Genomic DNA, 47,167 nt, shown 5'->3' with positions numbered 1-47,167 from the left:
GCAGTCCATATGCCGGCGTGGCGGAACTGGTAGACGCGCTGGACTCAAAATCCTGTGCCCGCGAGGGCGTGCCGGTTCGATTCCGGCCGCCGGTATACTAAAGAGTCCCAAGAACATTTCGTTCTTGGGACTCTTTTTTTGTTTGAAAAATAAGTAAGCGACTACCAATTAACCTTTTTTTGTAATATAAGGATACTTTATTCATTATTTTTATGCTATCTGTTATGATGGTGGTGTAAATATCGACTGTTTTCTTTTGATATAAGCTTTTGAAAGTTCGAGTAAATTCTATTGATTATATGCATAGTCCGTTCAAATTTATCACCTAAAAAGGAGAGGATAATATGTCAACAAGATCTACTTTTTCAAAATCCGAAATTAAAAAAAACAACCCTCTATTTTCGCCATTACGTGCGGTAGTAGAAACAACGATGTATGGGAACAATATTAATGAAGTGGAAACGATAGAAGAAGCATACTTACTAGCTAAAGAATCAATGCATACCATTGTAACAGACTTGTTGGTTAAGTATCCAGAAAAATTAGGCTTACCATATGGAGCAAAAGTTCTAGTTGAGAATGGTGGAGCTGTAGTAGGCCGTACAGCAGCAGCAAAACGTATTTTAGGAGAAAATCCTGCAGAAGATGCTAAATTGGCTCCAATCATTCGAGAAGCTATTTATCAAGGTGAAAATAAAATGCGATATAAAGGAACCGTTTATGTTGGTTTAGATCCTGAGTTTATGGTGAAAGCTCATTTGAGTGTGCCTGTTGGCCAAGAAAATAACTTATACTCTTGGTTATTAAATTTTCAAATTTGTAACGAACTGTACAATGAAATGTACCTCGAATCCAGACCAATAAATGAAGGTGATATCTTTATTTATCAAGATCCAGAATGGCATCATCCGGATTATCCAATGGGTCTGGCTTATTTTGATTCAGAGCACAACACAGCAGTTATTTTAGGTATGAATTATTTTGGAGAGTTAAAGAAAGCAACATTAACACTTGCTTGGGGGATAGCTCACCGATTAGGATACGTTGCATGCCATGGTGGACAAAAAAAATTCACTTTAACTAATGGAAAAAATTATGTTTCAGCATTCTTTGGACTATCCGGATCAGGAAAGTCTACATTAACACATGCTAAACATGAACATAAATATGAGGTGGAAGTTTTGCATGATGATGCATTTATTATTTCTCTAAAAAATGGTTCATCTATTGCATTAGAACCATCTTATTTTGATAAAACACAAGATTATCCTTCAGACCATGTTGAAGTTGATTATTTTGTGACTGTACAAAATGTAGCAGTCACGTTAGATGAAAATGGTGATAAAGTTCTATTAACAGAAGATCTACGTAATGGTAATGGTAGAACTATAAAATCACGTTACTCTACGTCAAATCGTGTAGATAAATTTGATGAATCAATAAATGCGATCTATTGGATCATGAAAGATGAAAGTTTACCACCCGTAATTAAAATAAATGATCCAATACTTGCTGCAACATTTGGAGCTACCTTAGCTACAAAACGTTCTACAGCTGAACGTTTGAAAAAGGGGGTCGATATCAATAAACTTGTGATTGAGCCGTATGCAAATCCATTCCGTATTTATCCGCTTGAAGAAGACTACCGTCATTTTAAAGCATTATTTACTGATCAAAACATTGATTGTTATATTTTAAATACAGGCTATTTTGGAGACAAAAACGTTACTGCGGCTGTTACGTTAAGCAGTATTGAATCAATCGTTGAAGAAACAGCAGAATTTAAACCGTTTGGAAAACTTGGTAATTTGAGTTATTTAGTAGTGAATGGTTATGAGCCCAAATTTAACGATTCAGAGTATCGTCAGTTGGTTCAAGAACGTCTAAACATGCGAGTAGCATATATTCAAGAAGAAAAGGAAAAAAATAAAATGAACGTTTTACCAGACGAAGCATTAAAAGCCATGCAGGCATTGATTGAATAAAATGAGAGTACATGCATTAAAAATTAGTTGTTTCATTTGGTTTACCTAATCCTTTTCATTTGCTAGAAAGGAGTATGAAAAAATGAAAGAACATACGGTTGAAATTACGGAAACCGTTTTGAGAGATGCTCACCAAAGCTTGATGGCTACAAGAATGTCGACGCAAGAAATGTTGCCTATTATTGAAAAAATGGACCAGGTCGGTTACTATTCCCTGGAATGTTGGGGAGGAGCTACTTTTGATGCTGCGATTCGTTTTCTAAATGAAGATCCTTGGGAAAGGTTAAGAGCCATCAAAGAAAAAGCACCGCACACTAGGTTACAAATGCTATTAAGAGGCCAGAATCTTTTGGGCTATCGACATTATGCAGATGATATTGTAGAAAAGTTTGTTGAAAAAGCTAGTGTAAATGGTATAGATATTTTCAGGATTTTTGATGCCTTAAATGATTCTAGAAATTTGGAAGCTTCCTTAAAAGCAGTGAAAAAATATGGGAAACATGCTCAATTGACTATTTGCTATACCATAAGCGAAGTGCACACAATAGAATATTATACTCAACTAGCTAAAGAACTAGAAAAAATGGGTGCAGATTCAATTTGTATAAAAGACATGGCTGGTATCCTAACACCATTTGTGGCAAAAGAACTTGTGCGCGAGCTGAAAAACGTTATTACTGTACCGCTTAGTTTGCACACTCATGCTACAAGTGGTGTTTCACAAATGACGTATTTAATGGCCGTTAAAGCTGGTGTAGATATGATTGACACTGCTATTTCACCTTTTTCAGAGGGAACGAGTCAACCACCCACTGAATCAATGGCTATTGCATTAAATGAGGGGTTTGCAACAATAAAGTTAAATCTCCAGTTATTGGAAGAAATTGCTGATTACTTTAAACCTATTCGAGATAAGTATCTAGCTAATCAGCAATTAAACCCAAAAATGATGGCTGTAGACCCGAAAGCACTGTTGTATCAAGTTCCTGGAGGGATGTTATCCAATTTGTATTCACAATTAAAACAAGCAAATGCGACTGAAAAATATGAAGCAGTCTTAAAGGAAGTCCCACAAGTTCGCAAAGATTTAGGATACCCTCCATTGGTAACTCCTATGAGCCAAATGGTGGGTACACAAGCAGTCTTTAACGTCCTAGCGGGAGAGCGTTACAAGATGGTTCCAAATGAAATCAAAGAATATTTACAGGGTTCATATGGACGTTCGCCAATGCCGATTAGCGACGATTTTAGAAAGCAGATTATCCATAATGAACCAGTTATTACGAATCGACCAGCTGATCACCTTCAACCAGAGTTTGAACGTTTAAAAAAAGAGATAGGAAATAGTGCAAAATCGGATGAAGATGTATTAACGTATGCCTTATTCCCACAAGTTGGAAAAGAATTTCTAATCAAAAAATACTCAACGGAAAATGTTGAACAAAAAAAAGAGACCATAGATGAGGAGCAAACAATTAAAATATCTGCCTATTTATAAAAAGAGGTGAGAAAATGGAACGTTTTTCTTATTTGGATATAGTGGTGATTGCCGTTGTTGGATTGTTAGCACTATTTGTACTGCTTATTGTGTGGCAATTGTTTCGTCAGTTGATTCACTTGAAAACAAATCAACATAAAGTCAATCATCAAACAGAGACATCTGTCCAAACAAACCAAGATTTTCCAGCACTTGATCAGGATGAAGATGAAGAAACCAAAATAATTGCTGTTTTGATGGCATTGATTTTAGCTAATGAGGACCGACAAGACAAGACTTACCAAGTATCAAAGATTGAGCGAATTCGATAAAGGGAGTGCGCTGATGAAAAATTATGAGATAACAGTAAATGGTAAAGTGTATCAGGTTTCAGTAAAGGAAATTAATGGGGAATTGAATGAAAATAAAGAAAATGAAACTTTAAGTTCTAACAAAAACAATGGCAATCCGTTGGATGGAATATCGATTACAGCTCCTATGCCAGGAAGAGTTTTGTCTGTTAAGGTACAAGAAAAACAATCCGTAAAAGCAGGAGAAACAGTCTGTATATTAGAAGCAATGAAGATGGAGAACGAAATTGTTGCTCCAGTTGATGGTGTCGTCTCGCAAATAAAGGCTCAATCCAATCAATCGGTAGAAGCTGGAGAAGTTCTGTTCCTAATTATTCCAAATTAAGAAAAATTATTTTTATTTCAAATTCCTAGTGAGGGAGGAGATAGTTTGAGTACTTTTTTTTCTGGTTTATTGTCCATTTCAATTGGACAAATCATTATGATGGCCATTGGGGCATGTTTAATGTATCTAGGTATTAAGAAAAATTTTGAACCAACTTTGCTAGTACCTATGGGAATTGGAACACTGTTGGTTAATTTTCCACAATCTGGATTAATTACTCAATTAGCAAATAATCAAGAACAAGAAGGCATCCTCAATATTTTGTTTGATTTTGGAATTGCGACTGAAGTGTTCCCTCTGTTGATTTTTATTGGAATCGGAGCGATGATTGACTTTGGACCATTGCTGCAAAAACCAATTTTATTACTATTTGGAGCTTCTGCTCAATTTGGAATTTTCTTTACTATTTTAGTTGCGGTTATTTTTGGTTTTGACATTCTAGAAGCTGCTTCGATTGGCATTATCGGTGCAGCAGATGGACCTACCTCTATTTTTGTTGCATTGCAGTTAGCCCCACATTTATTAGGTCCTATTACGGTAGCTGCTTATTCCTATATGGCTTTGGTACCCATAATCCAACCATTAACGATTAGAGCTGTCACAACAAAGAAAGAACGCCTAATAAGAATGCATTATACTTCAACATCTATCTCGAAACCAGTTCGTATCCTTTTCCCTATCGTTGTTATCATCGTATCTGGATTTATAGCGCCAGTTTCTTTACCATTAGTTGGTTTTTTAATGTTTGGTAACTTATTAAGAGAATGTGGAGTCTTAGATCGATTAAGTCATACTGCTCAAAATGAGTTAGTAAACATTGTTAGTATTTTACTAGGGTTAACCATTTCAGTTAAAATGACGGCAGAATTATTTTTAACTGTAGACTCGTTATTAATTATTGGATTTGGTTTGATTGCATTTATTATGGATACTGTCGCTGGGGTACTATTTGCCAAATTTATTAATCTATTTCGTAAAGAAAAAATTAATCCTATGATTGGCGCGGCGGGCATTTCTGCATTTCCGATGTCTGCTCGAGTAATCCAAAAAATGGCTCAAGAAGAAGATAAAGAAAATTTTGTCTTGATGCATGCGGCAGGAGCAAATGTTTCAGGACAGATTGCTTCAGTAATCGCCGGTGGTTTATTATTAGGGTACTTTTCATAATTTTTTAAGAAGAAAGTGGTGAAAAGATGTTTAATATTGATTATACAGCCTTACAACAAGGTTTGGAATTAATGGGGTATGGAATGGTTGGTATTTTTATGGTATTAGGTACTCTTTTCTTAGCTTGTATGGGTTTAGTCAAATGGTTTTCCAATAAAAATTAAGGAAAGTAAAACAGAGTTCACCTCGAACTTTGTTTTGCTTTCTTAATTGTTCTTCGCTATACTTTTTTAGAAGAGTAAAAGGGAAAGGAGACAAATAAATGAAACAATCAGCAGAAGAGTTAACAAAGTATTACGCTCACTTAAAAATAAGTTATGATAAATATGTAGATCAACCTTTGAATTTAAATATAAAAAGAGGCATACCGAGTAAAGAACAATTACAATTATCACAACCAATGTTGGATGTATTTTCTTCCTCATCAGATTTTATGAGTCAAGGTAATGTAGATATTCGCAATTATGGAGAATTAACTGGTATTTATGAAGCTAAAAAGTTATTCTCTGAACTTTTAGAAACCAACTTGGATGAGATTTTGATTGGAGGAAACTCTAGTTTAAGTTTAATGCACTTAGCAATCGTATCTAATCTATTTTCAAGAAAGAGGGGTCCTATTCATAACGAAACAATTAAGTTTTTATGTCCTAGCCCAGGATATGATCGTCATTTTTCAATGACAGAAAACTTAGGCATTGAGATGATCTCAATTGAATTAAAAGAAAATGGTCCTGATATGGATGAAGTAGAAAGACTTGTAAAGAATGATGCTGCTATAAAAGGAATATGGTGTGTTCCTACATATAGTAATCCAACAGGTATAACCTACTCAGATGAAGTGGTTGACCGCTTAGCCAATATGAAGACAGGATCAGAGGATTTCATGGTTATTTGGGACAATGCCTACCTTGTGCATCATTTGACGGAAGATAAACATTCGGCTAAAAATTTATTAACTGCTTGTAAAGCTGCTGGAAATCCAGATCGTGCATGGATGTTTTGTTCAACATCAAAAATCACTTTTCCAGGTGCCGGTGTATCAGCTTTAGGAGCAAGTAAACGTAATATTGATATAGTAGCAAAAGAACTTTCTTTTCAAACGATTGGATTTGATAAGATCAATCAAATGCGTCATGTGAAGTTTTTGAAAAATAAAGACCATATCTCTCAACATATGGCTGACCATGCACAAATTTTAAAACCAAAATTTGATTTGATCAATCAAAAACTAACCGATTATTTTGTAGATAAAGATTATGTGGAGTGGACAGAACCAAAAGGTGGTTATTTTGTTCATTTGACTACCAAAAATGGATGTGCAACTGAAATTGTTCATGCATTAGCTGAAATTGGGGTAGCTATAACAGAGGCAGGTGCAACCTATCCTTATGGTGATAATCCTAAAGATAACAGTATTCGATTAGCACCAACACCAGTATCATTAGAGGATTTAGATGCAGCAATGGATGCCATTTGTTTATGTATTGAATCTATTAGTTTGAAAAAAGAATTATCTTTATAAAATAGTAAAGGGTAACTTTTGTTATATTGAATCTAAAAATGTAGAATGATAGTAGAAGTAATTGAAGTCCAAAGTTTGTTATGAGAAACTTCAATTTTAGTATTATCACAGAAAGGAAGATGACAAATGTCAAAAGGAACATTTTTATTTGGAGCAGCAATAGGAGGAGCGGCGGCATATGTAGCAGCTTACTTATTTGCACCTAAATCTGGAGAAGAGTATCAATTAGAGCTGAGAGATAAAGCAGAAATGCTTAAAGAATCTTCTAGTGATTATATGTCGATTGCTAAAGAACGTGGTGGAGACTTTAAAGCTATTGCAACTGATGCAGCAGTTGGTTTGAAAACTGATGTGCAATTGGTCTCAAAACAATTAGCAGAACAACTTAAAATGGACTCTCAAATTCTAAAAGCAGATTTAAAAGACGTTAAGGATGGTGTACCCGGGAGCAAAGAAACTTTAAAAGCTAATTTAAGTGAAGCTGTAAATGAAGCGAAATATACTGCTGTAAATTTGAAAGATCAAGTCAGCCAAACAACTTCAGAAGCAAAAGATATTTCAAAAGCGGTTGTGGATGAAGCTAAAATGGAAATTGATGAAGCTAAAGTTGAAAATAATCCAGTAGATACTTTTTAAATGATTGATTAAAAAATAAGACACATGCGATGAGGTACCTCATCGCATGTGTCTTATTTTAATGTTGTCGTGTACCATCTTTTTTATAGATAATGACTTCAGTGTCCTTATTTCCAGCAATTTCGTTAGCTCGATTTACGGCATCGGTTTTTTTATCAAATGTCTCGCTAGCTCGTTTGGCTTCTTTTGTTTTGACCAACCAATGATCGTCTTCAAAAAAAACTTCAACAGGATTATTTAGTAACTTGGGATTAGCACTTGAAGTATCGTGATGATCATTTTTTTTAGGATTGTTTTCTTTATCAAAAGATTCTTTTTCATCTTTAGAAGCATCCTTTATCCAAGATTTAGCTTGTGAAATCGCAATTGGAATAGCACGATCATCTTCGTATCCATTAGCTAAAAGAGCATTAGCAATTTCAATCGTTTTTTTTCGTAACAGTGGGTCAAAGTTCTTTAGTGAAACAGGGTAGTCGTTCATATCCCATGGCATAACAATTAGCCTCCTTTTAAATGTTTGTATGAGTCTGTTATACCATTCTTCATGTAATCGAACAAATAAAATGATTGACTGATTATTTTTATAGTAACTATGAAATAATCAATTAAAAATGGTATATTATTAGATGGGTATTTAAAAAGTTTACTGGATAAGAAAGAATAAATCCTAACTTGTGTGGAAGAAGGCTATATATGAAAAAAATAGAAGCAGCTGCATTATTTATGAAAGAAAATAGTGAGTTGTTCCAGTGTCCAATTTGTGAAGAAGCATTTAACAAGATAGACGGAAATAGTTTAAGTTGTCTAAATGGACATCTTTTTGATATTTCAAAAAAAGGGACACTTTATTTCTTATTAAAAGGAACAAAAAACGAGTATGACAAAGAAATGTTGTCTTCACGATTTAATATTGCAACTGCAGGATTATTTCACCCCTTATTAGATGAACTATATCCAAGTATTGCTGAAAAAGAAAATGGGCATACATTAGATGTTGGTTGCGGAGAAGGTTCTCAACTAGATTATTTAACAGAGTTAGGGTTAAAGGGTCAAAAAATTGGGTTTGATATCTCTAAAGACGCCATTCAATTAGCAGCAACTCATTTTTCTAGTGCCTTTTGGTGTGTTGCGGATTTAGCACAATCACCTTTTGCTACGCAGCAGTACGATACAATATTAAATATTTTTTCACCTTCAAATTACAAAGAATTTGATCGACTTTTAAAAAAAGGTGGTCAAGTCATTAAAGTGGTTCCAGAAAAAGAGTATCTGATTGAATTAAGACGACTGCTTTACCGTGATCAAGAAGAAAAGCAAACTTATTCAAATGAGGTCGTAATCGCGAAGTTTAAAGAGCATTTTCCGTTGATGGAAATAAAAACGATCAAGTATTCATTTGATTTAACTCCATTATTATTTGCAGACTTAATGAAGATGACTCCATTAAGTTGGGGTGCAAGTCCAAAAGCTAAAAAATATGCCATAGATCATCCATTAAAAAAAATCACCATTGATGTTTGTGTCTTAATAGGACAAAAACAAGGTGCATTGTGAACGAATTGTGAACTTTGTGTTAATATATACCGTTTTCATAAACAATCTCAGCCACAGACACTTGCAACAATACCACAGCGATGTTATATTACCTATAAGTTCTTAAACGTCATTCGTTTTTATCAGGAATCCATCAGATTTTGATAAAAGTTAATGAATTGTAATAGGCTTAACTAACGTATCGTTTCGCAGTGCTGGACACCGAAGCGATGCGTTTTTTTGTGCTTTTTTTTAGCTTGATGGTCTATCTTTTAGTGTAATTGAATTTTTACAAAAGATTTTTTGTCTTTAAAGTGAAAATACGCTAAAATAGACGAGAAGATTGAGTTTATGGGAGTGAAGCTTATGGTTGGAGAAGCAACAACTTCATTAAAAGATAAAATTATTGAAGAAAGTAAACGAATTGGAATAGATAAAATTGGATTTACAACCGCCAATCCATTTGATGAACTAGAAGCAAAATTAGAGAAGCAGCAAGAACTTGGACATCATTCTGGTTTTGAACATAAAGTGATCAAAGAACGGATATACCCCGAATTGATATTTGAAAATCCGCGTTCGATTATTTCAATTGCTTTAGCTTATCCTACAAAATTGGATGCTCCACCGCCTCTGGTGAAGGGAGAACGTCGTGGAGAATTTGCACGAGCTTCTTGGGGAACCGACTATCATAACGTCTTACGGGATAAAATGGATCAATTGATTGCATATATTCGTCTTGAAGCGGGAGAAGTAGCTACGTATAAACCCATGGTAGACACCGGAGAACTAGTAGATGTAGCTGTTGCACAGCGTGCAGGGTTAGGTTTTATCGGAAGAAATGGCTTACTGATCACCGAAGAATTTGGTTCCTATGTTTACTTAGCAGAAATTATTACGAATCTTGATTTTTCAGCTGATACTCCTGTCCCGTTTGGATGCGGAGATTGTACGCGTTGTGTGGATGCTTGCCCTACTGGAGCGTTACTGGGGGATGGACGGATTAATGCTAAACAATGTCTCTCATATCAAACCCAGACAAAAGGGATGATGGAAGAACAATTCAGGCGGAAAATGGGACATGTTATTTACGGATGTGACATTTGTCAAATTGTTTGTCCATACAATAAAGGAAAAAATGCTCATTTTCATCCTGAAATGGAACCAGATCCTGAGAGTGTTATGCCAAAGCTCAAACCATTGCTGACGATTAGTAATCGGGATTTTAAAGAACAGTTTGGCCATATGTCCGGTTCTTGGCGTGGAAAAAAACCACTTCAACGTAATGCTATTATTGCATTAGGCAACTACCGAGACAAATCGGCTTTACCAGATTTATTGCGCTGCATTGAAGAAGATATTCGGCCTGTGATTCGAGGAACAGCGGCTTGGTCAATAGCAAAAATTGTTTCTGCTAGAGATGAAATGGTTATTGAATTTCTAGAAGAGGCATTAACCAAAGAAGAAGACAAAGAAGCCTATTATGAAATACAACAGGCTATTGAGACGATTAAAAGTAAAAGAGAGAAAAAAAAATAATTCGTTTAGGGTTATTTTAGGAGGAACTTGATTAACATGACAAACCATATTGCTTTATTTGAACCACAAATACCTGCAAATACAGGAAATATAGCTCGAACATGTGCAGCAACAAATACACATTTGCATTTGATTGAACCTTTAGGATTTCAAACGGATGATAAACATTTAAAAAGAGCTGGATTGGATTATTGGAATGAAGTCCATATTACGTATCATAAAAATTTAGAAGCATTTATGGAAGTTGCACAAAATGGACAGTTGCATTTAATCACTAAATTTGGTAATCGAGTCTATAGTGATGTTGATTATGAAGCTACTGAGGGCGATCATTATTTTCTATTCGGCAAAGAAACAACTGGTTTACCAGAAGAATTTATGCGCGAACACGAAGAGGACTGTTTGCGTATTCCAATGAACGACGAGCATGTGCGTTCATTAAATTTATCCAATACAGCGGCTATTTTAATTTATGAGGCTCTTCGTCAACAAGGTTTTAAAGGTATGGAATTAGCTCATCATTACGATAACGACAAACTAGATTAAAACTAATCTTAAGAATCAAATTTATTTGATTCTTATTTGATGAATGATGACAACTGTTATCTTAAAGGTAAAGCTTTTCTTAATATTGCTTAAATAGGTCAATGTGATTTGATAATCTTTTTTGCACGAATTATAATGAATAAGAATGCATCCCTATAAGTTAAGGAGAGGTTTAATTTATGCCAAGATTAAAAACTGAGGATCCCATTGTTATTGTTGGAGCAGCACGTACACCAATAGGTTCTTATTTAGGTGGGTTGAAATCTGTTCCTACAGGAGAGCTAGGAGCAATTGCGCTCAAAGAGGCAATTAAACGAGCAGGACTGACGAGTGAAGAGATAGATGAAGTCATAGCTGGTCAAGCGATGGGAACGCAAGAGGAAAGCAATATTGGACGTGTCATAGGATTGAAAGCAGGATTGAGACAACAGTCAACAGGAATGACGGTAAATCGTATTTGTGGCTCAGGTATTCAATCCGCTATTTCAGCGGTGCAAGAATTGATGACAATGGATATTAATTTTATTGCTGCTGGTGGAGTGGAAAGTCTGTCTCGCTCAGAGTATTATTTACCGCTCGAATCGAGATGGGAAGGCTTTAAAGTTGGAAACTTTAATGTTATTGATGCAAACTTAGCACTTCATCTGCATGCTCAACCCAATGCACAATACCCTGAAGTTCATCATATGGGAGATACTGCAGAAAAAATTGCTGAAAAGTATACAATCACTAGAGAAGAACAAGATATCTATGCAATGGACAGCCAAAGAAAAGCTGCTCAAGCTGTTGATAGTGGACGACTTGCTCAAGAGATCATTCCAATTGAAGTAAAAGGGCGCAAAGGCAGCATGACTGTCATTGATGCTGATGAACACCCTAGACCAGAAACAAATATGGAGAGTTTAGCTAGATTAAAACCAGCTTTTCGTAAAGATGGTAAAGGTACAATCACTGCTGGGAATGCTTCTGGGTTGAATGATGGGGCAGCTTTTGAGATTTTTACTAAAGCTTCTATTGCAAAAGAGCGTGGACTAGATGTAATGGCTAAAATTGTTGATTTTGCAATAGCTGGGTGCGACCCAAATGTAATGGGATTGGGCCCCGTTTATGCTATCAATAAAGTTTTGGCACAGTCAAATTTAACACTTGAAGATATTGATATTTTAGAAATCAATGAAGCTTTTTCCGCTCAAATACTAGGTTGTATGAAAGAATTAGGCATTGAACCTGGTTCGAAAATGTACAATCGCTTGAATCCAAATGGTGGAGCTGTAGCATTAGGTCATCCTTTAGGAATGTCAGGAGCTCGTATCATTACTTCGCTTTGTTATGAATTTAAAAATCACCCTGAAAAAAAATATGCCATTGCATCAGCGTGCATTGGTGGCGGTCAAGGAATCGCTTTATTATTAGAGAATGGATCTGTTTAAAAATGAATAAAAAAAGACCTGTAAAAAGATGTCGCGAATCATTAGTTGTTCAAACACATAGGATCTTCCCAAATCAATTGAACAATCATGGAACATTATTTGGAGGAGAACTTATGAGCATGCTGGATATTGCAGCTTCGATAGCCGTGACCAGACACGCTCGCTCGCAATCTGTAACAGCTTCAACGGATTCAGTAGATTTTTTGCATCCTATTCAACGAAATGATGCTATTACTATCGAAGCTTATGTTTCAGGTGTTGGAAAATCATCTGTAGAAGTTTTTTGTAAAGTTATCGGAGAGAATTTACTTACTGGAGAACAATATTTAGCGGTCACAGCTTTTTTAACATTTGTAGCCTTTAAAACCGATAAAAGTAAAGCAATCGTACCTTTGATTGAACCTGAAACGGAAGAGGAATCATTTATCTGCAATGGATATGAAGAGCGGAATAAAAACCGTTTTATTAAAAGAGAATTCAACAAACAATTTGCTCAAAAGATTACATTAACGAATGCTTGGATGGATGAAGATTAAAAATAGACGATAAAAAGGGATCAAGACAAAAATAAAATGTCTTGATCCCTTTTTATTGTTTATTACATTTGATCGGGTGCTTGAACACCTAATAATCTTAAATCTTCTTTTAAGATAGTTGCAACAGATTGAACGAGCGCTAAACGAGCAGGCTTTTGAGCATCGTCAGCAAGCACTTTACTGTTTGCATAGTATTTATTGAACGCTTGAGCTAAATGTATAGCGTGCTTAGCAATAACAGAAGGTTCAAATTTTTCATAGGCACGTTGAACATCATCTGGGTAACTTTCTAGCAATTTGATAATTTCCCAGCTATAAGCATCATCTAAAGGATAGTCAACGGTTGTATCGATTCCAGCAATCCCTGACTTTCTTAAGATGCTCATTGCACGAGCTCTTGTGTATTGAACGTAAGGACCTGTTTCTCCTTCAAAACGAACAACTTCTTCGATAGTAAAGTCAAAATTATTTAAACGATCATTTTTTAGATCATGGAAGACAACAGCACCAATACCAACTTGGTCAGCAATGATTTCTTTATTTGGCAAATCTGTATTTTTTTCTTCAATTTGTTCAAGTGCAGAAGCAACAGCGTCATCTAAAACTTCTTCAAGTAAAACGATTTTTCCTTTACGAGTAGATAATTTTTTACCACCTTGTGTGATCAAACCGAATGGAATATGGTGCATATCATCTGCCCAGTCATAACCCATTTCTTTTAATACAGCTTTTAATTGTTTGAAATGGTTGCTTTGTTCATTACCAACAACATATAAAGACATTGCAAAATCATAAGTACGTTTACGATAAAGGGCTGCAGCTAAATCACGCGTAATATACAATGTTGCGCCATCAGATTTTTTGATCAATGCTGGATTCAAGTTGTATTTTTCTAAATCAACGATAGTGGCACCATCATTTATGGTTAATACGTTTTTTTCTTCTAGTAATTCCATAACTTCTTGCATTTTGTCGTTATAGAAAGCCTCACCATCAAAAGAATCAAAAGTAATATCTAGGCGTTCGTAGACATGGTTAAATTCTTTAAGAGACTCTTCACGGAACCATTTCCATAATTGTTGAGCTTCTTGATCGCCATCTTCTAATTTTTTGAACCACTCGCGAGCTTCGTCATCTAATTCAGGTTTTTCCTCTGCTTCTTCATGGAATTTTACATATAAGCGTAAAAGTTCGACAATCGGATCTTTTTTTACAGCTTCTTCGCTGCCCCAAAGTTTATAACCAACGATCAATTTCCCAAATTGAGTTCCCCAGTCACCAAGGTGATTGATTTTAATGGGATTAAAACCTACTTTTGTTAAAATATTTGCTAAAGAATTTCCGATAACTGTTGAGCGTAAGTGGCCCATTGAAATGGGTTTGGCAATATTTGGTGACGACATATCAATAGGAACATTTCTGTTTCCACCGATATCAGCATCTCCATAGTGAGGACCTTTTTCAAGAATTTCTTTTAATACGGCAGCACTAACTTCTTTTTTATTTAAAAAGAAATTTAGGTAAGGTCCAACAACCTCAATTTTTTCAACGATAGGGGAACGAACCGTTTCTCCCAATTCAGTTGCAATTTGTTGAGGCGCCTTACGAAAAGCTTTTGCTAAAGCAAAAGCAGGGAACGCAATATCACCATGTTCTGCAGATTTCGGATTTTCTAATAAACTGACAATTTTTTCAATTGGTAATGCATCACCAATTTGCTCTTTTAAAGCTTGTGCAACACTTAATTTATAATCCATAGTTTTTCCTCCTAGATGAACGCCTTTTGACGATCAGAATTTAGTATTTTAGACATAAAAAAAACGCCCAATTTTGATTCTATGCTAATCAAAAAAGAGACGAGGTTTCCCCGCGGTACCACTCTTGTTGCTTCGTCCAATGACGAAACCACTTGTTTTTAGATAACGGCAAACAAAACCGAATGAGCTGATGGATACAGGCGGACTGTATTTTAAACCAGCTGTATTCTCTCCGAAGTGCGGTTCCTGAAAGTTTTCATTGTTGGCTTACACCGTCCCAACTCGCTTGAAATGTTTCTTAACAGTACTCTCTTCATCATAGAGCAGATATAGTTGAACTTTATTTATTATAGCAAATTGTCTAGGAGAATACCATTCTTTTTGAATAATAGAATTTTTATTCACCTTTTTGTAAAAATATCGTAAAATATAAGCGTATACAACAATTGTTTGGTATACTACAAAAGAAGAATTGTTAAATTAGAAGGAGGCCTTGCAGTATGAAAAAATCAAATCGACAATTAGCTATCAAACAAATTATCACAAATCACGACATTGCTACACAAGAGGAGTTGTTGCATTATCTCAAACAAGAAGGTGTTGAGGCTACACAAGCAACCATCTCAAGAGATATCAAAGAAATGCATTTAGTTAAAACGACATCATCCAATGGTAACGTTAAGTATACGATATTCCAAAATAATCGAATGTCTAATGAAGAAAAACTCCAATCTACATTAGGAGATGTTGTGATTCGATTGACCCAAGTACAGTTTACCAATGTATTGATGACTATACCGGGTAATGCGCATGTGGTGGCTGCATTGTTAGATGCCATTGATTTTCCAGAAATGGTTGGTACTGTAGGCGGTAATGACACTTGTTTAATTATTTCAAAAGATGAAGAAGATGCTAAAAAAATGCATGAGTATTTAAAAAGATGGATCGAAGCGTAATTTTTAAAATTTCATAGGGAGTGGATCAATCATGGAGTCTAAATTTAATTTAGCCTCATTACAAAATGGATCTGACATTCGTGGGATAGCCATAAAAACGTCAGACCATGATATAACCTTAACAGATGAAAGAATTGAAAAAATTGCTTATGGTTATGCGGTGTGGCTAAAAGAAGTAAAGCAATTAGCTATAGAAGATGAAAAAAAGCCAGTAATCGTTTCTGTAGGTCATGACAGCCGATTGTCTGCTGATCGAATCAAAACAATCTTCATAGAAGGATTAAATAACGCAGGAATAGATGTTGTAGATGTAGGACTTTCTACTACGCCTGCAATGTTTATGTCTACACAATATGACTCATACAAATGTGACGGTGCCGTTATGATAACGGCTAGTCATTTACCGTTTGAATACAATGGATTAAAATTTTTCACAAAAGACGGTGGTGCGGAACACGAAGATATCGACTTTATTCTGCAAAAATCAGACTGGGAAAATGTTACTTGGGAAAACAATCAAGGAAAAGTTTCAGAAGCTCCATTGTTGAATGATTATGCGAAAGATTTGGTTACTAAAATTCGCATTGGAATCAATGATAAAGACCATTATGAAAAACCACTAAGTGGTCGCCATATTGTTGTGGATGCAGGAAATGGTGCTGGAGGTTTTTTTGCTGAAAAAGTACTAGCTCCATTAGGTGCTGATATTAGTGGCAGTCAATATTTAAATCCGGATGGACATTTTCCTAATCATATTCCAAATCCTGATAATAAAGAAGCCATGAAAAGTATCCAAGAAGCTGTTTTGCAATATAAAGCAGATATGGGTGTTATTTTTGATACAGATGTAGATCGTTCAGCCTTAGTTGATCGTAAAGGTGACACGTTGAACCGAAACAATTTAATAGCTGTTATTTCAGCTATTCTAATAAAAGAAAACCCAAATACGACAATTGTGACAAGTTCAGCTACATCAGAACATCTAAAAACGTTTATCACGTCTCTAGGGGGCAAGCAAGACCGTTACATTACAGGATATCGGAATGTAATCAATCGTGCGATTCAGTTAAATAAAGAAGGCATACAAACCAGTTTAGCTATTGAGACAAGCGGACACGCAGCACTTCAAGAAAACTATTTTCTAGATGATGGTGCATACTTAGTGGCAAAAATATTAATGGCCGATGCGAATTTGAAAAAAGAAGGAAAAGACTTCTCAGATTTGATTACTTCTTTAAAACAACCTGTTGAAACGGATGAAGTTAGGTTTAAAATTTTACCAGAAGATATCCAGGTGATAGGTAAGAAGGTTATGGAAGATTTCAGTAACTTTATTGAAAATGAAACCGATTTGACAGTTGAGCTTACCAATTTAGAAGGTGTACGAGTAAACACCTCCGGACAGTATGGTGCTGGCTGGATGTTGTTGCGTATGAGCTTGCATGAACCTTTACTAGTTTTAAATTTCGAGAGCGATCAAGCCGGATCCATTAAAAAATTAAGAGAAACAGTTAAAGACTTTTTTTATGAACAAGTTGACTTAGATTCGTCTCGCTTGTAAATGTCAGTCAAAATGGTTTAAACTTAATAATGTAAAAATGATGGCGAAGGAAGTGTAGTAAATGGGTGAACCGTTAGTAGAAAGTATTGAATTATACAATGGAGTCAAGATACCTAAATTAGGTTTAGGATTATTTTTAATGAAAAATGAAGCTGAATTAGTGGATGCTGTTAAATATGCAGTTGAAGTAGGCTATCGTCATTTTGATACAGCTAAAATTTACGGCAACGAAGAATATTTAGCTCGTGGATTAAAAGAAGCTGGGATCAACAGAGAAGAGGTCTTTATTACTTCTAAAGTATGGAATTATGATCAAGGTTATGAACAAACAAAAGTAGCTTTTCAAGAAAGTTTAGATCGCTTAAGCACAGATTATTTAGATTTATATTTAATTCACTGGGCTGCTCCAAAATATGTTGAAACATGGAAAGCCATTGTTGAATTGTATGAAGAAGGAAAAATCAAAGCGATTGGAGTATCTAACTTCCAAATTCACCATCTTGAAGAACTTAAAAATCAGGGATTGATGCAACCAATGATCAACCAAATAGAAACACATCCTGAATTCCCACAAAATGAATTACATGAATACATGAAGGCAAATGGTATCATTCATGAAGCATGGGGTCCTTTAGGCCAGGGGAAATCTGACCTACTAAATCATCCGATCCTATTAGAAATCGGTCAAAAATATTTCAAGACTCCTGCACAAGTGATTATCCGTTGGCATTTAGAACGAGGAGAAGTTGTTATTCCAAAATCAGTTCATGAAAATCGTATTTTAGAAAATAGCGATGTATTTAACTTTTCTTTAACAGCAGAAGAGATGGAACAAATTAATTCATTAGAAACTGGGATAAGATATGGCAGTGACCCTGATGATCAAGAAAGATTATTAGAAACGTCCATCAGACCAGTATAAAAACAAAAAAATAGACGTAAGCAGAATCTGCTTACGTCTATTTTTTTGTTTATTCAGATGTAATAGGATTCCAATGCCAGCTAAAACCGTCTTTTTCTAACAAGGCATCACTTTCTTTTGGACCCATGGAACCACTTGGGTAACTTGGAAGATCCGTTTTATCTTGATCCCATTCTTTACGAATAGCATCAACGAATTTCCAAGAAGAAGCTACTTCATCCCAATGCGTAAAGTTTGTTGCGTCACCATTTAAACAGTCAAAAATCAATTTTTCATAAGCTTCAGGACTATTTGCAACTGTTTCGGCTGAATGCTTGTGCTTAAGATTAAACGTTTCTGTTTCTAAGCCAATCCCAACTTTTTTTGTATTTAATTGAAGTGAGAATCCTTCAGTTGGTTGAATGAAAATGGTCAATACATTTGGTGGCAAATCTTCTTCAATATCTGCACTAAATAAATTTAAAGGAACATTTTTAAAGACAACATTGATTTGTGTGCCTTTTTCCGCCATTCTTTTACCCGTTCGAATATAGAAGGGAACACCTTTCCAACGGAATGTATCGATCAGGACTTTACCTGCAACGAACGTTTCTGTTTGAGAATCTTCTGCAACGTTTAGTTCGTTTTGGTACTTATTCAATAAACTATCGTCGGTAGTGCCAACATTATATTGAGCACGAACAAAATTTTCTTTCACTTCTTCAGAGCTGAAAAGGCGAACAGCTCGTAAAGCTTTAATTTTTTCATTACGAATATCTATGTCTGTAAGTTTTGCAGGGGGCTCCATTGCCAGGAGAGAGACAATTTGCAAAATATGATTTTGTACCATATCTCTTAAAGCACCGCTTTTATCATAATAACCGCCACGTTCTTCAACGCCTAAAGATTCGCTTAACGTGATTTGAATATTATCGATGTAGCGATTATTCCACATAGATTCAATCATGTTATTTGCAAAGCGAACAGTAGAAATATTTTGTACCATTTCTTTGCCTAGATAATGATCTATACGGAAAATTTGATCTTCATCAAATACTTCTCGGAGTTGTTCGTTTAAAATAGCAGCACTCTCATAGTCATGACCAAACGGTTTTTCAATAATCAAACGATTGAATCCATTAGTTGATACCAATCCTTGTTGGTTTAATTGTTGAGTGATCGTTCCAAAAAAATTAGGAGACATAGCTAAATAAAATAAACGATTGCCATTGATTTGGTAGCGGTTATCTAATTCTTCGGCTAATTTTTTTAAGTTGACGTAATGTTCTGCATCATTAACATTATGTGATTGATAGTAGAAGTGGCTGGCAAACTCAGTTGCAGCTTCTTCTGAAATAACTAGGTCACTTATCGTTTCCTTAATAATTTCTCTATAATAGTCATTCGTCCATTCTCTTCTAGCAGTTCCGATTACAGCAAAATGTTCGTTCAAGAATCCTTTTTTATATAAGCGATAAAGAGACGGATACAATTTTCTCTTTGCTAAATCTCCGGTTCCTCCAAAGATTGTAAATAAAACATTCTGTTCAGTTGTCATCTATCTTTATACCCCTCTTCTAGAACAAAGACGTTCATCTTTTCTAAAACTATTGTACTGGTTTCTGCTTTTAGAATCAATCATTCGTTGATTCTTTCTTTTAAAAAGTAAGAGCTCTTATTACACATTTTTAGTTTGTTCAATTAATAGTATACAATAGTACACAAAGAATGACGACTTACTGGTTTAAAAAGGTGAGAATTTTTCTTCTCAAATAGTGCAACGATGATGCACGTTATTCCATTACATTAAATTGTTGACAATGGCTTCAAAATTACTATAATAAAGACTGTTAATCAAATCATACAATTAAATAAGCCTATCAAATAGGGGAGTAGCTAACATATATTATGTGTTTAAATCAACTAGTCTGTGTTAGTAAAACACTGGTTTAAACTTAAAAAGCAAGACCTATGCGTAATCTCACAAGATTACGTATAGGTCTTGCTTTTTTGTATGGTTTTAAAACAGACATCTGGATATGGAAGGAACGGAACAGAAAAATGGAAAATAAATTAACCACTAAACAAAAAAAGAGCCTATCTATTTCAGGATTGTTAGTAACACTAGGAGTTGTCTACGGGGATATCGGTACCTCTCCGTTATACGTTATGAAAGCTTTAATAGAAGGCAATGGGGGACTAGTTTCCGTTACAGATGAATTTGTTTATGGAGCGTTATCTTTAGTATTTTGGACACTTACGTTATTGACAACAATTAAATATGTCATGATTGCTCTAAGAGCCGACAACCATGGAGAAGGCGGTATTTTTTCGCTTTATGCTTTGATTAGAAAAAAGGCGGTTTGGTTAATTATACCGGCCATCATAGGAGGGGCAGCTCTCTTAGCCGATGGGATATTAACGCCTGCAGTTACCGTTACGACAGCAATTGAAGGTCTAAGAACGATTCCTGCTTATGTTGCATTTTTTGGAACAGGTCAAGAAACGGTAATTATGATTACGCTAGTTGTTATCACTTTTTTATTTTTAATTCAACGTTTTGGAACTGAATTGATTGGTAAATTTTTTGGACCCTTAATGTTTCTTTGGTTTTTTATGATTGGCACAATCGGGTTAGTAAACGTCGTGGGAAACTTTGATATTTTTCGTTCACTTTCACCTGTGTATGGAATTAAATTTTTATTTAGTGAAAACAACAAGGCTGGGTTCTTGATATTGGGCAGTGTTTTCCTAGCAACGACCGGAGCGGAAGCCTTGTATTCTGATTTAGGACATGTAGGTCGTAAAAATATCTATTTAACTTGGCCATACGTTAAAATTTGTTTGTTATTAAGCTATTTAGGACAAGGGGCTTGGCTTTTAGATGTTAAAGATAATGAACAGCTGCAAGCGATAAAAGGGTTTAATCCTTTTTTTGAAATAATGCCCGATTGGTTTAGAATGGTAGGGGTAACTGCGGCAACATTAGCAGCAATTATTGCTTCACAAGCGTTAATATCAGGGTCATATACGTTGGTTTCTGAAGCCATAAAGCTAAAGTTATTGCCCCGTTTGAAAACCATTTATCCATCAAGTTCTAAAGGTCAATTGTATATTCCAGTTGTCAATACGATTTTATGGTTATCTTGTTTAGGAGTCGTTTTATATTTCAGAAATTCAGAGCACATGGAAGCAGCTTATGGACTAGCCATTACCATTACAATGTTAATGACGACTATACTGTTGTTTAATTACTTAATTGTTAAAAAAGTCCCTAAAGTACTGGCAGGCATGATGATTATTTTCTTCGGTGTACTTGAAGTCATATTTTTCATTTCAAGTATTTCAAAATTTTTCCACGGCGGATTTGTAACCATCATTATCGCAGCGACTATTTTAATGGTCATGGTTATATGGCACAAAGCAAATCAAATTGAGCAAAACATTGTAAGAGAAGTGAGTCTTTTAGATTACAAAGATCAACTAAGCAAACTTCGAGTTGAAGAGTCAATTCCTTATTATGCCACTAATCTCGTGTACCTTACGAGCAAAGAAACTGCGGGTATGATTGATAATGAGATTATTTATTCAATATTTGATAAGCAACCAAAACGTGCAGCTATTTACTGGTTTGTAAACGTTCTTGTAACAGATGAACCCAGAACAATGGAGTATACTGTAGAAACCTTTGAGACAGATTTTATTATTAAAGTTCAATTGCGTCTTGGTTTTAGAGTTCCTCAACAAGTGAGTACCTATTTGAGACAAATCATCATAGATCTTATGGCAGATGGGACAATTGAGAAACAACCCCAACATTGGGCTACGAATAATTTTAATCAAGATATTGGCGATTTTTGTTTTGTATTGGTTCGTGAAGAACTTTCTGTAGATTCTGAACTATCTCGTAGGGGTCATTTTATTATGTCAGTCAAATTAGCAATAAAAAAAGTTTCTGTTTCTCCAATAAAATGGTTTGGACTTGAATACACAGACGTAAAAATTGAACACGTTCCATTATTGCTTGGAAACCGTAAAAAAACCAAATTGGAACGAGTTACCACAAAAAAATAAAGAAGCCTTCAAGCAAAGAAGCCTACGGAAGAAAGTAACATTCTACGAAGGCTTCTTGTTTGCATTGAAAGAGAATTTTGAAAGCATATATATTTAAGTAACGAATGCTTCAATTTTATGGTATAATACAAAAGATGCAAAAGAGTATCAAGAGAAATGAGGCGATAAAATGGAACATACCTTTGAAAAGTTTGGGTTACAACCCTTTTTAATTGACGCAATAAATGAAATTGGTTTTACAAAACCAACTGAAGTACAAGAAAAGCTTATACCAGCTATTAAAAGTGGGAAAAGTGTTATTGGTCAATCACAAACGGGTTCAGGAAAAACTCATACATTTTTACTTCCATTACTAAACAAAATTGATCCATCACGCAAAGAAGTGCAAGTGGTGATCACTTCTCCTAGTAGAGAATTAGCAGAACAAATTTATCAAGCAGCACTTCAATTAGTTGAAAAAGCTCCTACTAAAATCATTGTACAAAATTTTGTAGGTGGAACAGATAAAAAACGACAAATGACTAAATTAGCTGGAGTTCAACCACATGTTGTAATTGGAACACCTGGAAGAATTCTAGATTTAGTATCTGAAAAAGCTTTATTGATTTATACATCTCCAGTTTTGGTTATTGACGAAGCAGATATGACGTTAGATATGGGATTTTTAACAGATGTTGACCAAATCGCAAGTAAGTTACCAGAAAAGTTGCAAATGCTTGTCTTCTCAGCGACTATCCCAATTAAATTGCAACCGTTTTTGAAAAAGTATATGTCTAATCCATTATTTGAACAAATTCAGCCTAAAGAAATTATTTCGCCAACGATTGAAAATTGGCTTATTTCTACAAAAGGGAAAAACAGAATTGATGTTATTTATGAATTATTGACAATAGGACAACCGTATTTGGTCATGATCTTTGCAAATACGAAAACTAAAGTTGATGAATTAGCGGATGGTCTTAAATCCAGAGGGATCAAAGTAGCTAAGATTCATGGAGATATTCCTCCACGTGAAAGAAAACGTGTAATGAAACAAGTACAAAATCTTGAATATCAATTTGTTGTTGCAACTGATTTAGCTGCACGTGGTATTGATATTGAAGGTGTTTCACATGTAATCAATGCTGAGATTCCAAGAGACCTTAGCTTCTTTATTCACCGTGTTGGTAGAACTGGAAGAAACAATCTTAAAGGAACAGCCATCACTTTGTATGCTCCAAGCGATGAAAACTTAATTGTAGATATTGAAAAATTAGGGATTCCTTTTGAACCAAAAATGATTCAAAAAGGGGAAATAGTAGATACGTATGACCGTAAACGTCGTACGACTCGTGAAAATACCTCTACTGATACCGTTGATCCTAGACTGAAAAGCATGATCAGTCAAACAAAGAAAAAAGTAAAACCAGGCTACAAGAAAAAAATGTCACGTGCTATCAAAGAAAGCAGCGACAAGAAACGTCGTGTTGAACGTCGTAGCCAAGCTAACGCAATCAAAAAAGCGAATAAGAAAAAATAATTGCAAAAAAGGAGTTGAGAATGATTCTCAACTCCTTTTTAATATCCGTTTTTAAGGTATACGTTTCGTTTTAGGCAGTACTCGAATAGCTAAATAATAGATGAATAAAGTTACAACTGTCTTGATTTCCAGTTGAAAAGCAGGCATTAAATTAATACTATTTAATAGTGCCATGAATAATGTTGGCAACGTAGAAGCAACTAGTACGATTTTCCAATTGTCGCCAAATTTCAACTTTCTTCCAGTAAGGATAGAGAGTATATTTGCAAATAACGTGTAGAGTAAAGTATACAAAAATGTAATAAAAAGAGTGGATAACCATACCAGAACAAATGTAATAAATGGCAAATTAATACCAAATGCCTGAACATTTAAAATAAGGTCAATAAATGTTTCGCTCGTTAAGCCATTTAACTGAGCATATGGCAATTGAATAGGGTAATCTGGAAGAACAAAATAAAGACTGTCTTCTAAAAAAGCAATGCCTAATAAGTTTGCAACTAAATCTTGTTCTACATCTTCAATGGTTCTTTCTCCGTTTGGGTCAAAGGTGAAAATAATCGAATTCGTTTGATAAATATAACTTTTTACAGGTTCAGATGTAACAAGTTGATTATTTTCTATAGTAAATGATGGAATGCTTTCTGCAATAATTTGGCCATCTCGACTAAAATTATTGATTATTTGATTGCTTTGTATCCAAATTGGAATAGTTGCGATAAAAGCGATAAATAAAAAATAAAGAACTACTTTTCTCTTTTTTAACGTGATTGCTTGCGCTAAATTTTCTGGATGAAGCAATGAATCTTTAACCAAAGTTATGAATTGAATAATAATCTCTCCTGACTTGATAAAACGAATGATTTTTCTATTACGTACTAAATAATGCTTAATTTTATTGTAGCGGTTAAATTTAATAAACTCAATAGGCTACAGGTACTAAAAAGTAATTGTGTTATTTTTTTCTAAAAATAACTACCTGAATACTTTGTGTTTTTTATTGAAAGGTGTTACATTTATTAGGGAAAGCCTAAAAAAAGATAATTGGAGGAATTGATTATGACATACGAATTACCAAACTTACCTTATGCATATGATGCATTAGAACCACATATCGATCAAGCAACTATGGAGTTTCATCATGATAAACATCATGCAACATATGTTGAAAAAACAAATGCTGCTCTTGAAAAATACCCAGAGTTAGCTGAAAAAACAATTGAAGAATTAGTAGCAGACTTAAATTCGGTTCCTGAAGAAATTCGTACAGCTATCCGTAACAATGGTGGCGGACATGCTAACCACAGCTTCTTCTGGGAAATTCTTTCACCAAATGGTGGCGGAGAACCAACTGGAGCGTTAAAAGAAGATATTGAAGCAACTTTTGGAAGTTTTGACAAATTCAAAGAAGCAATTGAAACTGCTGGAGCTGGCCAATTTGGTTCAGGTTGGGCATGGTTAGTTCTTAATAATGGTAAATTAGAAGTAACTTCAACAGCTAATCAAGATTCACCATTAACAGATGGAAAAACACCACTTTTCGGAGTAGATGTTTGGGAACACGCATACTACTTAAACTACCAAAACAAACGTCCTGCTTATTTAAAAGCAGTATGGAATGTTGTTAATTGGAATGAAGTAGCAAAACGTTACGAAGCAGCTAAATAAATTTTTGATTTAAAAAGACAAGCACTCATGTGTTTGTCTTTTTTTCTATAGAGTATTACGTTACGAAATTTTGTAACCGCTATCTTTTGTGGTAGAATTTAGATGTAAAAATAGGAACGCCTTAATCAGTGAGGAGTGGTGAAATGAATAAACGGTTCATTGGTGTCTACCCGTCTATAGAATCATTGATAGAAAAAATAAACAAACTTTTGGGTGAGGGGCAAGCGATTAACCAAATGACACTTGTTACAAACAAAGAAAAAGAAGCCATTTTACATGAATTCCAAATGGCTGTTCCGCCTTATGAAAATCGTCCAATTCTGTTAGAAAAAGCAACTTGGTTGGTTCACCACACAGAAACTGATGATATTTTCTCTTTAGAAAAATATGGATTATCAGTAAAAGAAGAACAAGAACAATATAACAAAGCAATGTCTAAATTAGAGTATGTTTTGTTGTTAGGTGAGAATTCAGACAAGGATTATTGGTACCCAAAAAAACGCTTAGGCCAACCCATCACAAATATTGAAGGAAATAAAGAGTTTAATCATCAATCTGATTTTATCAATTCAGGTTCAGCGAATAGCGATATTACCAGTCCGCGATATAATGGTACGTATAATAATCAACCATGGTTTGCACCGAATTCAGATAATGATACCACCAGACGATGAAAAAATTTAAAACTTTCAAAAAAGTAATCTTAGGTTAAATTAAAGAAACCCAGTTCCAAAAACGGAACTGGGTCTCTTTAATTTATGGAGAGATAGAGGATGATTGCAGCCGTGTAAAGGACTCAATGCGAATGACAAACCATTATTGCTTCAGTGATTCCGCTTTGATTGAGGCTTAAAAGATTGAAGCAAGTTTAAAATTAGACAATTAAAACGCCTAACATATTGGCGATGATCAGAGCTTGACCAGCATTTAGTTTGCATCCTTTTACTAAATTAATGGACAAAGATAAGTTTTCAAATTCAGAATCGCTAAAATTTAATCCATTGAGGTTGGTTTGCATAATAGACAGTTGATTTAATTGACACCTTACAAAATCTAGTTTTTTCCAAGTCACTTCAAAAAATTCACTTTCGACCAGTGAACAGTCTTGGAAACGAACTTGCTTCATTGAAGCATAATTGAAAGAACTGTAATTCCCGATGCAATGGTCAAATTGAGTGTCAACGATAGATGATTCAGCAAAGTTGGTGCCCAGAAATTTGGTATCTTTGAAAGTTGTCCGATGGAAGATAGCACCAATCCATTCATTGTTACTAATGTTGCATCCTTCAAACGTAACATCTAAACATTCAAAACGAGTAAATTGGCAATGTTCAAATGTCACATTAACAAAAGAAACATGTTGGAAGCAGATATTTTCTAAGTGTTTATTGGACAGGGTACAGTCTCTAAATTGACAATTTGTGTAGTAAGCTTCATCATCGATTTCAGAAAAATACGTAGTTGTTAGATTGCTAGGTATTCTAGGTTGAGCTATTTTTATTGATGTATTCATTAGTTTCCACCTTTAAGTTTTTTTAAAGAAAAGACTTGTAACGAAAATTAGCATTGCCGAAAGGAGTGTTAAAATGGTTCCTTCAAAAAATAAAGGTGTCGTATAATTAAATTCAACATCGTGTTTACCTTCAGAGATAGGAATAACTAACAAACTGTCTAAAGCTTTTTTCGTTTGAATAGGAATACCATCAACTTTGACAGACCAACCTGCACTATACGGAATAGTAGTCATTAAGACTTCTTGGTCTTGTTGAATAGCTACAGAACCTTTAAAAGACGTGTTGTTATATTCCTCAATAGTTATACCACCAGCTTTTAAAGATTGGATAGCTGACTCAAATGCAGTTGAATTTAAACGATACAGTTGAAAGTCTTTTAAACGTATCGTAGATTCTTCTAATTCAATTTTAAATGTAAGCGTATCTCCTTTATTTTGACTGGCTATATTTAAAACTAACTGATCTCTATACGTTTCATACTGAGTGAACGGTTCTCCATTTAAAAATAAATTAACATCTTCTTCCTTAATATTGGGGCTAAGCGTTAAATAGAAGGAATCATTCGTTTCAGGTGTAAATTGAAAACTCACAGATGCATCGTTATTCAGAACTTGTTTCCGGTAAATCTTCTCGTTAAGAGCATCAGATAGGGTCACATTTTGGTATACGGTACTATCAAAATCGCTAGGCACAAAGAACTGCTCTGTAACTCGATCATCGATCAAAGCTTGTAAAATCGCTTCTTGTAACTGAATCGGCTGATCCTCTTTTAAAGAAACGTCTAAGATAGAGCCAGAACTTCCAAAAGCAATTGGTAATGCATTGGGGTTTTCGTAAATAAATGTCTTATCTGTTTCACCAATTTGTGTATAAGAGCGTAAATCAGGTTTTGTCTGCATAGCATTTAGTTCAAATTCTTCTTTTTTAGCTTCTGAAACAGAAGGAATCAGTAAAGAATCTATTAATGATGGTACTTGTTGCGTCCGATTAAAAGACTCTTTCAATCGGGTACTTTTGACGCCTAAAGGTTGATTGGTTTCCACAAGATAAAGATCATTTTTTTCGCTCATATAATATTGAATATTAAATAAAGCATCAGTTACCAGCGTTCCGTTAGAGTAGGCAAGAAAACCATCTCCTACAGGAAAACCAAGACTACCAAATAATGCAGGTATCGTTCGTTCGAAAGTTGAACTGAAATGAGTTACACTCGGATAGTCAGCTTGAAAACTATCATTTTTTGTTCGTAAAAATGTTTTTTCTACTCGATAAAAATTATCGTCCATATCTTGAATGGCATCAATACTATCATCAAGTCCGGTTTGATAAACCGTAAAGCTGTCTTGATCGACATAACTCAAACGCGATAAATCAATTTGAGCATTGACACCCATTTCTACTACGGTGAGAAGAAACAGCGCAGCAGGTAGCCAAACGTAATGTTGGGGTTTGATGATAAAGAAAAAAATCACCATACAGGTAAAAAGAATCGTTAAAACAATTTGTTCTGTATAAATAAAATCAAATTCTCTAGTATAAACGTAAAAGCTTGCTAATGCAGTTAACAGCATGCTGACAAGTGTACTAATAGGTCGCATGCCTTCGTAATGCATAAAACTTCTAAATCCATTAATTAACATAAAGAAGCAAACCACAAATGAAAATCGATAAGGGTACCAGATAGGGTATTGCATAGCATGCCAGATTTTATTGAAAGCTTCTAAATTCATAGAAACAACAAATAGAATCATCATCACTAAGGCTGTCAATCGTTCTTTTTTTGAAAAGTATTGGTTAAAGAAGTAACATAAGAATGAGACAAGCGCTAAGCTGCCAATAAATAAATTAGGATAACCAGAAGGCATTTGATCAAAATTAAATGCGCCAATAAATAATTTGGATAACATTTCTGGAAACGGATAGGCTAATTCCCAATCAAATTCGAATTTCGTGTAGCTGGCTTTGCTTTCCATAAGAGAATGGAAAGTTGGCAGCAATAAAATACCTGCTAATCCTGCTCCTAATAGAGAATGCCAAATGAATAATCCAATTGAAGTGAGCATGTCTATAAACTTGGTTTTCCATCGAGTACTATTTGGATAAGAAACACCGGTCAAACGAAAAATGAAATAACAAATTAGAAAGAGACAAATCATATAAGCAATGTAATAATTTGCGAATAACATCAGTCCAAGAAAAAGAGAGTAAAGCAACCCTTTTTTTTCAGCAATCAAGTGTTCAAGCCCTATCACAATAAGCGGTAGAAAAATGAGGCCGTCTAGCCACATGATATTTAATTGATTAACAATCGTGTACCCCATTAAAGCGTAACTAATTGAAAAGGCGGCTAAGATAAAACCTGTTCCACTGAACGATTTTTTTAATAAATAGCCAAAACTTAACCCTGCTAAACTAATCTTTAAAAGAGTCAAGCAAGTCACTGCTAACGTGACCTGAGTATGCGGAAAGAGTAAAAATAATAAATTAAAAGGACTAGTCAGGTAATAGGCCCATAACCCTACCATATCTCCGCCGATAGCTTTAGAAAAAGAATAAAAGAATGTCGTTGGATCATCAAAAAAAGTTTGTCGATAATACGAATAAAAATCAATGTATTGTTGTCCTAAGTCGACTGTTAGTAGAGAATCATTTCCAAAAGGGTAGACGCCTTGAAAAATATAAATGAGCGCCATCGTAAAGAAAGGAACAAAAAAAGCTAACAACAAGGGCCATTGTTTTTGAATAAAGGTCTGCATTGTTTTTTGCATCAGTTTCAACTCCATTTACGATCTAGTAATTCTTTCAAGTACTAGAATAGCATAGAATGAGATGAAATAATTAAAGTTTTCTTTAATCAGTAGTTAATTCAAAACAAATTTGATACAATGAGACAAGTAATTTGAACAGGAAGGTGTCTTTTTTGAAAACAATTAAAAATAATAATAAGAAGAAAAAATCGCATATTCCTTTTCGGTTGAATTTTTTATTTTTCACGGTCTTCCTACTATTTGCTATGTTGATTCTTAGATTGGGTTACTTGCAAATTGTTAAAGGTGAAGAATTTGAAACAGAAGTTCAGCGAACGGAGACTACTTTGGCAACTGGAACCGTCCCTAGAGGTGAAATTTACGACAGCCAGCACCGTAAATTAGTCGGAAATGAAGCTCTTCAAGCGATTACTTATACAAGAGGCCGTGGTGTTTCTAGTGAAGATATGGCAAAAATTGCTGTGAATTTAGCGAAGTACATCGAAATGCCGAATGTTACGGAATTTGAACAAGATAGTGATTTTGATTTGTCAAAACGAGATTTAAAAGATTTTTGGATTGCTCTAGATGAAGACAAAGTGAATAAACGCATCAGCGATGAGCAAAAGGAATCTTTAAGCGGGGCAGAACTTTATCAACTTCAAGTCGATAGTGTAACAGATGAAGATATTCAATTTACAGAGGAAGAACAAGAAGCGGCAGCTATTTTTAAACGAATGAATGGCGGTTACGCTTTATCAACAATCAACGTTAAAAGCGAAAATGTAACGAATGACGAAATCGCAAAAGTAAGTGAAAATCTTTTGGCATTACCAGGAATCGATACCGGTACGGATTGGGTCAGAACTTATCCGGAAAAAGATATGCTTAAAAGTATTTTAGGAAATGTTACAAGTGAAGCTGAAGGTCTTCCTGAGAATAAAGCAGCGACTTATTTAGCACAAGGATACGCACGCAATGACCGAGTCGGAAAAAGCGATTTGGAACTGCAATATGAAGAAGTATTAAGTGGTTCGAAATCAAAATCAGAAACGGAAACAAATCAAAACGGAGATATCGTCAATACAATTCAAAGTTATGTTGGTGAAAAAGGGGATAACCTTGTTTTAACAACTGACATGGACTTTCAAAAAATTGTTCAAGAGATTGCTAAGGAATCTTTAGCTACTGAAAGTGAAGGGCTGAATGACAGTATATATGTTGTGGCAGCTGATCCAAACAATGGTGAAATATTAGCGATGACCGGTCAAAAACGGAATGCAGAAACCGGCGAAATTGAAGATTATACTTTGGATATCATTAATTCAAGTTTCCAAATGGGTTCTGTAGTCAAACCGGCAACTGTACTAGCTGGATATATGGATGGAGCAATCACGCTAGCAGATAATACGTTAGTTGATGAACCATTATATATTAAAAGTTCTCCTACTATTAGTTCAGTATTTAACCGCTCTGGTAGTGTCGCAGTAAACGATATTACGGCATTGGAACGTTCTTCTAATGTTTATATGTCAAAAATTGCTTTGCGAATGGGTGGAGAGTACGATTACTATAGAAATATGGCTTTGGACATCGATTATCAGGCAGTTATAAAAAAATTAAGAAATTACTATGCTCAGTTTGGATTAGGTGTGAAAACGGGAATTGATTTACCTGGAGAAGGTTCTGGTTTTACAGGAACAGCTGATAATCCCGGATTGGCTTTGCAATTTACATTTGGTCAATATGACACGTATACCCCAATTCAAATGTTGCAATATGTCTCAACAATTGCAAATGGTGGAAAACGTATTGCGCCTCGTTTAGTAGATGAAATCAGATCAACAGATGCAAATGGAAATATGGGTGCTATTCAAACACAACTAGAAACAGAAGTTTTGAACATTGTTGATGTTGGAAAAGAAGAATTGTCTCGTGTCCAACAAGGAATGTACCAAGTAACGAATGGGGCGAACGGTTCAGCTACAAGTTACTTTACAGGAACTGAATATACAGTAGCTGGTAAAACAGGAACTGCTGAAGCGCCTTACTATGGCAATCAAACAGACAGAATAGGAGAAATGACAACCAACCGTACTTTTGTCGGATATGCACCTTATGATAATCCTGAAATAGCGGTATTTGTTATTGTTCCCTTCTTACCAAATACGAATACCAATCACGAAAATACAATTGTTGCTCGTAAAGTTTTGGATGCTTACTTCCAAGTTGGCGACTATAAAGACCTTTCGGGTGAAATTGCTGAAAATCAAGATGAAGAAACGGAAGAATGAGAAATTTAAAAAAGATTTTACCAGATTTTTTGGTAAAGTCTTTTTTTTACAGCAATCAGAAGTGTATCTAGTAATTCTTGAATTTAAATCCTTGTTTTCCCAATTCAGCAAAATACATTGCTAAATCATTAAATTATTAAGTTTATTTTACAAAGTATTTTTTTTAACTAAGGTATGTTAAACTTGAATTTGAGATTAAAAAGAAGAGGTGAATTTGATGGACTTATGGATAATTGTGATTATCTTATTAGTCATTGCGGTTGCGTTAATTGGCTGGTCATTTTATAAAAAAGATAATGGCGAGAAAATTAAAGAAGAATTTGAAGAATTGTCTCTGCAATTGCTACAAGACATTTATAGTTTGAAAAAACGGGTTTCAGTATTAGAAGAAGAGTTAAATATTCAAGTAACAGAAACACCAACATCAGCTAAGATTCATGATGTTTTGAAGAAGCATGTAGTCAGTTTATATACGCAAGGTGTAGCAATTGAAGACATTGTTATGCAAACACGTTTATCTGAAGCAACTGTAAAAGTTGTTATCGATGAGTATGTTAAAAATAATTAATCCCTAATAAAGGAGAATAATAACATGAGTAAACCGGCATTACGTTACTTAGCAATAGGATTTTTAGTTTCTGCTATTGTTCTTGCAGGATATAGACTTTTCCTTTATGATGTTCAACCAATCGCCTCTGAAAATGAGAAGACGGAAGAAACTGTCCCAACTAAAGAAGAAATTTCCTATAAAGAAAAGTATGAAGCTTTATTAGCTGATAAGGAAGTTGCTGATTTAGAAAAAGAAACGGAAACAAGTGAAACTGCTGACGTTGAAGAAGCAACAAGTGAATCAGCGGAGAATGCCGAATCAGAATCCTCTGAACCTAGTGAGAAAAAAATTACGGTTATTATCAATGATGGCGATCCAAGTAGTGTTGCCAGTCAACAACTAGAAGAACAGGGATTGATAGATGATGCTTTTGATTTTGATGGGTTCTTAGAAGATAATAGTTACGCTGCGCTTATTCGTCCTGGTTCTTATGAAGTATCAAGTGAGATGGATTATAATGAATTAGCTAGTGTATTGATGGATAATAATTAAGTGGAAATAAAGGGCGTAAAGTAAAAAAACTTTACAACCTCTAAAAAAATGCTAGCATGTTTATACAAAAAGTGATATGATATTTAAGTCAGAAGACAACAACTATGTCTTCAAATACTGTTTAATGCTTGGAGGGAAAATCATGCGTGTAAACATCACATTGGAATGTACAGAATGTAAAGAACGTAATTACATCTCAAAGAAAAACAAACGTAACAGTCCGGACCGTGTTGAATTCAAAAAATACTGCCCGCGCGAACGTGTTGTAACTTTACATCGTGAAACAAAATAACATCTTTGTTATTTCAATTCGCAAAAAATGAGATCTATATAGATAAAGCTGAAAGGAATTCTTTCAGCTTTTTTATATGGAGAAAACTAATCTGAAGAGCATAGCATTAGGTTCAATGATGTGTATTTGATATACTAAAACCAATAAATGAAAAGGTGGTTTTGAGGATGGATAAAAGTGAAGTACATTTCAGTAATGGAACAACTGTTACTTTCAATAGTTCTGCTGAACAACTGCTAAACAAAGTAACAGATGAAGATGGAGAATTGTTAGAAAGTTTTGTCTTATTAGAAGACGAAAAAGGAATATCTTATTATTTGAATCCAGGTCAAATCGTTACTATTTCAATTCTTGAATCTGATACGAAAGAAGAAAATTCAGATTCTGAAGACAAACATACAAAAGAAAATTTAGACGCTATCAATAACTTAAGTAAAGATATCGGAAATATGGAATAAACGTATTTGCTGATGTGTTTGTTGAAGAAAAATACTGTTAAGATTTAGTTGACCACCTAAATCTTAACAGTATTTTTATATGCCTATTTTTATAATATGAACTTGAGTATTGTTGTTAAGAATAAGCAGCTTTATGCTATAATAAATAGTAGAGGTTATTTGATCAGTCTGATTTTTAACTGGTTCATTTAGTTATAGAATGGAGTTGATAGTTTGGAATACAGTACTCAAATGAAATTAAAACGTTTTTTTAGAAAACCAGTCGTAACCTATGCTCTTTTGATAATTCAAATTTTAGCATTTGTTTTAATGACTTTAGATGGTGGAAGTACTAACGTTGCTACATTAGTAAAATATGGAGCAAAGTTTAATCCATATATTGTTTTAGGAGAATGGTGGAGATTAATTACACCTATGTTCTTGCATATTGGATTTATTCATTTATTAATGAATTCAGTGATTCTATACTACTTAGGGGAACAATTAGAAGGTATGTTTGGACATTTGCGATTTGCCGGAATTTACTTGCTTAGTGGCATAGCAGGAAATCTTGCGAGTTTTGCGTTTAGTGATGCTTTATCTGCTGGTGCAAGTACAGCTTTATTTGGTCTGTTTGGATCGACTATTATGCTTGGGCAGACGTTTAAATCCAATCCAGCAATCCAGCAAATGGCAAAAAGTTTTGGTATGTTGATTATTATTAATATTGTATTCGGAATATTTAGTTCCTCTATTGATATGGCTGGACATTTAGGAGGTTTGTTAGGGGGCTTTTTGCTTGCCACAGCCATCAGTGTGCCTAACCCACTTAAAATATGGCGGAATAAGCGCTTGATATATGGCGGACTGTTTCTATTAATGGTTATTGTTCTAGCTTATATAGGTTACCTCAATACCGCTGTCCCTCTATTTGGACTGTAGGGAGTGGAGCAGTGAGAACTTTATATGATGTGCAGCAATTATTGAAACGCTTTGGTATTTATGTATATATTGGAAAACGAATTTGGGATATTGAATTAATGATGGTTGAATTAAAAAAATTACACGAAAATGGGCTGATAGAAAATGATGAATATTTGCCCGCTTTACTGATTTTAAAACAAGAGCATCGTAAAGAAGAACAATCAAAAGAATAATAAGTTGAATGCGGAGGAAGAAGTATTATGACAAAAAAAATCATTGGAATCGATTTAGGTGGAACAACTGTAAAATTTGCAATTTTAACAAGTGAAGGGGATATTCAACAGAAATGGAGCCTTGTAACCGATTCAACGGAAAATGGATCACGAATTGTTCCGGCAATTGTTGAATCAATCAATGAGCAGCTTGAAAAATATCAATTAACTCCAAGTGATTTCATTGGCATTGGAATGGGATCCCCAGGAACAGTCGATCGTAAAGCCGGAACCGTTATTGGTGCGTACAACTTGAATTGGAAAACAAGCCAGCCAGTTAAAAAATTAATCGAAGAGGGCACTGGAATTTCTTTTGCTATTGATAATGATGCAAATGTAGCGGCTCTTGGAGAACGCTGGAAGGGTGCTGGAGCAAATGAAGAAGATGTTGTCTTTATCACTTTAGGAACCGGTGTTGGTGGAGGAATTATTGCTGGCGGCCGTTTGATTCATGGTGTTGCTGGTGCAGCAGGAGAAATTGGACACATTACAGTTAATCCAGAGGGGTATGACTGTACATGTGGAAAGAAAGGTTGTCTGGAAACTGTAGCAAGTGCTACAGGAGTTGTACGTTTAGCTAGAGATTTTTCGGAAGACTACGCTGGAGAATCACAGTTGAAATACAATATTGACGATGGTCAATTAATAACAGCCAAAGATGTTTTTGATTTTGCAAAAGAAAATGACAAATTAGCTGTTCGAGTTGTCGAAAAAGTAGCTTACTTTTTAGGTTTGGCTTGTGCAAGTGTTGCAAATACATTAAATCCATCTACAATTGTAATTGGCGGAGGCGTTTCTAATGCTGGAGTATTTTTAATTGATCAAATCAAAACTTATTTTGATCAATTTACTTATCCAACTATTCGTGAAACGACAAAAATTAGATTAGCTGAATTAGGAAACAATGCAGGAGTAGTTGGAGCCAGTTCATTAATCAAAGAACATTTGAATGGAACTCTTTGATTTAATCATTCTTTTTAGCTATTGAAAAGTAAAGTTATACTGAATAAAAAGACGACTTCGGTAATTTAAAGAAGTCGTCTTTTTATTCATTTAAAAGTGGGATTTTGTATGGGGATACATTCGTTGATGTTGTTATATAAAGGTTAATGAGTGTTTAAACGTATAGCGTATGTTATAATCTAACGAGATGATGAGAATGCTTTCGAGAGGGAGAATCCTAAATAAGTCAAAAATAAGGTGATTAGAATGAAAAGAAAAAAGAAAAAGTATATCATTTTTAGCTTAGTTATTTTACTTTTTTCCGCGACCTTATTTTTAATAAGTTGCACTAAAAAACAATCAACTGAAGCTCCTGACCCAGAAAAAAATCCTTTGTCATATAAGGAAATCCCAATAGAGTATGAAAGTTTTAGAAAAGTAATCGGATGGATGTCAGATGAAGAGGTTTTGCTGCACACTGGTGAAATTAATAATGACAGTTTATCTATTTTTAATATTTTTACAGGTGAGAACAATCCTGTCTATGAAGCAGATGGCATTATTTTAACCGCTGTTATTTCAGAAGATCAGCAACAAGTGTTGATTCAAGTTGTTGGTGAAGATGGTGGAGAATTAAGAATAGTTGACCTAAATGGAACAGTTGTACAAAAATTACCCTTAGTAACCAAAGGATTTGTTAACGTAAATTGGAACCCGGCAAATCAAAATCAGATATTCATTTCTTATTATCAGTCAGAAGAAAAAATAGCTGTTGGCAATTGGAATGTTGAAACTAATGAAGTTGTACCCGTTCCTTCTGCTTCGCTGACACCTTCTTGGTATTCTTCTAATTTGTATCTATATGTAGATAATAAAGATGATTTTTCTCTTGAAACAGGTGATCTTTATATGGGGGATACTCGAACGAATGAATCTTTACGATTAAAGAATCAGGTTTCTGGTTTTTTTGTTCATGAAGATACGTTTATTACCTACACACCTTCAGATTTTTCAGATGATGAATTACTCTTGAACTACCAATATCCTTTTATGGTGGATCAGTCATTTATGACAATCCCTAAAGTAACCATGAACGATCGTCTTGTTTTTCCTTATTTAAGTCAGGCTGCAAGAGATACACCCGTTTATGGAGTTTTTGCAAAAGAATCGGTGAAATTAGAACTTGGAACAGGGGATTTTGAATTTGGGCAATTGGATTTTGATGGAAAGACGATTAAGTCTATTTTGGATCTGCCAGATAATGCTCCGATTTCCGTGTCAGAAAATGGCAAGTATAGCTTATATGGTTGGCGTTTTGAAAGTATTTTAGATTTAGAAGCGCAAAAAATCTATTCGTTGATCAGTATGCCTAATTAAGTACATCATAAATTCTGTAAAAAACAATGGCAATAAAAAAAGCTAGTAAAAGACGCCGTTCTTGTGTACAATTATCCCTGTAGAAAGAGTTGAAAGGGGTAAGTAAGAATTGGATATAGGTCAATTGATTAATATAGTTTTATGGATCATCATTATTGTATGGGCAGGTTACGAAATTTATAGTTATTTCAGACGTAAAAATGCTTCAATTGAATTAACAGAGGAAGATTTTAAAAAAGACATGCGAAAAGTTCAATTAATTGATGTCCGTGAGAAAAAAGATTATGATGCAGGGCACATTTTAGGAGCTAGAAATATTCCTTATTCGACTTTAAAAACACGTATCGTTGAAATTAGAAAAGACCAACCTGTTTATCTTTATGATCACAATAAAGCAGTTAGTTTACGAGCAGCTGTTCGTTTGCGTAAGGAAGGCCACACGGATATTCACCATCTTAAAGGCGGTTACCGTGATTGGACTGGAAAAACGAAAGCAACACAATAATATATAAAATAAACGATTGAATTTAATAGTCAAAAAAACTTCCGCTAATAAGTTATTAGCGGAAGTTTTTTGCTTAATCTTCGTCTTTTATATCAATGTCTTCAGGAATAGGTTCGTTCAAATAATCTTGTAAGTCTTTTTTATATTTTTCAATTTCCTGTAAATATAAATTGAATTGTTCTTTATAGATTAAAAGGGTTTCGCCATCTGACAAGGTGCGAATCTGTTTCTCCCGAATAAGACGTGTAATATCAGTGATGGACAGGTCTAAATATTCTGCGGTTTCTTCAATCGTTAAATACATCTCGATTCCTCCTTCTAACAGACTCTATTGTACGTTACTTTAGAGAAAAAGACGACTGTTTCATAAGATGAAATAGAGCTATCTATAGGGGATAGAATAGAAATATGCTATAATTATTAAGAATGTAAGCAATGGAGGGACTATACGTCATGAACCAAACGAAAATTATCGCTCATCGTGGAAGCAAAGGAACACATCCAGAGAATACATTAGAAGCAATCGAAGAAGCTGTTCGAGTGGGAAGCGACGGCATTGAAATTGATGTGCATTTAAGTTTAGATAAAGAAATAATTGTTATTCATGATGAAACGGTTGATCGTACAACAGATGGTAAAGGCAGAGTTCAAGATCTAACGTTAACGGAATTGAAAAAAATAGATGCAGGTAGTTGGTTTTCTCCTGAATATACTAATTGTCGTATCCCGACCTTGAAGGAAGTTTTTTGTTTCCTTGAAGAAATTGGGTACAAAGGATTGATCAATATCGAGCTAAAAACAGATTATTATGCTTACCCGGGTATTGAGAGGAAAGTACTAGCTTTTGCAGCTGGAAATAATTGGCCCTTTGCTATAGAATATTCTAGTTTTAATTATCGAACATTGATTCGATTAAAAGAAGTGGATTCTTCTTGTGAAATCGCTCTATTATTTAAGAATAATGGCGAAAATGTCGCTTTTTTAGGTTCAGATATCCCAGTCCGGATGTGGCATCCTAAGTTAAGTTGGTTCAGAAATAAGAGTCTTTTTGGAGCGCCAGAGATTCCGGTACGTGTCTGGACGGTCAATAAAAGCAAAGATATTCAATTTTGTTTAAATAAACAAGTAGCAGGTATCATTACTGATTACCCTCAAAAGGCTCTTGAAATTAGAAATAAATGGTAGTATGAAGGAGAATAGCGTGAATAAGAAAAAAATCATTATTATTGTAGGACCCACGGCTGTTGGGAAAACAAGCCTAAGCCTCTCGTTAGCTAAAGTTGTCAACGGTGAGATCATCAGCGGTGATTCTATGCAGATTTACCGCAACTTAACCATTGGAACAGCTAAAGTTTCCAAAGAAGAACAGCAAGAAATCCCGCATTACTTAATTGATGAAGTAGATGTTACAACGAGTTATTCAGTATCTGATTTTCAAAAACGAGCGCGGTTTTTGATTGAGAAAATTTCTGCTAGAGGAAAAGTGCCGATTATTGTGGGTGGTACGGGGTTGTACATTGAATCTTTGTTATATGATGTAACCTTTGGCGGCAGTGGTGATAATGATCCAGCTTTTCGTGAAGCACAGGAAGCATTAGCTATAGAAAAAGGCAATCGCTATTTATGGGAACAGTTAATTAATGTGGACCCTATTTCTGCTGCAAATATCCATTTTAATAATCGGCGACGTGTCATTCGTGCTCTTGAAGTGTATCATGTAACTGGTCAACCCTTTTCTAGTTACCAAAGTGAACGCAAAGAGAAAGAACTGCTCTATGATGCTAAAATTATTGGGTTAACGACTAACCGAGAAGAATTGTATAAGAGAATCAATCTCCGTGTAGATCATATGCTTGAAAAAGGATTGATTCAAGAAGCTGAGTGGCTGTATCAACAACAGTTGCCAGACGCCCAAGCTTCAAGGGGAATCGGGTACAAAGAATTGGTTCCTTATTTTGAAAAAAAAGCTAGTTTGCAAGAAGCGAAAGAAGCAATCCAACAGAACTCAAGAAGATACGCTAAACGTCAACTTACATGGTTTAAAAATCGATTAGACAACGTAGAATGGTTTGATTTATTGGCTTCTCCCGAAGAAGAGGAGCAAATAAAAAACGAAGTGAAAAGATTTTTAAAAGAATAAGTATAATTTTATTGTTAAAATACTAGAATAGAAGGTGAATGGAATGGAAACAAAAGAAACTGCTGAAACGGTAGAGCGTGTCATACTCGTTGGGGTGCAAACAAGAGAAAACGATCAAGATTTTCGTTATTCGTTGACAGAATTAGCACAACTAACAGAAACAGCACTTGGAGAAGTAGTAGGGGAACTTACCCAAAAAAGAGATCGAGTCGATTCACGTACCTTTTTAGGCAAAGGAAAAATGGAAGAGTTGATTTCTTTAGTGGATGAATTAGAAGCAGATACTGTTATCTTTAATCAAGGTCTAACACCTGGACAAACAAGAAACATTCAAAAACTTCTTTTGGATGATGTGAAAGTGATTGACCGTATTCAACTGATCTTAGATATTTTTGCAATGCGGGCTAAAAGTAAAGAAGGTAAATTACAAGTTGAGTTAGCTCAACTGCAATATTTGTTGCCGCGATTAGCTGGCCAAGGAATCAATTTGTCACGGTTAGGTGGAGGAATTGGAACACGTGGTCCGGGGGAAACAAAATTAGAAACGGATCGTCGTCATATTCGTGATCAAATTACTGATATCAAAAGAGATCTTGCTGAAACCGAGAAGCATCGTAGCCGCACGCGTGAACAACGTAAGGAGAGTGGAACCTTTCAAATTGGTTTAATGGGTTATACAAATGCTGGGAAATCAACGTTATTAAACAAGTTAACTCAAGCAGATACGTACGAAGAAAATCAATTGTTTGCCACCTTAGATCCGTTAACTCGTCAATTATTGTTGCCAAGTGGAATGACGGTTACATTAACGGATACCGTTGGTTTTATTCAAGATTTGCCAACCCAATTAATTGAATCCTTTAAATCAACGTTAGAAGAAACGAAGGGTGTCGATCTATTGCTGCATGTAGTAGATGCTTCTGCTGAGAATATGGCGGGACATGAACAGACGGTAGTTCAATTGTTGAAAGAATTAGGGATGGAATCTATTCCAATGATCACTGTATATAATAAAAAAGATCTCGTTGAGGGTGCATTCTATCCTTCGCTTTTCCCTAATGTTTTTATCTCAGCGAATGTTCCTGAAGATATTGATCAATTGCTGTCTGAGATCATGAATAAAATGAAAGAATTGATGGTCCCATACCGGATTGAAGTTGAAGTTAGTCATGGAGAGCAGTTAGTTCGATTAAAAAGAGAAACACTTGTTGATTCCGAAGAATACGATGAAGAAAAAAATGTTTATGTAGTAAAAGGCTATGCGAAAGCAGAGTCGAAATGGAATGGAGAGAATCAAACGTCATGAGTTGGAACAAGCACTATGCACCCGAATTAATAAAAAAAATTAAATCCGTAGAGGAAAAAATCAAGCCTATCCATGATCAGATTCATGAAATAGCATTATTCAATCAAAATAAAGTTTTGCAAAGTTTTAGAAATAAAAAAATTACGGAACAACATTTTACACCCTCCACAGGATATGGATACGATGATTTCGGAAGAGATGCTTTAGAGGGAGTATACGCTGAAGTCTTTGGAGCTGAAGCAGGTTTAGTTCGACCACAGATCATTTCTGGTACACACGCTATCTCTACGGCTTTATTTGGTGTAATGCGCCCGGGAGATGATTTGTTGTATATCACCGGGACTCCTTATGATACATTACTTGAAATCGTAGGTGTTACTGGAAATGGCATTGGATCATTTAAAGAATACCAAATGGGTTTTGATCAGGCAGACTTATTGTCAGATGGAGCAGTGGATTTCGAAACAATAAAAGAAAAAATAACTGCGAAAACAAAAATGGTCGCTATCCAACGTTCTAGGGGTTATGCAAGCAGACCGTCGTTTACAATAAGCCAGATTGAAGAAATGATTCAATATGTTAAAGGAATCAATCCAGAAATCATTGTCTTTGTTGATAATTGTTATGGGGAGTTCGTAGAAGAGCTAGAACCCATCGAAGTTGGAGCAGATTTGATGGCTGGATCATTGATCAAGAATCCAGGCGGAGGTTTAGCTAAAACGGGTGGGTACATTGTCGGAAAAAAAGAATTGATTGAAGCTTGCGGGTATCGCTTGACTACTCCTGGTATTGGTAGAGAAGCTGGGGCCTCTTTATATAGCTTGCAAGAAATGTATCAAGGCTTTTTTATGGCTCCTCATACAGTGGGTGAAGCTATAAAAGGAGCTGTTTATACAGCTGCTCTTTTAGATGCTTGTGGAATTGAAAGTACGCCAAAATGGAATGATAAACGGACAGATTTAATTCAAATGATTTCGTTGAATGACAAAGAAAAAATGGTTAAATTTGCACAGACGATTCAAAAATATTCTCCCATCAATGCTCATGTTTCTCCTATTGGAGCTTACATGCCTGGTTATGAAGATGATGTTATTATGGCGGCGGGAACCTTTATCCAGGGATCAAGTATGGAATTAACAGCTGATGGCCCTATTCGTGCTCCATATACCTTATATGTCCAAGGTGGTTTGACATATGAGCATGTCAAGTTAGCGGTTAGTTCTGCTGTGGAAGAATTATTTTTCCAAGCTTAGAATGCTCTAAGCGTTGAGTGTTATTGAAATAGAGTTCGGTGATGTAAGATTTTTGACATTTTAAAAAGAGATTGTTACTGTAGTAATAGGCTAGATGGGAGGATCCTCATGAACGAGAAAGAGCTAAGGCGTTCCATGTCTGTGTTTCCAATTGGAACAGTCATGACATTGACGGACTTATCTGCACGTCAAATTCGGTATTACGAAGAACAAGAATTGATTTCTCCTGAACGTAATGAGGGGAATAGAAGAATGTATTCTTTAAATGATATAGATATTCTTTTGGAAATCAAAGACTATTTAGCAGATGGCATCAATATGGCAGGAATAAAGCGTATCTATGAATTAAAAGAAAAAGAAGTTGAAAACGAAGAGCAGTCTGTGTTAACGGATGAAGATGTTCGTCGAATTTTACAAGATGAGTTTTTAGCTCTACGAGGAATGAATCCAAAAGGTCCTTCGCGCTTCTTTTAATTTTTCGTAGGGAACATATAGAAAAAAATTATTATAAAAGGGAGTAAAGATAACCAAAATGAAGAATTTTACACGCAAAGAAATAGAAACTAGTGCTAAGGAACAAAATGTTCGATATTTAAGATTGATGTTTACAGATATTGACGGAACCATCAAAAATGTTGAGGTTCCAATTAGTCAATTGGAAAAAGTTATGGAAAACAAAATGATGTTTGATGGTTCGTCCATTGATGGGTTCGTAAGAATTGAAGAGAGTGATATGATTTTACGCCCTGATCTGTCTACTTGGTTGATTTTCCCTTGGGAAGAAGTAAATGGAAAAGTTGCTCGCTTGATTTGTGATATCTATAACCCGGATGGTACTCCTTTTTCAGGAGATCCTAGAAATAATTTGAAACGTGTTCTGAAAGAAATGGAAGAACAAGGCTATACAGATTTTAATTTAGGACCTGAACCAGAATTTTTCTTATTTAAATTAGATGAGAATGGAAAACCAACAACTGAATTAAATGATAATGGCGGCTATTTTGATTTTGCACCAACGGATCTAGGTGAAAATTGTCGTCGTGATATTGTTTTGCAACTTGAAGACTTAGGTTTTGAAATTGAAGCCAGCCATCATGAAACAGCTCCAGGTCAACATGAAATTGATTGGAAATACGCGAATGCAGTAGAAGCTTGTGACAATATCCAAACCTTTAAGTTGATTGTTAAAACTGTCGCGCGTAAACATGGGCTACATGCTACTTTTATGCCTAAACCTTTATTAGGAGTAGGTGGATCTGGAATGCACTTTAATATGTCTTTGTTTAACAGTCAAGGAAATGTATTTTGTGATGAATCGGATGAACTTGGTTTAAGTAAAACAGCTTATCACTTCTTAGCAGGTATATTGGATCATGCTTTAGGCTATACAGCAATTTGTAACCCAACTGTCAATTCTTATAAACGGTTGATTCCTGGGTACGAAGCGCCCGTATACATTGCATGGAGTGCTCGCAATCGTTCACCTCTAGTGCGTATTCCGAGTTCGAGAGGGGTGTCTACAAGAATAGAGTTGCGAAGTGTAGATCCTAGTGCAAATCCTTATTTAGCCGTAGCAGTATTATTGGAATCAGGATTAGATGGCGTGAAGAAAGAAAGTAGCGTCCCGCACCCAATCGACCGTAATATTTACCGTATGTCTTCAGAAGAAAGATATAAAAAAGGCATAAAAGATCTTCCTTCTACATTACACAATGCTGTAAAATACTTGCAAGAAGATAAAGTTGTGCAAAATGCATTAGGAAATCACATTTATAAAAGTTTTGTCAGTGCCAAACAGATAGAATGGGCTGCATATCGTGAGCAAGTTTCTGAATGGGAAAAAGATAAGTACCTAACGCTATATTAACCTATTTAATAAAAATTCAAAAAGAACCTGTGGATAAGCTATTCACAGGTTCTTTTTTTATATTTTTATAATTGGTATAGTTCGATTTTTTATTTTTAATCGGAACGAACTAATTTTATTCAAATAAAATGTTCGGTATACCGTGTTAGGTTTTCTGACATTTGATGCATTTTTTTGTTGACATTGAAAAAAAAGACTGATATTCTATAAAAGTAATCGAAAGGAGGTCTAGGATGAGTGAGAAAGAACTACGGCGTTCACGATCGGTATTTCCGATTGGTACAGTTATGAAACTGACTGATTTATCTGCCCGACAGATACGTTATTACGAAGAGCAAGATTTGATTCATCCATTACGCAATGAAGGAAACCGTCGAATGTATTCTTTGAATGATATTGATGTACTTCTTGAAATTAAAGATTATTTATCTGATGGAATCAATATGGCAGGCATTAAACGAATATATGAATTGCAAGAAAACAAAGAAAAAGCTAGAGAGCAAGAAATAACTAAAGTGATGACAGATGATGACGTTCGTAAAATATTGCACGATGAGTTTTTAGCTGTAAGTGGTTTGGGTGTTAAGACAGCACATTCATTTCTAGATCAAAATCGAATAGGATAAAATAAGATAGTGGAAACGCTAATCAAAAGGAGAGAAAAAGTGTATGGCTAAGTTCACGAGAAAAGAAGTAGAAGAAACATCAAAGAAAGAAAATGTCCGTTTCTTGAGACTAATGTTTACTGATATTTTAGGAGTTATTAAAAATGTCGAGGTACCTATTAGTCAATTAAAAAAAGTATTGGATAATGAATTGATGTTTGATGGCTCTTCAATTGAAGGATTTGTACGAATCGAAGAGAGCGATATGTACTTAAGACCTGATTTAGATACTTGGTTGATTTTTCCATGGGAAACGACTGAAGGGGCTGGTAAAATCGCTCGATTAATCTGTGATGTCTATAATCCGGATGGTACTCCTTTTGCTGGAGACCCTCGCTCTAACTTAAAGCGTACACTAAAAGAAATGAAGGAATTAGGATTTACAGATTTTAACTTAGGACCTGAACCTGAATTTTTCCTTTTTAAATTAGATGAAAAAGATGAACCAACTTTAGAGTTGAATGATGCTGGTGGTTATTTTGATTTAGCTCCAACAGACTTAGGTGAAAATTGCCGTCGCGATATCGTATTGCAATTAGAAGATTTAGGTTTTGAGATTGAAGCAAGTCACCACGAAGTTGCACCAGGACAACATGAAATCGATTGGAAATATGCTAGTGCAGTAGAGGCATGCGACAATATTCAAACCTTTAAATTGATTGTCAAAACAGTCGCTCGCAAACATGGATTACATGCTACTTTTATGCCTAAGCCACTATATGGTGTTAATGGATCAGGAATGCACTTTAATCTGTCACTATTTACTGAAGAGGGAAATGCGTTTTATGATAAAGATGGGGATATGGAACTAAGCGACACAGCACGTCAATTCTTAGCTGGAATTTTAGACCATGCTCGAGCTTTTACAGCAATTGTGAATCCTACAGTGAATTCATACAAACGTCTTGTGCCAGGCTATGAAGCGCCAGTTTATATCGCTTGGAGCGGTCGCAATCGTTCACCGCTGATTCGTGTGCCGCAATCAAGAGGGATGTCTACACGTGTGGAATTGCGCAGTGTCGATCCTAGTGCAAACCCATACTTAGCTATGGCTGTTCTATTAAAAGCAGGATTAGATGGCATTAAAAAGGAAATGAAAGCACCAGAACCTGTCAACCGTAATATTTATGCAATGAGTGAAAAAGATCGTCATGAAAATGGCATCCATGATCTACCAGGAACATTGCAAGACGCATTAGGCTATTTAGCAAATGACAGCATTATAAAAGACGGACTAGGTGGGCACATCTATGAAAACTTCATGAATGCGAAAAAAATAGAGTGGTCTGCATTCCGTGAGCAAGTCACAGAATGGGAAAGAGATCAGTACTTAAAAATGTATTAAAATAAAACAGACAAGAAGAGCTAGGGGGGGATTCCTAGCTCTTCTTGTCTGTTTAGGATTTAAATTTAAACGCTTCATAACCACGCTTTAGAGGACAGCGACAGCCAATGCTTGTTGAATAGCGGTAATGTGTTTATCATTTGTAAATTTTAGTGTGATAGCTGGTTCATTGGCGCTAGAAATAAAAATTTTTAATTCAGCATCTAAATCAAAATGTCCGGTTGTTTCGACTGAAAATCGACTGATCGATTTATAAGGTAAAGATTGATAAGTTATTTTTTTACCTGTAACACCTTGTTTATTGATAATGATTAGTCGTTTATTTGTAAATATAATCAAATCACGAACTAACTTAAAAGCTAAATCAATTTCTTCAGACTCTAAAATAACACCAACTAATTTTTTTCTAGCTTCGTTCTCACTGATATTTCCGGCATTTCCTAAAAGGCCACCAATTAATCCCATGAAAAACCCTCCTTGTCTTTTCTATGGACTCATTGTAAACTGAGTTTTTTTAAAATACAACGGATTAAAATAACGTTCTTTTTTAAAAATTAAATTAATTCGTAAAAAGTGTTGACTTTTTATTCATTATTACCTATAATTAATTTTGTTGCTAGTACATGTCTCAGTAGCTCAGTTGGATAGAGCATCCGCCTTCTAAGCGGACGGTCGGGAGTTC

The 47,167-nt window shown here is 35.0% G+C and carries 46 protein-coding genes, 1 tRNA gene and 1 other annotated feature; of the genes, 39 read left to right on the top strand and 8 right to left on the bottom strand.

Annotation, left to right across the window (positions count from 1 at the left end; all coding sequences use genetic code 11):
- Positions 1-11 precede the first annotated feature (11 nt).
- The 9 genes from ACKI3H_RS07375 (at position 12) to ACKI3H_RS07335 (ending at position 7,483) form a co-directional block, all read left to right on the top strand.
- A tRNA-Leu gene (locus tag ACKI3H_RS07375) sits at positions 12-95 on the top strand.
- A gap of 249 nt (positions 96-344) precedes the next feature.
- Positions 345-1,985: a phosphoenolpyruvate carboxykinase (ATP) gene (locus ACKI3H_RS07370; RefSeq protein ID WP_407371633.1), complete on the top strand. Its 1,641-nt coding sequence runs from the start codon at positions 345-347 to the stop codon at positions 1,983-1,985.
- Between the two features lie 82 nt (positions 1,986-2,067).
- The gene (locus ACKI3H_RS07365) at positions 2,068-3,483 is read left to right on the top strand and encodes an oxaloacetate decarboxylase subunit alpha (RefSeq protein ID WP_407371632.1); all 1,416 of its coding nucleotides are present in this window, start codon (positions 2,068-2,070) and stop codon (positions 3,481-3,483) included.
- A gap of 14 nt (positions 3,484-3,497) precedes the next feature.
- On the top strand, positions 3,498-3,794 hold the full coding sequence (locus ACKI3H_RS07360) for an oxaloacetate decarboxylase (protein ID WP_407371631.1): 297 nt from the start codon (positions 3,498-3,500) through the stop codon (positions 3,792-3,794).
- A gap of 13 nt (positions 3,795-3,807) precedes the next feature.
- The gene (locus tag ACKI3H_RS07355; protein WP_407371630.1) at positions 3,808-4,158 is read left to right on the top strand and encodes a biotin/lipoyl-containing protein; all 351 of its coding nucleotides are present in this window, start codon (positions 3,808-3,810) and stop codon (positions 4,156-4,158) included.
- Positions 4,159-4,203: 45 nt separating this feature from the next.
- Positions 4,204-5,325: a sodium ion-translocating decarboxylase subunit beta gene (locus ACKI3H_RS07350; RefSeq protein ID WP_407371629.1), complete on the top strand. Its 1,122-nt coding sequence runs from the start codon at positions 4,204-4,206 to the stop codon at positions 5,323-5,325.
- Positions 5,326-5,351: 26 nt separating this feature from the next.
- Entirely contained in the window at positions 5,352-5,489 is a 138-nt protein-coding gene (locus ACKI3H_RS07345) for an OadG-related small transporter subunit (protein WP_407371628.1), read from the top strand.
- Between the two features lie 98 nt (positions 5,490-5,587).
- Positions 5,588-6,847 (top strand): aminotransferase, encoded by a 1,260-nt coding sequence (locus ACKI3H_RS07340; RefSeq protein WP_407371627.1) that lies wholly within the window; start codon positions 5,588-5,590, stop codon positions 6,845-6,847.
- A gap of 126 nt (positions 6,848-6,973) precedes the next feature.
- A complete protein-coding gene (locus tag ACKI3H_RS07335; RefSeq protein ID WP_407371626.1) occupies positions 6,974-7,483 on the top strand; it encodes a YtxH domain-containing protein in 510 nt (169 codons plus the stop codon).
- A gap of 58 nt (positions 7,484-7,541) precedes the next feature.
- On the opposite strand, the gene ACKI3H_RS07330 is transcribed toward ACKI3H_RS07335, so the two are convergent.
- Positions 7,542-7,976 (bottom strand): DUF2188 domain-containing protein, encoded by a 435-nt coding sequence (locus tag ACKI3H_RS07330; protein ID WP_407371625.1) that lies wholly within the window; start codon positions 7,974-7,976, stop codon positions 7,542-7,544.
- A gap of 200 nt (positions 7,977-8,176) precedes the next feature.
- Between ACKI3H_RS07330 and ACKI3H_RS07325 the strand changes: the two genes are divergently transcribed.
- From ACKI3H_RS07325 to ACKI3H_RS07305, 5 genes are all read left to right on the top strand, one after another.
- On the top strand, positions 8,177-9,037 hold the full coding sequence (locus ACKI3H_RS07325) for a methyltransferase domain-containing protein (RefSeq protein ID WP_407371624.1): 861 nt from the start codon (positions 8,177-8,179) through the stop codon (positions 9,035-9,037).
- Between the two features lie 345 nt (positions 9,038-9,382).
- Positions 9,383-10,555 carry a tRNA epoxyqueuosine(34) reductase QueG gene (queG, locus tag ACKI3H_RS07320; RefSeq protein ID WP_407371623.1) on the top strand — a complete coding sequence of 391 codons (1,173 nt, stop codon included), beginning with the start codon at positions 9,383-9,385 and terminating at the stop codon, positions 10,553-10,555.
- A gap of 36 nt (positions 10,556-10,591) precedes the next feature.
- Positions 10,592-11,101, top strand: coding sequence for a tRNA (uridine(34)/cytosine(34)/5-carboxymethylaminomethyluridine(34)-2'-O)-methyltransferase TrmL (trmL, locus tag ACKI3H_RS07315; RefSeq protein WP_407371622.1), 510 nt, complete (start codon positions 10,592-10,594; stop codon positions 11,099-11,101).
- Positions 11,102-11,280: 179 nt separating this feature from the next.
- Entirely contained in the window at positions 11,281-12,531 is a 1,251-nt protein-coding gene (locus ACKI3H_RS07310; RefSeq protein ID WP_407371621.1) for a thiolase family protein, read from the top strand.
- 2 nt (positions 12,532-12,533) lie between these two features.
- Complete coding sequence (locus tag ACKI3H_RS07305) at positions 12,534-13,067, top strand: acyl-CoA thioesterase (protein ID WP_407371620.1); 534 nt, start codon at positions 12,534-12,536, stop codon at positions 13,065-13,067.
- A 62-nt stretch (positions 13,068-13,129) separates the two neighbouring features.
- On the opposite strand, the gene argS is transcribed toward ACKI3H_RS07305, so the two are convergent.
- Positions 13,130-14,824: an arginine--tRNA ligase gene (gene argS, locus ACKI3H_RS07300; protein ID WP_407371619.1), complete on the bottom strand. Its 1,695-nt coding sequence runs from the start codon at positions 14,822-14,824 to the stop codon at positions 13,130-13,132.
- A gap of 92 nt (positions 14,825-14,916) precedes the next feature.
- Positions 14,917-15,153 (bottom strand) — a binding site (T-box leader).
- A gap of 171 nt (positions 15,154-15,324) precedes the next feature.
- On the opposite strand from argS, the gene argR reads away from it, so the two are divergent.
- The 3 genes from argR to ACKI3H_RS07285 all read left to right on the top strand — a co-directional run bounded on the left by argR (position 15,325) and on the right by ACKI3H_RS07285 (position 18,263).
- Entirely contained in the window at positions 15,325-15,780 is a 456-nt protein-coding gene (gene argR, locus ACKI3H_RS07295) for an arginine repressor (RefSeq protein WP_089975358.1), read from the top strand.
- Between the two features lie 31 nt (positions 15,781-15,811).
- Positions 15,812-17,341, top strand: a complete 1,530-nt coding sequence (locus ACKI3H_RS07290; RefSeq protein ID WP_407371618.1) for a phosphomannomutase/phosphoglucomutase — start codon at positions 15,812-15,814, stop codon at positions 17,339-17,341.
- Between the two features lie 61 nt (positions 17,342-17,402).
- Positions 17,403-18,263 carry an aldo/keto reductase gene (locus tag ACKI3H_RS07285; RefSeq protein WP_407371617.1) on the top strand — a complete coding sequence of 287 codons (861 nt, stop codon included), beginning with the start codon at positions 17,403-17,405 and terminating at the stop codon, positions 18,261-18,263.
- 49 nt (positions 18,264-18,312) lie between these two features.
- Here the strand turns inward: ACKI3H_RS07285 and zwf are convergent, their stop codons facing one another.
- On the bottom strand, positions 18,313-19,800 hold the full coding sequence (zwf, locus tag ACKI3H_RS07280) for a glucose-6-phosphate dehydrogenase (protein ID WP_407371616.1): 1,488 nt from the start codon (positions 19,798-19,800) through the stop codon (positions 18,313-18,315).
- Positions 19,801-20,303: 503 nt separating this feature from the next.
- Here zwf and ACKI3H_RS07275 point away from each other — a divergent pair.
- Together ACKI3H_RS07275 and ACKI3H_RS07270 are read left to right on the top strand one after the other, a co-directional pair.
- Positions 20,304-22,316: a KUP/HAK/KT family potassium transporter gene (locus ACKI3H_RS07275; RefSeq protein ID WP_407371615.1), complete on the top strand. Its 2,013-nt coding sequence runs from the start codon at positions 20,304-20,306 to the stop codon at positions 22,314-22,316.
- Between the two features lie 169 nt (positions 22,317-22,485).
- Complete coding sequence (locus ACKI3H_RS07270) at positions 22,486-23,835, top strand: DEAD/DEAH box helicase (RefSeq protein WP_407371614.1); 1,350 nt, start codon at positions 22,486-22,488, stop codon at positions 23,833-23,835.
- Positions 23,836-23,886: 51 nt separating this feature from the next.
- Here ACKI3H_RS07270 and ACKI3H_RS07265 read toward each other — a convergent pair whose 3' ends face one another.
- On the bottom strand, positions 23,887-24,636 hold the full coding sequence (locus ACKI3H_RS07265; RefSeq protein WP_407371613.1) for a DUF1189 domain-containing protein: 750 nt from the start codon (positions 24,634-24,636) through the stop codon (positions 23,887-23,889).
- 258 nt (positions 24,637-24,894) lie between these two features.
- Here ACKI3H_RS07265 and ACKI3H_RS07260 point away from each other — a divergent pair, with 258 nt between their 5' ends.
- Positions 24,895-25,503 carry a superoxide dismutase gene (locus ACKI3H_RS07260; RefSeq protein ID WP_407371612.1) on the top strand — a complete coding sequence of 203 codons (609 nt, stop codon included), beginning with the start codon at positions 24,895-24,897 and terminating at the stop codon, positions 25,501-25,503.
- Between the two features lie 143 nt (positions 25,504-25,646).
- Positions 25,647-26,177: a hypothetical protein gene (locus tag ACKI3H_RS07255; RefSeq protein WP_407371611.1), complete on the top strand. Its 531-nt coding sequence runs from the start codon at positions 25,647-25,649 to the stop codon at positions 26,175-26,177.
- A 200-nt stretch (positions 26,178-26,377) separates the two neighbouring features.
- Here the strand turns inward: ACKI3H_RS07255 and ACKI3H_RS07250 are convergent, their stop codons facing one another.
- Positions 26,378-27,016, bottom strand: a complete 639-nt coding sequence (locus ACKI3H_RS07250; protein WP_407371610.1) for a pentapeptide repeat-containing protein — start codon at positions 27,014-27,016, stop codon at positions 26,378-26,380.
- A 12-nt stretch (positions 27,017-27,028) separates the two neighbouring features.
- On the bottom strand, positions 27,029-29,785 hold the full coding sequence (locus ACKI3H_RS07245) for a YfhO family protein (protein ID WP_407371609.1): 2,757 nt from the start codon (positions 29,783-29,785) through the stop codon (positions 27,029-27,031).
- A 152-nt stretch (positions 29,786-29,937) separates the two neighbouring features.
- Between ACKI3H_RS07245 and ACKI3H_RS07240 the strand changes: the two genes are divergently transcribed.
- The 10 genes from ACKI3H_RS07240 to ACKI3H_RS07195 all read left to right on the top strand — a co-directional run bounded on the left by ACKI3H_RS07240 (position 29,938) and on the right by ACKI3H_RS07195 (position 37,909).
- A complete protein-coding gene (locus ACKI3H_RS07240; RefSeq protein WP_407371608.1) occupies positions 29,938-32,058 on the top strand; it encodes a peptidoglycan D,D-transpeptidase FtsI family protein in 2,121 nt (706 codons plus the stop codon).
- Between the two features lie 217 nt (positions 32,059-32,275).
- On the top strand, positions 32,276-32,626 hold the full coding sequence (locus ACKI3H_RS07235) for a hypothetical protein (RefSeq protein ID WP_407371607.1): 351 nt from the start codon (positions 32,276-32,278) through the stop codon (positions 32,624-32,626).
- A 24-nt stretch (positions 32,627-32,650) separates the two neighbouring features.
- Positions 32,651-33,160 carry a hypothetical protein gene (locus ACKI3H_RS07230; RefSeq protein WP_407371606.1) on the top strand — a complete coding sequence of 170 codons (510 nt, stop codon included), beginning with the start codon at positions 32,651-32,653 and terminating at the stop codon, positions 33,158-33,160.
- Between the two features lie 142 nt (positions 33,161-33,302).
- The gene (rpmG, locus tag ACKI3H_RS07225; RefSeq protein ID WP_007724164.1) at positions 33,303-33,452 is read left to right on the top strand and encodes a 50S ribosomal protein L33; all 150 of its coding nucleotides are present in this window, start codon (positions 33,303-33,305) and stop codon (positions 33,450-33,452) included.
- Positions 33,453-33,619: 167 nt separating this feature from the next.
- Positions 33,620-33,910, top strand: a complete 291-nt coding sequence (locus tag ACKI3H_RS07220; protein WP_407371605.1) for a hypothetical protein — start codon at positions 33,620-33,622, stop codon at positions 33,908-33,910.
- Between the two features lie 213 nt (positions 33,911-34,123).
- Positions 34,124-34,831: a rhomboid family intramembrane serine protease gene (locus ACKI3H_RS07215; RefSeq protein WP_407371604.1), complete on the top strand. Its 708-nt coding sequence runs from the start codon at positions 34,124-34,126 to the stop codon at positions 34,829-34,831.
- A gap of 11 nt (positions 34,832-34,842) precedes the next feature.
- A complete protein-coding gene (locus tag ACKI3H_RS07210; protein ID WP_407371603.1) occupies positions 34,843-35,046 on the top strand; it encodes a YqgQ family protein in 204 nt (67 codons plus the stop codon).
- Between the two features lie 27 nt (positions 35,047-35,073).
- Positions 35,074-36,048, top strand: a complete 975-nt coding sequence (locus ACKI3H_RS07205) for an ROK family glucokinase (RefSeq protein ID WP_407371602.1) — start codon at positions 35,074-35,076, stop codon at positions 36,046-36,048.
- 246 nt (positions 36,049-36,294) lie between these two features.
- Positions 36,295-37,404, top strand: coding sequence for a hypothetical protein (locus ACKI3H_RS07200; protein WP_407371601.1), 1,110 nt, complete (start codon positions 36,295-36,297; stop codon positions 37,402-37,404).
- A gap of 109 nt (positions 37,405-37,513) precedes the next feature.
- A complete protein-coding gene (locus ACKI3H_RS07195) occupies positions 37,514-37,909 on the top strand; it encodes a rhodanese-like domain-containing protein (protein WP_407371600.1) in 396 nt (131 codons plus the stop codon).
- Positions 37,910-37,982: 73 nt separating this feature from the next.
- Here the strand turns inward: ACKI3H_RS07195 and ACKI3H_RS07190 are convergent, their stop codons facing one another.
- Complete coding sequence (locus ACKI3H_RS07190) at positions 37,983-38,213, bottom strand: excisionase family DNA-binding protein (protein ID WP_407371599.1); 231 nt, start codon at positions 38,211-38,213, stop codon at positions 37,983-37,985.
- Positions 38,214-38,362: 149 nt separating this feature from the next.
- Between ACKI3H_RS07190 and ACKI3H_RS07185 the strand changes: the two genes are divergently transcribed.
- The 8 genes from ACKI3H_RS07185 to glnA (ACKI3H_RS07150) all read left to right on the top strand — a co-directional run bounded on the left by ACKI3H_RS07185 (position 38,363) and on the right by glnA (ACKI3H_RS07150) (position 46,485).
- Complete coding sequence (locus tag ACKI3H_RS07185) at positions 38,363-39,094, top strand: glycerophosphodiester phosphodiesterase (protein ID WP_407371598.1); 732 nt, start codon at positions 38,363-38,365, stop codon at positions 39,092-39,094.
- Position 39,095: 1 nt separating this feature from the next.
- Positions 39,096-40,049 carry a tRNA (adenosine(37)-N6)-dimethylallyltransferase MiaA gene (miaA, locus tag ACKI3H_RS07180; protein WP_407371597.1) on the top strand — a complete coding sequence of 318 codons (954 nt, stop codon included), beginning with the start codon at positions 39,096-39,098 and terminating at the stop codon, positions 40,047-40,049.
- 43 nt (positions 40,050-40,092) lie between these two features.
- Positions 40,093-41,355, top strand: coding sequence for a GTPase HflX (gene hflX / locus ACKI3H_RS07175; RefSeq protein WP_407371596.1), 1,263 nt, complete (start codon positions 40,093-40,095; stop codon positions 41,353-41,355).
- Positions 41,352-42,608 carry an aminotransferase class I/II-fold pyridoxal phosphate-dependent enzyme gene (locus ACKI3H_RS07170; protein ID WP_407371595.1) on the top strand — a complete coding sequence of 419 codons (1,257 nt, stop codon included), beginning with the start codon at positions 41,352-41,354 and terminating at the stop codon, positions 42,606-42,608. The genes hflX and ACKI3H_RS07170 overlap by 4 nt, the downstream gene beginning before the upstream one ends.
- Before the next feature lie 108 nt (positions 42,609-42,716).
- Positions 42,717-43,082: a MerR family transcriptional regulator gene (locus tag ACKI3H_RS07165; RefSeq protein ID WP_407371594.1), complete on the top strand. Its 366-nt coding sequence runs from the start codon at positions 42,717-42,719 to the stop codon at positions 43,080-43,082.
- A 58-nt stretch (positions 43,083-43,140) separates the two neighbouring features.
- Positions 43,141-44,475, top strand: a complete 1,335-nt coding sequence (glnA, locus tag ACKI3H_RS07160; protein ID WP_407371593.1) for a type I glutamate--ammonia ligase — start codon at positions 43,141-43,143, stop codon at positions 44,473-44,475.
- A 233-nt stretch (positions 44,476-44,708) separates the two neighbouring features.
- Positions 44,709-45,101, top strand: coding sequence for a MerR family transcriptional regulator (locus tag ACKI3H_RS07155; protein ID WP_407371592.1), 393 nt, complete (start codon positions 44,709-44,711; stop codon positions 45,099-45,101).
- A 43-nt stretch (positions 45,102-45,144) separates the two neighbouring features.
- A complete protein-coding gene (gene glnA, locus ACKI3H_RS07150; protein ID WP_407371591.1) occupies positions 45,145-46,485 on the top strand; it encodes a type I glutamate--ammonia ligase in 1,341 nt (446 codons plus the stop codon).
- A gap of 87 nt (positions 46,486-46,572) precedes the next feature.
- Here the strand turns inward: glnA (ACKI3H_RS07150) and ACKI3H_RS07145 are convergent, their stop codons facing one another.
- Positions 46,573-46,950, bottom strand: coding sequence for a PH domain-containing protein (locus tag ACKI3H_RS07145; protein ID WP_407371590.1), 378 nt, complete (start codon positions 46,948-46,950; stop codon positions 46,573-46,575).
- Positions 46,951-47,167 lie beyond the last annotated feature (217 nt).

Source organism: Carnobacterium sp. (genome assembly GCF_045617425.1).
Lineage (GTDB): Bacteria > Bacillota > Bacilli > Lactobacillales > Carnobacteriaceae > Carnobacterium_B.
This window is presented reverse-complemented; position numbering and strand designations above follow the sequence as displayed.

Excerpts from the sequence above, each read along its gene's own strand:
- miaA (WP_407371597.1), top strand. The coding sequence starts at position 39,096 with ATGAAGGAGAATAGCGTGAATAAGAAAAAAATCATTATTATTGTAGGA.
- hflX (WP_407371596.1), top strand. The coding sequence starts at position 40,093 with ATGGAAACAAAAGAAACTGCTGAAACGGTAGAGCGTGTCATACTCGTT.
- zwf (WP_407371616.1), bottom strand. The coding sequence starts at position 19,800 with ATGACAACTGAACAGAATGTTTTATTTACAATCTTTGGAGGAACCGGA.
- ACKI3H_RS07305 (WP_407371620.1), top strand. The coding sequence starts at position 12,534 with ATGAATAAAAAAAGACCTGTAAAAAGATGTCGCGAATCATTAGTTGTT.
- ACKI3H_RS07145 (WP_407371590.1), bottom strand. The coding sequence starts at position 46,950 with ATGGGATTAATTGGTGGCCTTTTAGGAAATGCCGGAAATATCAGTGAG.
- trmL (WP_407371622.1), top strand. The coding sequence starts at position 10,592 with ATGACAAACCATATTGCTTTATTTGAACCACAAATACCTGCAAATACA.
- argS (WP_407371619.1), bottom strand. The coding sequence starts at position 14,824 with ATGGATTATAAATTAAGTGTTGCACAAGCTTTAAAAGAGCAAATTGGT.
- ACKI3H_RS07360 (WP_407371631.1), top strand. The coding sequence starts at position 3,498 with ATGGAACGTTTTTCTTATTTGGATATAGTGGTGATTGCCGTTGTTGGA.
- argR (WP_089975358.1), top strand. The coding sequence starts at position 15,325 with ATGAAAAAATCAAATCGACAATTAGCTATCAAACAAATTATCACAAAT.
- ACKI3H_RS07290 (WP_407371618.1), top strand. The coding sequence starts at position 15,812 with ATGGAGTCTAAATTTAATTTAGCCTCATTACAAAATGGATCTGACATT.
- rpmG (WP_007724164.1), top strand. The coding sequence starts at position 33,303 with ATGCGTGTAAACATCACATTGGAATGTACAGAATGTAAAGAACGTAAT.
- glnA (WP_407371591.1), top strand. The coding sequence starts at position 45,145 with ATGGCTAAGTTCACGAGAAAAGAAGTAGAAGAAACATCAAAGAAAGAA.
- ACKI3H_RS07235 (WP_407371607.1), top strand. The coding sequence starts at position 32,276 with ATGGACTTATGGATAATTGTGATTATCTTATTAGTCATTGCGGTTGCG.
- ACKI3H_RS07340 (WP_407371627.1), top strand. The coding sequence starts at position 5,588 with ATGAAACAATCAGCAGAAGAGTTAACAAAGTATTACGCTCACTTAAAA.
- ACKI3H_RS07165 (WP_407371594.1), top strand. The coding sequence starts at position 42,717 with ATGAACGAGAAAGAGCTAAGGCGTTCCATGTCTGTGTTTCCAATTGGA.
- ACKI3H_RS07275 (WP_407371615.1), top strand. The coding sequence starts at position 20,304 with ATGGAAAATAAATTAACCACTAAACAAAAAAAGAGCCTATCTATTTCA.
- ACKI3H_RS07285 (WP_407371617.1), top strand. The coding sequence starts at position 17,403 with ATGGGTGAACCGTTAGTAGAAAGTATTGAATTATACAATGGAGTCAAG.
- ACKI3H_RS07330 (WP_407371625.1), bottom strand. The coding sequence starts at position 7,976 with ATGCCATGGGATATGAACGACTACCCTGTTTCACTAAAGAACTTTGAC.
- ACKI3H_RS07190 (WP_407371599.1), bottom strand. The coding sequence starts at position 38,213 with ATGTATTTAACGATTGAAGAAACCGCAGAATATTTAGACCTGTCCATC.
- ACKI3H_RS07325 (WP_407371624.1), top strand. The coding sequence starts at position 8,177 with ATGAAAAAAATAGAAGCAGCTGCATTATTTATGAAAGAAAATAGTGAG.
- ACKI3H_RS07230 (WP_407371606.1), top strand. The coding sequence starts at position 32,651 with ATGAGTAAACCGGCATTACGTTACTTAGCAATAGGATTTTTAGTTTCT.
- ACKI3H_RS07255 (WP_407371611.1), top strand. The coding sequence starts at position 25,647 with ATGAATAAACGGTTCATTGGTGTCTACCCGTCTATAGAATCATTGATA.
- ACKI3H_RS07355 (WP_407371630.1), top strand. The coding sequence starts at position 3,808 with ATGAAAAATTATGAGATAACAGTAAATGGTAAAGTGTATCAGGTTTCA.
- ACKI3H_RS07245 (WP_407371609.1), bottom strand. The coding sequence starts at position 29,785 with ATGCAAAAAACAATGCAGACCTTTATTCAAAAACAATGGCCCTTGTTG.
- ACKI3H_RS07170 (WP_407371595.1), top strand. The coding sequence starts at position 41,352 with ATGAGTTGGAACAAGCACTATGCACCCGAATTAATAAAAAAAATTAAA.
- ACKI3H_RS07260 (WP_407371612.1), top strand. The coding sequence starts at position 24,895 with ATGACATACGAATTACCAAACTTACCTTATGCATATGATGCATTAGAA.
- ACKI3H_RS07205 (WP_407371602.1), top strand. The coding sequence starts at position 35,074 with ATGACAAAAAAAATCATTGGAATCGATTTAGGTGGAACAACTGTAAAA.
- ACKI3H_RS07250 (WP_407371610.1), bottom strand. The coding sequence starts at position 27,016 with ATGAATACATCAATAAAAATAGCTCAACCTAGAATACCTAGCAATCTA.
- queG (WP_407371623.1), top strand. The coding sequence starts at position 9,383 with ATGGTTGGAGAAGCAACAACTTCATTAAAAGATAAAATTATTGAAGAA.
- ACKI3H_RS07335 (WP_407371626.1), top strand. The coding sequence starts at position 6,974 with ATGTCAAAAGGAACATTTTTATTTGGAGCAGCAATAGGAGGAGCGGCG.
- ACKI3H_RS07220 (WP_407371605.1), top strand. The coding sequence starts at position 33,620 with ATGGATAAAAGTGAAGTACATTTCAGTAATGGAACAACTGTTACTTTC.
- ACKI3H_RS07310 (WP_407371621.1), top strand. The coding sequence starts at position 11,281 with ATGCCAAGATTAAAAACTGAGGATCCCATTGTTATTGTTGGAGCAGCA.
- ACKI3H_RS07370 (WP_407371633.1), top strand. The coding sequence starts at position 345 with ATGTCAACAAGATCTACTTTTTCAAAATCCGAAATTAAAAAAAACAAC.
- ACKI3H_RS07200 (WP_407371601.1), top strand. The coding sequence starts at position 36,295 with ATGAAAAGAAAAAAGAAAAAGTATATCATTTTTAGCTTAGTTATTTTA.
- glnA (WP_407371593.1), top strand. The coding sequence starts at position 43,141 with ATGAAGAATTTTACACGCAAAGAAATAGAAACTAGTGCTAAGGAACAA.
- ACKI3H_RS07185 (WP_407371598.1), top strand. The coding sequence starts at position 38,363 with ATGAACCAAACGAAAATTATCGCTCATCGTGGAAGCAAAGGAACACAT.
- ACKI3H_RS07155 (WP_407371592.1), top strand. The coding sequence starts at position 44,709 with ATGAGTGAGAAAGAACTACGGCGTTCACGATCGGTATTTCCGATTGGT.
- ACKI3H_RS07365 (WP_407371632.1), top strand. The coding sequence starts at position 2,068 with ATGAAAGAACATACGGTTGAAATTACGGAAACCGTTTTGAGAGATGCT.
- ACKI3H_RS07345 (WP_407371628.1), top strand. The coding sequence starts at position 5,352 with ATGTTTAATATTGATTATACAGCCTTACAACAAGGTTTGGAATTAATG.
- ACKI3H_RS07270 (WP_407371614.1), top strand. The coding sequence starts at position 22,486 with ATGGAACATACCTTTGAAAAGTTTGGGTTACAACCCTTTTTAATTGAC.